56 protein-coding genes and 1 pseudogene (2 of these 57 only partly in view) are annotated in these 57,103 nt (G+C 56.7%); 24 read left to right on the top strand and 33 right to left on the bottom strand.

Going from position 1 to position 57,103, the window contains the following annotated elements:
* A protein-coding gene (locus AC3WOK_RS17310; RefSeq protein ID WP_492354875.1) for a M20 family metallopeptidase crosses the window boundary here: on the top strand, positions 1-28 show its final stretch. Its footprint begins 1,085 nt before the window's first position; the window shows 28 of its 1,113 coding nt (coding positions 1,086-1,113); its start codon lies beyond the left edge, outside the window; it ends in the stop codon at positions 26-28.
* A gap of 67 nt (positions 29-95) precedes the next feature.
* Here the strand turns inward: AC3WOK_RS17310 and entH are convergent, their stop codons facing one another.
* Genes entH through entC form a run of 5 tightly spaced genes read right to left on the bottom strand, consistent with a single transcriptional unit; the run spans position 96 to position 4,922 of the window.
* On the bottom strand, positions 96-509 hold the full coding sequence (entH, locus tag AC3WOK_RS17305; protein ID WP_429053461.1) for a proofreading thioesterase EntH: 414 nt from the start codon (positions 507-509) through the stop codon (positions 96-98).
* Entirely contained in the window at positions 510-1,262 is a 753-nt protein-coding gene (gene entA / locus AC3WOK_RS17300) for a 2,3-dihydro-2,3-dihydroxybenzoate dehydrogenase EntA (protein ID WP_059310785.1), read from the bottom strand.
* The gene (locus AC3WOK_RS17295) at positions 1,262-2,116 is read right to left on the bottom strand and encodes an isochorismatase (RefSeq protein ID WP_063955480.1); all 855 of its coding nucleotides are present in this window, start codon (positions 2,114-2,116) and stop codon (positions 1,262-1,264) included. The genes entA and AC3WOK_RS17295 overlap by 1 nt, the downstream gene beginning before the upstream one ends.
* A gap of 10 nt (positions 2,117-2,126) precedes the next feature.
* Positions 2,127-3,737: a (2,3-dihydroxybenzoyl)adenylate synthase EntE gene (gene entE, locus AC3WOK_RS17290; protein WP_063955478.1), complete on the bottom strand. Its 1,611-nt coding sequence runs from the start codon at positions 3,735-3,737 to the stop codon at positions 2,127-2,129.
* 9 nt (positions 3,738-3,746) lie between these two features.
* Complete coding sequence (gene entC / locus AC3WOK_RS17285; RefSeq protein WP_492354874.1) at positions 3,747-4,922, bottom strand: isochorismate synthase EntC; 1,176 nt, start codon at positions 4,920-4,922, stop codon at positions 3,747-3,749.
* A gap of 186 nt (positions 4,923-5,108) precedes the next feature.
* Here entC and fepB point away from each other — a divergent pair, with 186 nt between their 5' ends.
* Entirely contained in the window at positions 5,109-6,068 is a 960-nt protein-coding gene (gene fepB, locus AC3WOK_RS17280; protein ID WP_492354873.1) for a Fe2+-enterobactin ABC transporter substrate-binding protein, read from the top strand.
* A gap of 46 nt (positions 6,069-6,114) precedes the next feature.
* Here fepB and entS read toward each other — a convergent pair whose 3' ends face one another.
* Positions 6,115-7,362: an enterobactin transporter EntS gene (gene entS / locus AC3WOK_RS17275; RefSeq protein WP_492354872.1), complete on the bottom strand. Its 1,248-nt coding sequence runs from the start codon at positions 7,360-7,362 to the stop codon at positions 6,115-6,117.
* A gap of 108 nt (positions 7,363-7,470) precedes the next feature.
* On the opposite strand from entS, the gene fepD reads away from it, so the two are divergent.
* The 3 genes from fepD to fepC are packed head-to-tail and all read left to right on the top strand — an operon-like array spanning position 7,471 to position 10,255.
* Positions 7,471-8,475, top strand: a complete 1,005-nt coding sequence (fepD, locus tag AC3WOK_RS17270) for a Fe(3+)-siderophore ABC transporter permease (RefSeq protein WP_492354871.1) — start codon at positions 7,471-7,473, stop codon at positions 8,473-8,475.
* Positions 8,472-9,464, top strand: coding sequence for an iron-enterobactin ABC transporter permease (gene fepG, locus AC3WOK_RS17265; protein WP_492354870.1), 993 nt, complete (start codon positions 8,472-8,474; stop codon positions 9,462-9,464). The genes fepD and fepG overlap by 4 nt, the downstream gene beginning before the upstream one ends.
* Entirely contained in the window at positions 9,461-10,255 is a 795-nt protein-coding gene (gene fepC / locus AC3WOK_RS17260; RefSeq protein WP_492354869.1) for an iron-enterobactin ABC transporter ATP-binding protein, read from the top strand. The genes fepG and fepC overlap by 4 nt, the downstream gene beginning before the upstream one ends.
* Positions 10,256-10,337: 82 nt before the next feature.
* On the opposite strand, the gene entF is transcribed toward fepC, so the two are convergent.
* The 3 genes from entF to fes are packed head-to-tail and all read right to left on the bottom strand — an operon-like array spanning position 10,338 to position 15,614.
* Positions 10,338-14,195 carry an enterobactin non-ribosomal peptide synthetase EntF gene (gene entF / locus AC3WOK_RS17255; protein WP_492354868.1) on the bottom strand — a complete coding sequence of 1,286 codons (3,858 nt, stop codon included), beginning with the start codon at positions 14,193-14,195 and terminating at the stop codon, positions 10,338-10,340.
* Positions 14,192-14,404 carry an MbtH family protein gene (locus AC3WOK_RS17250; RefSeq protein ID WP_059310775.1) on the bottom strand — a complete coding sequence of 71 codons (213 nt, stop codon included), beginning with the start codon at positions 14,402-14,404 and terminating at the stop codon, positions 14,192-14,194. The genes entF and AC3WOK_RS17250 overlap by 4 nt, the downstream gene beginning before the upstream one ends.
* A 10-nt stretch (positions 14,405-14,414) precedes the next feature.
* A complete protein-coding gene (fes, locus tag AC3WOK_RS17245) occupies positions 14,415-15,614 on the bottom strand; it encodes an enterochelin esterase (RefSeq protein WP_063955461.1) in 1,200 nt (399 codons plus the stop codon).
* 214 nt (positions 15,615-15,828) lie between these two features.
* On the opposite strand from fes, the gene AC3WOK_RS17240 reads away from it, so the two are divergent.
* Together AC3WOK_RS17240 and entD are read left to right on the top strand one after the other, a co-directional pair.
* Positions 15,829-18,078 (top strand): TonB-dependent siderophore receptor, encoded by a 2,250-nt coding sequence (locus AC3WOK_RS17240; RefSeq protein ID WP_047347152.1) that lies wholly within the window; start codon positions 15,829-15,831, stop codon positions 18,076-18,078.
* A gap of 112 nt (positions 18,079-18,190) precedes the next feature.
* Positions 18,191-18,838, top strand: coding sequence for an enterobactin synthase subunit EntD (gene entD, locus AC3WOK_RS17235; RefSeq protein ID WP_492354867.1), 648 nt, complete (start codon positions 18,191-18,193; stop codon positions 18,836-18,838).
* Positions 18,839-18,948: 110 nt separating this feature from the next.
* On the opposite strand, the gene betT is transcribed toward entD, so the two are convergent.
* On the bottom strand, positions 18,949-20,982 hold the full coding sequence (betT, locus tag AC3WOK_RS17230) for a choline BCCT transporter BetT (protein WP_024906970.1): 2,034 nt from the start codon (positions 20,980-20,982) through the stop codon (positions 18,949-18,951).
* Between the two features lie 128 nt (positions 20,983-21,110).
* On the opposite strand from betT, the gene betI reads away from it, so the two are divergent.
* From betI to AC3WOK_RS17190, 8 genes are all read left to right on the top strand, one after another.
* Entirely contained in the window at positions 21,111-21,698 is a 588-nt protein-coding gene (gene betI, locus AC3WOK_RS17225) for a transcriptional regulator BetI (protein ID WP_063955457.1), read from the top strand.
* A 13-nt stretch (positions 21,699-21,711) separates the two neighbouring features.
* Positions 21,712-23,184, top strand: a complete 1,473-nt coding sequence (gene betB, locus AC3WOK_RS17220; RefSeq protein WP_492354866.1) for a betaine-aldehyde dehydrogenase — start codon at positions 21,712-21,714, stop codon at positions 23,182-23,184.
* A gap of 13 nt (positions 23,185-23,197) precedes the next feature.
* Complete coding sequence (gene betA, locus AC3WOK_RS17215) at positions 23,198-24,862, top strand: choline dehydrogenase (RefSeq protein ID WP_492354865.1); 1,665 nt, start codon at positions 23,198-23,200, stop codon at positions 24,860-24,862.
* A 585-nt stretch (positions 24,863-25,447) separates the two neighbouring features.
* The gene (locus AC3WOK_RS17210; RefSeq protein WP_023334833.1) at positions 25,448-26,011 is read left to right on the top strand and encodes a fasciclin domain-containing protein; all 564 of its coding nucleotides are present in this window, start codon (positions 25,448-25,450) and stop codon (positions 26,009-26,011) included.
* Positions 26,012-26,054: 43 nt separating this feature from the next.
* Positions 26,055-26,609, top strand: coding sequence for an RNA polymerase sigma factor (locus tag AC3WOK_RS17205; RefSeq protein ID WP_492354864.1), 555 nt, complete (start codon positions 26,055-26,057; stop codon positions 26,607-26,609).
* Positions 26,606-27,253: an anti-sigma factor gene (locus AC3WOK_RS17200; protein ID WP_492354863.1), complete on the top strand. Its 648-nt coding sequence runs from the start codon at positions 26,606-26,608 to the stop codon at positions 27,251-27,253. Before AC3WOK_RS17205 ends, AC3WOK_RS17200 begins: the two co-directional genes overlap by 4 nt.
* A gap of 273 nt (positions 27,254-27,526) precedes the next feature.
* Positions 27,527-28,267, top strand: coding sequence for an SDR family oxidoreductase (locus tag AC3WOK_RS17195; RefSeq protein ID WP_492354862.1), 741 nt, complete (start codon positions 27,527-27,529; stop codon positions 28,265-28,267).
* A gap of 33 nt (positions 28,268-28,300) precedes the next feature.
* Positions 28,301-29,995 carry a thiamine pyrophosphate-binding protein gene (locus AC3WOK_RS17190; protein WP_492354861.1) on the top strand — a complete coding sequence of 565 codons (1,695 nt, stop codon included), beginning with the start codon at positions 28,301-28,303 and terminating at the stop codon, positions 29,993-29,995.
* 32 nt (positions 29,996-30,027) lie between these two features.
* On the opposite strand, the gene AC3WOK_RS17185 is transcribed toward AC3WOK_RS17190, so the two are convergent.
* Positions 30,028-30,726 carry a GNAT family N-acetyltransferase gene (locus AC3WOK_RS17185; RefSeq protein WP_492354860.1) on the bottom strand — a complete coding sequence of 233 codons (699 nt, stop codon included), beginning with the start codon at positions 30,724-30,726 and terminating at the stop codon, positions 30,028-30,030.
* 201 nt (positions 30,727-30,927) lie between these two features.
* Here AC3WOK_RS17185 and AC3WOK_RS17180 point away from each other — a divergent pair, with 201 nt between their 5' ends.
* The 5 genes from AC3WOK_RS17180 (at position 30,928) to AC3WOK_RS17160 (ending at position 35,961) form a co-directional block, all read left to right on the top strand.
* Entirely contained in the window at positions 30,928-32,496 is a 1,569-nt protein-coding gene (locus AC3WOK_RS17180; protein WP_059310763.1) for an ABC transporter substrate-binding protein, read from the top strand.
* Positions 32,497-32,594: 98 nt separating this feature from the next.
* Complete coding sequence (locus tag AC3WOK_RS17175; protein ID WP_059310762.1) at positions 32,595-33,608, top strand: ABC transporter permease; 1,014 nt, start codon at positions 32,595-32,597, stop codon at positions 33,606-33,608.
* Complete coding sequence (locus AC3WOK_RS17170; protein WP_059310761.1) at positions 33,608-34,441, top strand: ABC transporter permease; 834 nt, start codon at positions 33,608-33,610, stop codon at positions 34,439-34,441. The genes AC3WOK_RS17175 and AC3WOK_RS17170 overlap by 1 nt, the downstream gene beginning before the upstream one ends.
* Positions 34,434-35,270 carry an ABC transporter ATP-binding protein gene (locus AC3WOK_RS17165; protein WP_492354859.1) on the top strand — a complete coding sequence of 279 codons (837 nt, stop codon included), beginning with the start codon at positions 34,434-34,436 and terminating at the stop codon, positions 35,268-35,270. The genes AC3WOK_RS17170 and AC3WOK_RS17165 overlap by 8 nt, the downstream gene beginning before the upstream one ends.
* Positions 35,257-35,961, top strand: a complete 705-nt coding sequence (locus AC3WOK_RS17160) for an ABC transporter ATP-binding protein (protein WP_492354858.1) — start codon at positions 35,257-35,259, stop codon at positions 35,959-35,961. The genes AC3WOK_RS17165 and AC3WOK_RS17160 overlap by 14 nt, the downstream gene beginning before the upstream one ends.
* 108 nt (positions 35,962-36,069) lie before the next feature.
* Here the strand turns inward: AC3WOK_RS17160 and AC3WOK_RS17155 are convergent, their stop codons facing one another.
* The 4 genes from AC3WOK_RS17155 to budA all read right to left on the bottom strand — a co-directional run bounded on the left by AC3WOK_RS17155 (position 36,070) and on the right by budA (position 39,945).
* Positions 36,070-36,543 (bottom strand): cold-shock protein, encoded by a 474-nt coding sequence (locus AC3WOK_RS17155; protein ID WP_063955441.1) that lies wholly within the window; start codon positions 36,541-36,543, stop codon positions 36,070-36,072.
* Positions 36,544-36,681: 138 nt separating this feature from the next.
* Positions 36,682-37,452 (bottom strand): (S)-acetoin forming diacetyl reductase, encoded by a 771-nt coding sequence (locus AC3WOK_RS17150; RefSeq protein ID WP_492354857.1) that lies wholly within the window; start codon positions 37,450-37,452, stop codon positions 36,682-36,684.
* Positions 37,453-37,472: 20 nt separating this feature from the next.
* A complete protein-coding gene (gene alsS / locus AC3WOK_RS17145; protein ID WP_492354856.1) occupies positions 37,473-39,194 on the bottom strand; it encodes an acetolactate synthase AlsS in 1,722 nt (573 codons plus the stop codon).
* Entirely contained in the window at positions 39,166-39,945 is a 780-nt protein-coding gene (gene budA / locus AC3WOK_RS17140) for an acetolactate decarboxylase (protein ID WP_010428351.1), read from the bottom strand. Before budA ends, alsS begins: the two co-directional genes overlap by 29 nt.
* Positions 39,946-40,050: 105 nt before the next feature.
* On the opposite strand from budA, the gene AC3WOK_RS17135 reads away from it, so the two are divergent.
* The 4 genes from AC3WOK_RS17135 (at position 40,051) to AC3WOK_RS17120 (ending at position 42,667) form a co-directional block, all read left to right on the top strand.
* On the top strand, positions 40,051-40,932 hold the full coding sequence (locus tag AC3WOK_RS17135; RefSeq protein WP_059310755.1) for a LysR family transcriptional regulator: 882 nt from the start codon (positions 40,051-40,053) through the stop codon (positions 40,930-40,932).
* Between the two features lie 230 nt (positions 40,933-41,162).
* A complete protein-coding gene (locus AC3WOK_RS17130) occupies positions 41,163-41,618 on the top strand; it encodes a hypothetical protein (protein ID WP_063429384.1) in 456 nt (151 codons plus the stop codon).
* A gap of 139 nt (positions 41,619-41,757) precedes the next feature.
* Complete coding sequence (locus AC3WOK_RS17125) at positions 41,758-42,348, top strand: hypothetical protein (RefSeq protein ID WP_063429386.1); 591 nt, start codon at positions 41,758-41,760, stop codon at positions 42,346-42,348.
* Positions 42,349-42,430: 82 nt separating this feature from the next.
* Complete coding sequence (locus tag AC3WOK_RS17120) at positions 42,431-42,667, top strand: hypothetical protein (protein WP_492354855.1); 237 nt, start codon at positions 42,431-42,433, stop codon at positions 42,665-42,667.
* A 278-nt stretch (positions 42,668-42,945) separates the two neighbouring features.
* Here the strand turns inward: AC3WOK_RS17120 and AC3WOK_RS17115 are convergent, their stop codons facing one another.
* The 18 genes and pseudogenes from AC3WOK_RS17115 to AC3WOK_RS17030 form a co-directional block, all read right to left on the bottom strand.
* Positions 42,946-43,332: a hypothetical protein gene (locus tag AC3WOK_RS17115; protein WP_063429388.1), complete on the bottom strand. Its 387-nt coding sequence runs from the start codon at positions 43,330-43,332 to the stop codon at positions 42,946-42,948.
* A gap of 160 nt (positions 43,333-43,492) precedes the next feature.
* The gene (locus AC3WOK_RS17110) at positions 43,493-44,077 is read right to left on the bottom strand and encodes a hypothetical protein (RefSeq protein ID WP_492354854.1); all 585 of its coding nucleotides are present in this window, start codon (positions 44,075-44,077) and stop codon (positions 43,493-43,495) included.
* A 109-nt stretch (positions 44,078-44,186) separates the two neighbouring features.
* The gene (locus AC3WOK_RS17105; protein WP_063429390.1) at positions 44,187-44,531 is read right to left on the bottom strand and encodes a DUF7716 domain-containing protein; all 345 of its coding nucleotides are present in this window, start codon (positions 44,529-44,531) and stop codon (positions 44,187-44,189) included.
* A 153-nt stretch (positions 44,532-44,684) separates the two neighbouring features.
* Positions 44,685-45,242, bottom strand: a complete 558-nt coding sequence (locus AC3WOK_RS17100; RefSeq protein WP_131797873.1) for an imm11 family protein — start codon at positions 45,240-45,242, stop codon at positions 44,685-44,687.
* 285 nt (positions 45,243-45,527) lie between these two features.
* Complete coding sequence (locus AC3WOK_RS17095) at positions 45,528-45,722, bottom strand: hypothetical protein (RefSeq protein ID WP_242658867.1); 195 nt, start codon at positions 45,720-45,722, stop codon at positions 45,528-45,530.
* Positions 45,723-46,016: 294 nt separating this feature from the next.
* A complete protein-coding gene (locus AC3WOK_RS17090; protein ID WP_063429392.1) occupies positions 46,017-46,583 on the bottom strand; it encodes a hypothetical protein in 567 nt (188 codons plus the stop codon).
* Between the two features lie 186 nt (positions 46,584-46,769).
* A complete protein-coding gene (locus tag AC3WOK_RS17085) occupies positions 46,770-47,276 on the bottom strand; it encodes a hypothetical protein (RefSeq protein ID WP_437749430.1) in 507 nt (168 codons plus the stop codon).
* Between the two features lie 35 nt (positions 47,277-47,311).
* Positions 47,312-47,653, bottom strand: a complete 342-nt coding sequence (locus tag AC3WOK_RS17080) for a hypothetical protein (RefSeq protein WP_489146298.1) — start codon at positions 47,651-47,653, stop codon at positions 47,312-47,314.
* Between the two features lie 235 nt (positions 47,654-47,888).
* Complete coding sequence (locus AC3WOK_RS17075) at positions 47,889-48,332, bottom strand: SMI1/KNR4 family protein (protein WP_063429393.1); 444 nt, start codon at positions 48,330-48,332, stop codon at positions 47,889-47,891.
* 7 nt (positions 48,333-48,339) lie between these two features.
* Positions 48,340-49,178 (bottom strand): annotated as a pseudogene (locus tag AC3WOK_RS17070) (RHS repeat-associated core domain-containing protein); the annotation flags it as partial.
* 34 nt (positions 49,179-49,212) lie between these two features.
* A complete protein-coding gene (locus AC3WOK_RS17065) occupies positions 49,213-49,599 on the bottom strand; it encodes a hypothetical protein (RefSeq protein ID WP_063429395.1) in 387 nt (128 codons plus the stop codon).
* A gap of 226 nt (positions 49,600-49,825) precedes the next feature.
* Positions 49,826-50,158: a hypothetical protein gene (locus tag AC3WOK_RS17060; RefSeq protein ID WP_042716942.1), complete on the bottom strand. Its 333-nt coding sequence runs from the start codon at positions 50,156-50,158 to the stop codon at positions 49,826-49,828.
* 295 nt (positions 50,159-50,453) lie between these two features.
* Positions 50,454-50,798 carry a hypothetical protein gene (locus tag AC3WOK_RS17055; RefSeq protein ID WP_063429397.1) on the bottom strand — a complete coding sequence of 115 codons (345 nt, stop codon included), beginning with the start codon at positions 50,796-50,798 and terminating at the stop codon, positions 50,454-50,456.
* A 6-nt stretch (positions 50,799-50,804) separates the two neighbouring features.
* The gene (locus AC3WOK_RS17050; RefSeq protein ID WP_207527907.1) at positions 50,805-51,149 is read right to left on the bottom strand and encodes a hypothetical protein; all 345 of its coding nucleotides are present in this window, start codon (positions 51,147-51,149) and stop codon (positions 50,805-50,807) included.
* Between the two features lie 270 nt (positions 51,150-51,419).
* Entirely contained in the window at positions 51,420-51,722 is a 303-nt protein-coding gene (locus tag AC3WOK_RS17045; protein WP_063429399.1) for a hypothetical protein, read from the bottom strand.
* Between the two features lie 480 nt (positions 51,723-52,202).
* Positions 52,203-52,634, bottom strand: coding sequence for an SMI1/KNR4 family protein (locus tag AC3WOK_RS17040; protein ID WP_010428339.1), 432 nt, complete (start codon positions 52,632-52,634; stop codon positions 52,203-52,205).
* Entirely contained in the window at positions 52,631-56,842 is a 4,212-nt protein-coding gene (locus AC3WOK_RS17035; RefSeq protein WP_492354853.1) for an RHS repeat-associated core domain-containing protein, read from the bottom strand. Before AC3WOK_RS17035 ends, AC3WOK_RS17040 begins: the two co-directional genes overlap by 4 nt.
* A 17-nt stretch (positions 56,843-56,859) precedes the next feature.
* A protein-coding gene (locus AC3WOK_RS17030; RefSeq protein ID WP_047347183.1) for a DcrB-related protein crosses the window boundary here: on the bottom strand, positions 56,860-57,103 show its 3' portion. It continues 194 nt past the right edge of the window; only the last 244 of its 438 coding nucleotides appear in the window; its start codon lies beyond the right edge, outside the window — the gene reads right to left on this strand; the stop codon is at positions 56,860-56,862.

The raw sequence follows: 57,103 nt of genomic DNA, 5'->3' as shown, positions 1-57,103 counted from the left end.
ACTCAGACGTGTAGTCTCTATGCTCTAATTTTGCACTAAACCGTCCCCTCTCCCTGTGGGAGAGGGTTAGGGTGAGGGCAACAGACCGTACAAAATCAACCCAGCACCATCGTACTTAACCGACACGTACAGCACCGCCGTCCCTGCTCGTCGAAAACCACAATCTCCCAGCTCTGGCTGGAACGCCCCAGATGCAGTGGCTGACACACGCCGCGCACCTTGCCGTGCGACACCGCGCGGTGATGCGTGGCGTTCAGCTCTGTTCCCACCACGCTCTGCCCGTCGCGGGTCATCAGATACCCGGCCATCGAGCCCAGCGTTTCCGCCAGCGCCGCGGAGGCCCCGCCGTGCAGCAGGCCAAACGGCTGGTGGGTACGCGCATCCACCGGCATCTCCGCTTCCAGCGTGTCGTCCCCGATGCGGGTATAGACGATGCCGAGGTGCGCCACCAGGGTGTTCAGGCTGGTGGCGTTCAGCTCCTCGAGCGGTAAGTGACGTTTCCAGATCATCTACGCCCCCAGCGTGGAGCCGCCGTCCACCACGATATCCTGCAGGGTGATATGGCTGGCGGCATCGGAGGCGAGGAACAGCACCGTGCTGGCAATCTCCTGCGGACGGGCGATTTTGCCGAGCGGAATGCCGAGCTTAAACTGCTCGCCAAAGCCGCGAATGCGCTGCTGCTCCGCATCGTCGCTTTTCCACAGGGTGCGCTGCATATCGGTATCCGTTGACCCCGGCGACACCAGGTTGCAGCGCACGCCGCTGCCCGCCAGCTCCAGACCGACGGTCAATGCCAGGCTTTTCAGCGCCGCTTTCGAGGCGCCGTAGGCGCTCATGCCGATGCGCGGCGTATGCGCCGCGTCAGAGGCCACCGTCACAATCGCCCCGCCCTGCTGACGGCGAAACTGGCCCATCGTCTGCTGGAACAGGTTAAACGCCCCGCCAACGTTGACCGCGAAGGTCTGCTGCCAGTCCGCCTGCGAGAGCTGGTCCGTCGCCCCCATGCGCAGAATACCCGCCGCGTTGACCAGCACGTCCAGACGCTCAAGGGTATTAAGCAAACGGCCACACACCTCGCTGACCTGAGCAAAATCCGCCACGTCCAGCGTTTCGATGGCAAACGGATAATCGTCCAGCGGAAACGCCAGGTCGAACCCGGTCACCTGCGCGCCGGCTTCGGCAAACGCCAGCGCCGTCGCGTAGCCAATGCCTTTACCCGCCCCCGTCACCCAGACGGTTTTACCGGTGAAATCAAATCCCATTACTTCACCTCGCGGGAGAGCAGCGCCCACCAGGCGTCGATTGTTGGATTTTTTGCCAGCATCACGAAGTCGATATCGCCGTGCACTTTGCGCCAGCGCGCGGCCAGCGCCATCATGCGCACCGAGTCCAGGCCGTAGTCGATCAGGTTTTCGTCATCCATCGGCTCGTCGGACTCGTCCAGCAGCGGCAGGATCAGCTCGCGCAGCGCGCCTTTGGTCGCCGGAACGGACGGCAGCAGCTCGTCGGTCATCACCACGCGGCCTGAACGCCCGGCCACGTAGTTAAGGGACATCAGGTGCTCGTCGCGGGTGAAATCCGCCAGCGCGTCGGCAATAAAGAACGGCTTGATGTCGCGCATAAAGGCATCGGTGGCAGTGGTCATACAGCCGATGTGGGCATACACGCCGGTAATCAGCAGCTGGTTGCGGCCCGTCTCTTTCAACATCTGCTCCAGCGGCGAGCGGTGGAACGCGCTGTAGCGCCACTTCACCAGCACGGTGTCCGCTTCGTCCGGCGTCAGCTGAGCGACGATACGCTGCTGCTCCGGCGAGCGGGTCAGGCCCGGCCCCCACATGTCGTTGAGCAGGGCGCGGTCCTCGTCACTCTGCTCTTTCGGCTGGGCGGTGTAGTAGACCGGAATATTGTGCGCTTTGCAGTAATCGCGAAGTTTAGCGATGTTCGCCACCACCTGCTGCATCATCGCGCTATTTTCGCCCCAGAAGTTCAGGAAGTATTCCTGCATATCGTGGATCAGCAGCGCCGCGCGTTCAGGCTCAAACGCCCAGTTCACTTTACTGGTCGGCAGCTCTGCGGCGGTTGGCAGCGCGTAAGCGGTTAATTTTGGGATAGCCATACTTTGTTCCTCAGCCCCGGGCGCGTTCAGCAAGCCACAGGCGCAACTGTTTCTTATCGACTTTGCCGACCGGCGTTAGCGGGAGCGCATCCACGCTCTCCACGCGGTCCGGCAGCTTAAATTCGGCAACGCCCTGCTCGCGCAGGAAGCGACGCACCTCGACCGCGCGTAGGGGCTGTTTCACCACCAGATACGCGCAGCTCTTCTCGCCCAGCAGGCTGTCCTCCATGCTCACCAGCGCGGCGTGGATCACCGCCTCATGGCGCAGCAGCAGGTTCTCGATCTCTTCGGCGGCGATCTTCTCCCCGCCGCGGTTGATCTGATCCTTCTCGCGTCCCTGCACGGTGATGTAGCCCTGCTCGTCGATGGCGATCAGATCGCCGGAGCAGTAAAAGCCGTCGGCGTCGAAGGCGCTGGCGTTGTGTTCCGGGCTGTTAAAATAGCCGCGGAAGGTGTACGGACCGCGCGTCATCAGACGCCCGACCTCGCCGCGCGGCAGCGGGTTGCCGTGCTCGTCCGCCACCCACACCTCGTCATCGGGGCACATCGGGCGGCCCTGGGTGTTGATGATGCGCTCCGGCGCGTCGTCGAGCGCGGTGTAGTTCACCAGCCCTTCCGCCATGCCGAACACCTGCTGAAGCTGGCAGCCGATTTCCGCCGGAATGCGCGCCGCGAGCGTGGCGGAAAGGCGCGCGCCGCCCACCTGCAGCAATTTGAGGGACTTAAGCTGCGCAATGCCCGCCCCGTCGGCGATGGCCTGCAGCCACAGGCTGACCGCCGGGGGCACCAGCGAGGTGACGTTAACCTGATGCCGTTCAATCAGCGGGAAGCAGAGCGTGGCGCTCGGATCGTTCGCCAGCACCACGCAGCCGCCTGCGGTAAAGACGCCCAGCGCTCCCGGGGAGCTCATGGCGTAGTTATGCGCCGCAGGGAGCGCGTTCAGGTAACGCGTTTCGGCGGTAATGCCGCAGATCTCGTTGCTGCGGCGAATGCTGTAGTCGTAATCGTTATGCGTGCGCGGGATAAGCTTGGGCGTGCCGGTGCTGCCGCCGGAGAGCTGGAAAAACGCCACCTCGTCGGCGGGCGTCGGGTTGGCAATAAAATTGTCCGCCGGGCGGGTAATCGCCACCTCCAGCGCATGCTCGTCCCCGCCACCGCGAAGCAGGACGACGCGTACCGAACGGTGTTCATCCACGAAAGCGTTGAGGAAGTTATCGCCCGCGAACAGCGCGTGGTCGCGATCGGCGATCAGCACGGCGGGTTTGATTTGCAGGGCGTAGGCGTTCAGCTCGCTGCGCTGGTGGCTGTAGAGCGCGTTGACCGGCGCGACGCCGATTTGCAGCAGCGCGAAGAAGGTGATGTAGAACTCGGCCACGTTGCCAAGCTGCACCAGCGCCGTCTCGCCGCGCTGCAGCCCGCGCGCCTGAAGGGCTGAAGCCAGGTTGTTTACGGACTCATTAAACGCGCGGTAGGTCATGCGACGTTCGCCGTCGATAATCGCCACCGCATCGCTATTCGCCCGATCCGTCAGGATGTGGGTCAGCGGCAGATCCTGCCAGTAGCCTTTTTCACGGTAGCGCCGCGCAAAATCCTCAGGCCAGCGGGTAAAGGGAATGGTCATCAGTCTTCCTTAGTGCAAACCAAAAACGTTGAGCATGGTGGAGAGCTTCACGCCGGTCTCGCGCCACTCGCCCACCGGGGAGGAGGCGGGCACAATGCCCGCGCCGGCAAACAGGCGAACGCTATTCTGATGCAGACGCGCGCAGCGGATGGTCACCACCCACTCGCCGTTGCCTTCGCTGTCGCACCAGCCGACGATGCCGCCGAACAGCTCGCGGTCGAACGGCTCCAGCTCGGCAATCAATTCTTTTGCCGCCTGATGCGGGAAACCGCTCAGTGCCGGCGTCGGGTGCAGCAGGCACGCCAGGGTCAGTGCGTTCTCGTTTTCACGCGCCTCGCCTTCTACCGGCGTCGCCAGATGCCACAGCGTCGGCGTGGTGATGAGCTGCGGAGAGTCAGGCATGCTGAGGCGATGGCTGCGGGGCGCGAGAATGGCTTTCATCGCCTGGGTCACGAGGTCGTGCTCGTGGCGGTCCTTTTCGGAGGCCAACAGCTTGTTGCCCGCCTCGCGATCCAGCACGTCGTCCGGCTGACGGCGCGCGGAACCCGCCAGCGGCAGCGAGCTAAAGTGCGCACCCTCTTTGCGCAGCAGCAGCTCCGGGCTTGCCCCGAGCAGCACGCCGCCGTCTTCCAGCGGCACGTGGAAGTTAAAGCTCGCCGGGTTCTGGGCAATAAGGCGCTCCAGCAGGGCGCCGCTGTCCATGCGTTTGTCGGTCGTGATATCAATCAGGCGCGACAGCACCACCTTGTTCACCTGCGGCGTGGCGGTCAGCGCTGCCGCGCGGGCGACCATCTCTTCAAACACGGGCTGCGGCGGGATCTCGGTGCGTTGTTCCACCTTCAGCGCCTGCGAGCCGGAGAAAAAGCGTGAAGACTGCTGACGCGCCGGGCGAGAAAACGTCTGCCAGCGCTGTGGAATAAACAGCGACGAGGGCTTGCGGGTATCAAACGGGATAGCCCCCACCATCACCGGGTGAGCAATGCCGCTGGCTTTTGCATTCCGGAAGGCCTGGGCTAATTTTTGCTGGAACGGACCCGCCGGATCGTCGCCGCCAACGGCGGGTTCATTGAAGCGGGCAAAACAGCCGGACGTGGTAAAGCTGCGATAAGGCGACATAAAGAAAAAGCGGTCTGATTGCAGCGTGCTCGCGGTGTGCTGAACTTCCTCAGCCAGGGACGTATCCATATCATCCTCCTCAAATGATAAAAGAAGCAATAATGATTATCATTTATATTTTCGAGGCTAACCTAATCCCACATCGCTTCGCTGTCAACCGTCGGGCAAATAACTTGTGCGACAAAAGCTTGCATCCCTTCGCGGCAACCATGAAAATGAGAAGCATTATCTTCAACAAAAACAGGATACCGCGCTGTGAAATTCCCTGCCGTTTGTCGTACTCCCCTGCTTTTATTCGGACTTTTTGTTTTAGGACTTACCTCAGCCGCCGCTGCCGACTGGCCACGTCAGGTGACCGACAGCCGCGGCGTGCATACCCTGGAGAGCAAGCCGACGCGCATTGTCTCCACCAGCGTGACCTTAACCGGCTCCCTGCTGGCGATTGACGCCCCGGTCGTCGCCAGCGGCGCAACCGCGCCGAACAACCGCGTGGCGGACGCGCAGGGTTTTCTGCGCCAGTGGGGGGATATCGCTAAACAGCGCAAGGTCGCGCGGCTGTACATCGGCGAGCCGAGCGCCGAAGCGGTCGCGGCGCAGATGCCGGACCTGATTTTGATCAGCGCCACCGGCGGGGATTCCGCGCTGGCGCTGTACGACCAGCTCTCCGCCATCGCCCCGACGCTTATCATCAACTACGACGACAAGAGCTGGCAGGAACTGCTGACGCAGCTCGGTACCATTACGGGACAGGAAAAGCAGGCCGCGGAGCGCATTGCCGCTTTTGATAAGCAGCTCGCGCAGGTGAAACAGCAGATGAAACTGCCGCCGCAGCCGGTGAACGCCATCGTCTACACCGCCGCCGCGCGCAGCGCTAACCTGTGGACGGAGGAATCGGCGCAGGGCAAGCTTTTGCACCAGCTGGGCTTTACGCTGGCGGACCTGCCCGCCGGGTTACAGACCTCGAAAAGCCAGGGCAAGCGCCACGACATTATTCAGCTGGGCGGTGAAAGCCTGGCAACCGGACTGAACGGCGAAGGGCTGTTTGTGTTTGCCGGCGACCAGAAAGATGTGGATGCGATTTACGCCAACCCGCTGCTGGCGCATCTGCCTTCAGTGAAGAACAAGCGCGTCTGGGCGCTGGGTACGGAGACGTTCCGCCTGGATTATTACAGCGCGATGCTGGTGTTAGACAGATTGAATACGTTGTTCAAGTAGGTATTTTCCCTCCCTCTCCCTGTGGGAGAGGGCCGGGGTGAGGGCATCAGGCCGCACCGTCGTTCAACACACTCTCCTGCCTGAACCGACGCAATTCCGCTAATACCACTAACAAAATCCCGCCAACCATCGCTAATACAAACCCGCTGCTGCTCGCCGACGCCACCGGGGTCATTATCGCCCCCAGGCCGCCGAGGATCGCCGCGCCGATGGCATCGCCCGTCACGTTCTGCGCGGTCCACAGGCCGTTGATGCGCCCGAGCATCCCTTCCGGCGTCTGGGTCTGGATCAGGGTGTACTGTAACAGCGAGCTTATGGCGCTGAGCCATCCGAAGATCACCAGACACATCACCCCAAGCGCCCACACCGGCATCAGGCTGAAGAAGCTAATGGCGATAAACGAGGCCAGCGTGGCAAGCAGCATAATCAACCCCGGCCGCGCGCTTTGCGCCAGGTTGCCGCTGGTCAGTGCCCCGCAGGCCGCGCCGAGCGGAATGGCGGCGTACAGCATGCCAATCTCCGAGGCGCTCATCTGCCACTCTCCCGCCAGCGCCGGGTAGAGCACGCGCACCGCGCTCGCCATCGTCAGCAGGCCGCCGAGCAGCGCAATGCCGCCTATCAGCGGGTTGCTGAACAGGAAACGAATAGCGGCCATCAGCGATTTCAGCGGATGCTCGCGCGGCTGCGGTGGAGGCGGCAACAGCGGCAGGCGCAGCAGGGTCAGGGTGGTGATGAAGGTCCCCGCCGCCGCCAGCCCGTAGTTCCACGCCACGTTGCCGGTCGCCAGCAGCAGGCCGCCCACCATCGGCGAAATCACCGAGCCGAGGCGCACGGTGAGCATGGTGATCGCCCCCGCCTGCATCAGGTTCTCGCGCCCGACCAGCGCGGGCGTTGCCGCCAGCAGCGCCGTCACGCCCAGCGAGGCGAAGAAACCGTCCCACAGCCCCAGCGCGTAAATGGCGATCAGCGACGGCTCCGGCAGCATGGCGTTCAGACACAGCCCGATAAATCCCACGCCGCAGGTGCCGCGCGCCAGCAGGATCAGCTTCTTACGCTCGTAGCGGTCCGCCAGTACGCCGCCGACCATCAGGCCGATGAACATCGCCCCGCCGGTTAAGGTAACCGACAGCCCCACCAGCCAGCTGGAGTGCGTCATGGTCTGGATCTGTACCGGCACGGCCACGCCGAGCAGGCCGAGGGACAAAATGGAGATAAAGCGGGCGATAAAAACGGCGCGATACGCCGGGTGCGTTTTAAGCAGGCTGAGGTTGAGCAGCCAGGATTTTTGATTCATGACAAAGCCTTGAGTGTAATTCTACCCATTCCATGGGCGCACATGCTAACATAGCCAAATAAGATAGATAACGATAATCACTATCATTATCAAATCATGGATGTTGCTATGTCGTTTTCCTCTTCTTCGGTGCGCGCCATTGCCGTGCCCGTTTTATGGCTGATCTTGAGCCTTGCGATTGCACTCAGCCTGCTGGTTGGCGCGAAGCCGCTGCCCGCGTCCATTATCGTCGATGCGCTCACCGGCACCTGCCGGAGCGCCGACTGCGTTATCGTGCTCGACGCCCGCCTGCCCCGCACCCTCGCCGGGCTGCTTGCCGGTGGCGCGCTCGGCCTTGCCGGTGCGCTGATGCAAACCCTTACCCGGAACCCGCTGGCGGACCCCGGTATTCTCGGCGTCAACTCCGGCGCCAGCTTTGCCATCGTGCTCGGCGCGGCGCTGTTCGGCTTCACCTCTCCGTCTGAGCAGCTGGTCATGGCCTTCTGCGGCGCGCTGGCCGCCTCGCTGATCGTGGCGTTTACCGGCAGCCAGGGCGGCGGGCAGCTGAGTCCGGTCCGCCTGACGCTGGCGGGCGTGGCGCTCGCGGCGGTGCTCGAAGGGTTATCCAACGGCATCGCTCTGCTCAACCCGGACGTCTACGACCAGCTGCGCTTCTGGCAGGCCGGCTCGCTGGATATCCGCACCCTTGAAACCCTGAAAGTGGTGGCGATCCCGGTGACAATTGCCGCGGTCGTGGCGCTGTTGTTAAGCCGCGCGCTCAACAGCCTGAGCCTCGGCAGCGACACCGCGACCGCCCTCGGCAACCGCGTGGCGCGCACGCAGCTGATTGGTCTGCTCGCCATCACCGTACTATGCGGCAGCGCGACCGCGGTGGTCGGCCCGATCGCCTTTATTGGCCTGATGATGCCGCACATGGCGCGCTGGCTGGTGGGGGCGGATCACCGCTGGTCGCTGCCGGTGACGCTGCTTGCCACCCCTGCCCTGCTGCTGTTTGCCGATGTGCTGGGCCGCCTGCTGGTGCCCGGTGAACTGCGCGTCTCGGTGGTCAGCGCCTTTATCGGCGCGCCGGTGCTGATCTTCCTCGTGCGCCGTAAGCGCGGAGGTGGCGCATGATGGCCCCGTCCCGCCGTTTACTCACCAGCGTCTCGCTGCTGCTTATCGCCATTGTGCTGCTGGCGGTCTGGAGCCTGCGCAGCGGCGCGGTCACGCTCGATTTCACTCAGGTATTTAACGCCCTGCTCGGCAGCGCGCCGCGCAACATCACTATGGTGGTGACGGAGTGGCGGCTGCCGCGCGTGGCGATGGCGATTTTGGTGGGTGGAGCCCTCGGCGTGAGCGGTGCGATTTTCCAGTCGCTGATGCGCAACCCGCTCGGCAGCCCGGACGTGATGGGCCTCAATACCGGGGCCTGGAGCGGCGTGCTGGTGGCGATGGTGCTGTTCGGTCAGCACCTGACGGCGATTACCTTTACGGCGATGGCGGGCGGCATTCTGACGTCATTACTGATCTGGCTGCTGGCCTGGCGCAACGGCATCGACACTTTCCGACTGATCATCATCGGGATCGGCATCCGCGCCATGCTGATGGCCTTTAACACCTGGCTTTTACTGCAGGCCTCGCTGGAAACCGCGCTCTCCGCCGGGCTGTGGTATGCCGGTTCCCTCAACGGCCTGACGTGGGGCAAAACCTGGCCCGCCGCGCCGCTGATTTTGCTGATGTTTATCGGCGCGCTGCTGCTGGTGCGGCGCATGCGCCTGCTGGAGATGGGCGACGACAGCGCCTGCGCGCTGGGGGTGGGCGTCGAGCGCTCGCGCCTGATGCTGATGCTGGTCGCCGTACTGCTGACTGCCGCCTCTACCGCTATCGCCGGGCCGATCTCGTTTATCGCCCTCGTGGCGCCGCATATCGCGCGTCGCCTTAGCGGGACGGCGCGCTGGGGACTCACCCAGGCGGCGTTCTGCGGCGCATTGTTGCTGCTGGCCGCCGACCTCTGCGCCCAGCGGCTGTTTATGCCTTATCAACTGCCGGTGGGCGTGGTGACCGTCAGCCTCGGCGGGATTTACCTCATCGTCTTGCTCGTTCAGGAGTCACGCAAGAAATGACAGATTCTACAACCCGCTTGCGCGGCGAAAATCTTACCCTCGGCTACGGCAAAAAAATCATTGCCCGTGACTTATCCGTCGCCATTCCGGACGGCCATTTTACGGCAATCATCGGGCCGAACGGCTGCGGCAAATCGACTCTGCTGCGCACGCTCAGCCGCCTGATGACGCCGGCTGAAGGCAGCGTGTTCCTCGATGGAGAGCAGATCCAGCGCTTCGCCAGCAAAGAGGTGGCGCGGCGCATCGGGCTGCTGGCGCAAAACGCCACCACACCGGGAGACATCACGGTACAGGAGCTGGTCTCCCGCGGGCGCTACCCCCACCAGCCGCTGTTCACCCGCTGGCGTAAAGAGGATGACGAGGCGGTGAACCGCGCGATGCAGGCGACGGGGATTACCGATCTCGCCCTGCAAAGCGTGGACACCCTTTCCGGCGGGCAGCGCCAGCGCGCGTGGATTGCGATGGTGCTGGCGCAGGAGACTTCCATCATGCTGCTGGACGAGCCGACGACCTGGCTCGACATCAGCCATCAGATTGACCTGCTGGAGCTGCTGAGCGAGCTGAACCGCACGCAGGGCTACACCCTGGCGGCAGTGCTGCATGATTTGAACCAGGCGTGCCGCTACGCCACGCATTTGATTGCGCTCCGCGACGGTGAGATTGTGGCGCAGGGCGCGCCGAAGGAGATTGTAACGCCGGAGCTGATCGAGCGGATCTACGGCATGCGCTGCATGATTATTGACGATCCGGTGGCGGGGACGCCGCTGGTGGTGCCGTTAGGTCGGCGGTAATTGCCGGGTGGCGGCTGCGCCTTACCCGGCCTACACTCGGCTCCCGTAGGCCCGGTAAGCGCAGCGCCACCGGGCATTTGCACTATACTAAAATTTCCTTCAGTATCGGCCCTATCTTCTCAAACGCCTGCGGTGAAATGATATCCACGTGGGCGCAATCCTGACTATACACCTCAAGCTCCGCCACCCACGGCGACCAGGCCTGCTGCGGGTCCATCGTGCGCGTGCGCTCGGCGACAAACAGCGTCGCTTTACCCTCAAACCGCGCGCTGTACGCCGTGGTCAGTAGCCGCACCGCGTCGGCGTAGTTGCCCTCAATGGCGCTAAACAGTTCACTGGAGCCCTGCCCCTGCCGGGCGGCGATAAACGCCTGGCGCTCGCGCTCGATTTCCGCCAGCACCTCCGGGTCGAGGCCGTTGGCCTCTTTCTCCGCCCAGTTCTGGGTTTCCGGCGGCCAGGTATCCAGCAGGCCGAGGAACGCCACCTCTTCACCCTGCGCGCGCAGACGCGCCGCAATGCCCTGCGCCAGCGTGCCGCCGAGGGAATAGCCGAACAGGTAATACGGCCCCTGCGGCTGCTGCATACGCAACGTATTCAGGTGATATTCGATTACTCCATCCAGGTCCGCGCACTGCTGCATCGGCCCTTCCGGGCGCGGCGACTGAATGCCGGTAATGGACCAGCGCGGGCTGAGGTAGCGCGCCAGCACGCTGAACTGCCACGCGAACCCGGACGCCGGATGGAAGCAGAACAGCGTTGGGCCGTCGCTCTCGCGCAGCGGGAGCAGGGTTTCATACCCCAGACGCTGCGCCTGCTCGTCGCTCATCTGCGAGTCCAGCAGCGCGCTGAGCTTACTCACAGTGGAGGCGACCATAATCTGCCCCGGCGTGAACTTGCGGGAAAACGCCCGGCTGAGCTGTGCCGCGAGGCGCATCGCCAGCAGCGAATGACCGCCGAGGGCAAAGAAGTCGGCTTCGATATCGTTCACCTCGCAGCCCAGCAGCGCGGAAAACGCCTGCGCGACGGCGACTTCGGTTTCAGTCTCCGGCGCACGGCCGGAGGATTTACTCGTCAGCTCCGGCAGCGGCAGCGCCTTGCGGTCGAGCTTGCCGTTCGCGCTGAGCGGCAGCGCGCTGATTTGCAGCAGCACCACCGGCACCATGTGCGGCGGCAGCTGGGCTTTGAGCGACGCCAGCAGCGCGTCGCGATCCAGCGGTAAGCCGGATTCAGAGACGACATACCCTACCAGCTGACGGGCATCGCCGCCGGTTGCCACCGCCTGGTTGAACACGCAGGCGTGGGCGACGGCCTGGGCGACGTTCGGCAGCGACAGCATCGCCCGGTCGATCTCGCCGAGCTCGATGCGCTGGCCGCGAATTTTCAGCTGATCGTCGCTGCGGCCCAGATATTCCACCGCGCCGTTGTCCAGCCAGCGGGCAACGTCGCCGGTACGATACATCCGCTCGCCCGGGGCAAACGGATCGGCAATAAATCGGCTCGCGGTCAGGTCCGGACGGCCCAGATATCCCTGCGCCAGCTGAATGCCGGTGAGGTAAAGATCCCCCGCCACGCCGAACGGCACCGGGCGCATCATCGCGTCAAGGATGCGTAATCCCGTGTTCCACACCGGGAAGCCAATTGGCACGCTGTTGCCCTCCACCGCCGCCAGCTCGGGGCCAAACGCCGGATACCAGCTCACATCCACCGCCGCTTCCGTTGGACCATAGAGGTTATGCAGCGGCACATGGGTCAGCTGTTCCCACTCGCGGCAGAGCCCGGTCGGCAGCGCTTCGCCGCTGCAGAACACCTGCCTAAGCGTTTTGCAGCACGCGACGTTTTCCGGGGTCAGCGAGGCGACAAAGGCTGCCAGCATGGACGGCACAAAGTGGGTGGTGGTCACGCCGTACTGCGCGAAGAAGCCCTGCATCGCCTGCGGGTCGCGGTGCGCGTCCGGCTCGGCCATCACCAGCTTCGCCCCGGCGATAAACGGCCACCAGAACTCCCACACCGACACGTCAAAGCTGCACGGCGTTTTCTGCGCCACCACGTCAAACGCCGTCAGAGGGTAATGGTCCTGCATCCACTTCAGGCGGTTAACGATGGCGGTATGGCCGACCATGACCCCTTTCGGGCGTCCCGTCGAACCGGAGGTAAAGATGATGTACGCCGTCTGCTCCGGCTTCGCCAGGCGCAGCGGTTCAGCACCCGCGGTCGGCAACAGTGTGTTGTAACTAAAGGAGGCAATCGGCAGGTCGCTAAAGCGCGAACGCTGCTCGTCGGTGGTAATAAGCAGGGACGGCTTCGCGTCCTCCAGCATCATCCGCAGGCGGTCGTCCGGGTAGCCGGTGTCCAGCGGCAGCCACGCGGCACCGGCCTCGACGATGCCGTGCAGCGCCAGCGTCAGGAACACCGAGCGCGGCAGGGCCACCGCCACGCTGTCGCCCGGCTTCACGCCGCGCTCGCGCAACAGGTTTGCCAGCGCGACGACCTGCTCGCGCATCTGGCGATAGTTCAGCTCGATGTGCGCATCCGCCAGCGCAGGGGCGTCCGGCGTTTTGCTCGCCTGCTCCGCCACCAGCTCCGCGAGCGTAGTGGACGGCAGCGCCAGCCCGGTATCGTTGATGCGCGCCAGCTGCGCGTATTCCTGTTCAGATACGGTTTCCACTTCGCCGCAGCGCAGGTCAGGGTTGGCGGCAAACTGCATGAGCATCGCGTTCAGGCGCGTGACGTGGCAAGTGAGCGTTGCTTCGTCGTAACGCTGCTTGCTGGCGAGGATCTCAATGCTTAATCCGCCCTGCTCGTCAGGGAACAGCGCCAGCTCCAGATCGTTCACCGGGCCGGTTGCCAGCGTATGGGTGGTGGCCTCCACGCCGTCGATATCCAGCTGATAATCGAAAACCTTAACGTTCAGCACCGGGCCAAATAGCGCTTCGTCGCCTGCGGCACGCCCGCTGTCGCGCACGATCTGCTCGGCGTCGTAGCGCTGGTGGCGGCGCATTTTTTTCAGCTGGTTAGCCAGACGCAGCGCCAGCGCGGGCAGGCTCTCCTGCGGATTGATATTCACCGCCAGCGGCAGGACGTTGAGCACCGGCCCGGTCGCGGTCAGCGCGGCGGAACCCATGCGGCGCATAAAGATAAACCCGGCGGCGTAGTCCAGCCGTCCGGTGAGGCGCCCGAGCCACAGCGCCACCAGCGCAAGCGCCAGATCGGTGCGCTGCGCCTGCCCTGCCGCCTGCGCAAGCTGGCTAAAGGCGCGGCCGTCCATTGCAATTTTCAGGCGCAGAATGTCGGTGGTGGCGGCGCGTCCCGACAGCGGCGCGGAGGAGAGCGAGACCGGCGAAGGCAGCTGCTTGCGCTGCTCGGCCCAGAAGGCACCGTCGCGCGCGTACGCCTCGCTGTCGCGATAGCGCTGATACTCTTCCACCACCTCGGCAAATGGCGTAAACGGGGATGCAGGCGTCGGTTCGCCCTTTTTCCAGGCGGCATAAATCGCGGCAATCTGGCGGGTAATGGCCGGGAAGCTGAAGCCATCCACCACCAGATGATGATAGCGTTGATACCAGTACCACTGACGCTCGCCGACCTGAATCAGCTGGTGAAACGCCAGCGGCTGACCGCTGTCGACGCGCAGGTTCTGGTTGAGATCGGCTTCCATCAGCGCCACGGCGTCGTCGTGAGAGTCAACGCGAACGATGGACGTCTCCGGCAGAATGAAGGTGTCATCCACCCACTGCCACACCTCACCGTTCTCCTCACTGAAACGCATCCGCAGGGTATCGGCCTGCATCATGCCTTCCGCAATGGCTTTCGCCAGCAGCGGCGCGTCAATCTCGCCTTTCAGCTCGGTGTAGTGCGCCACGCTCCAGGCGTTTGGCAGGGAGGAAAGCTGCTCCGCCATCCAGATCCCCGGCTGGGCGGCAACGAGAGGAAGACGGTTCATGCGTTCCCCTCCGCAAAATGGGACGGTACTAAGGTTTGCCAGCGTTCCGCCAGCCATTTCTGGCATGCGTCCTGCGGCTGCGCTTCGCACACCACGCGCCACCCTGCCGGCAGTTCGCACTGCTGCGGCCACAGGCTGTACTGCCCCTGGTCGTTTTGCAAAATGGCGAACTGTCCCTGCGGGTTATCGAAAGGGTTGCTGAATTCCATACAGACTCCGTTATTGAATAAGCGGCTGCCAGAGGGTCATCAGCCCCTGCGTCAGCCCACCGCGCCAGCAAAGCGCATCGTGTCCGCCGTCAACCTGACGCCAGTAAACCTGATGCCGGGCGCGTAGTTCGGCGTAAATCGCCTGACTGGCGTTGAAAATCAGAGGCTCGTTGCGCCCGGCCTCAAGGACGATGCGCAGCCCGCGCGCGGCTATCTCACCTGCTTTAAGCTGTTCGATTAACAGCCCTTCCTGCTGCCCGCCGCGGTGCGGCCACCAGTAAGAGCCGGACTGGCTCAGCACGCAGCCAAAACGCTGCGGCCAGTTCAGCGCGGCATAAAGGGAAGAGAGGCCGCCAAAGCTTTGCCCTGCGACCACCGTCCGGTCGGCGCGGTCGCTGAACGGCGCGCGGTTTTTGACAAGCGGGAGAAGCTCTTCCTGTATCGCCAGCCAGAAATCGGGATTGCACGGCAGCTCGCGGTTGCGATGCGCCATGTCGATAACATCAATTAACACGTAAACGGCAGGCGGCAGTTTGCGCTCGGCGGTGAGCGACGCCAGCGCGGGCCAGACGGGCATGCTTTCGGCCCAGAACTGGCCGTCGAGCAGCACCGCCAGCGGGCGCTGCGGGTTATCTTCCCCGGTGGTGAAAACCCAGACGCGACGGCGGTTTTTCAGGCGCGCGCTTTCCCATTCAATGCAGACCGGCGCGCTGTGGGGCGTATCCTGATAATGCCAGCCCGGCTGAACCGGTGCTTCCGGCATCTCCAGCGCCGAGACGGCATGACCGCGCCCGCCGCGCCAGCTCTGCGGATTCAGCGGGTCAGACACCGCGTGCGGCAGCAGTTTGCGCCAGCCTTCGCGCAGCGCCATGCGGTCCGGCTGCTGGCCTTCAAATACCGCGTCGGCAAAATCGTTTTCATTCACGGAGGGGATAAAGCAGTAGCTGCCGCGCCACTCGGGGCTGAACTCGCCCTGCCACTGCCAGACGTCGGTATCAGGAATGCGTTCGAGGGATTGCGGGCGGGCATTTTGATGGTGATCGGTCACGCCGGTGATATAGAGCCAGACGCGTTTGATCGGTGACGAACGCTGCGTTCCTGCCGGGTCACGCCACCAGAACGTGACGCGATATTGTCCCTTTTCCGGCGTCCATTCAGGCCCGTTTTTCGACTGCCACCACGCTTCACTTCCCGTTGTTAACGTCGTCACCCTTATAACCTCATGTTTAACCGTCTTTTTTGTCTCAGGACAAATTTTATTGATAATATTATTGATAACTATTTGCATTTGCAATAGCGTAGTGCCCGCGCTGTGGGAAGCGCGCTCAAAAAACAATCATGCCCACTTGCGGGTGACACCATGCCGCCTCCTCTCCCCTTCGGGAATGGAGCCAGGGGACGCGGCGCGAAAAGCAGGACGTACAATGAATAAGAAGATTCACTCCCTGGCCTTGCTGGTCAACTTAGGGATTTACGGCGTCGCGCTGCCAGCCCTGGCAGACGACAGCACCGCCTCCGCGCAGCACGAAGACACGATGGTCATCACCGCCGCCGAGCAGAATCTGCAGGCGCCTGGCGTATCGACCATCACCGCCGATGAGATCCGTAAAAACCCGCCCGCGCGCGACGTGGCTGAAATTATCCGTACCATGCCGGGCGTTAACCTGACCGGGAACTCCACCAGCGGCCAGCGCGGGAATAATCGTCAGATTGATATTCGCGGGATGGGGCCGGAAAACACCCTGATCCTGATCGACGGCAAGCCGGTGACCAGCCGTAACTCCATTCGTCTGGGCTGGCGCGGCGAGCGTGATACCCGCGGCGATACCGGCTGGGTGCCGCCAGAGATGATTGAGCGCATCGAAGTGATCCGCGGCCCGGCGGCCGCGCGCTACGGCAACGGGGCGGCAGGTGGCGTGGTGAACATCATCACTAAAAAGTTCGACGACCAGTGGCACGGCTCCTGGAACACCTACCTGAATGCGCCAGAACACAAGGACGAAGGTTCCACCAAACGCACCAACTTCAGCCTGAGCGGCCCGCTCGGCGGCGACTTCAGCTTCCGCATGTTCGGTAATCTGGACAAGACGCAGGCCGACGCCTGGGACATCAACCAGGGTCACCAGTCCGATCGTACCGGTGCCTACGCCGACACGCTGCCCGCAGGCCGCGAGGGTGTAGAAAACAAAGACATTAACGGCGTGGTGCGCTGGGACTTCGCGCCAATGCAGTCCCTGGAGTTTGAAGCAGGCTACAGCCGCCAGAACAACCTCTACGCTGGCGATACTCAGAATACCAACAACGACAACAGCTCCAGCGGCCTGGTAAAGAAAAACTACGGCAAAGAGACCAACCGTATCTATCGCCAGAACTTCGCGGTGACCTGGAACGGCGGCTGGGATAACGGCATCACCACCAGCAACTGGGCGCAGTACGAGCACACCCGCAACTCCCGTCTCGGCGAAGGGCTGGCGGGTGGACTGGAAGGGCTGTTCAACAGCAATAAATTCACCGACACCGACCTGGCCGACGTGATGCTGCACAGCGAAATCAACCTGCCGATTGATTTCCTCGTCAACCAGAACCTGACGCTGGGCACCGAGTGGAACCAGCAGCGCATGAAGGACTCGACCTCCTTCACGCAAACCCAGCAGGGCGGCACTATTCCGGGCATGAGTAACGATCGGAGCCCGTACACGTCGGCAGAAATCTTCTCACTGTTCGCCGAGAACAACATGGAGCTGACCGACAGCACCATGCTGACCCCGGCGCTGCGCTTCGACCATCACACCATCGTCGGCAACAACTGGAGCCCGTCCCTGAACCTGTCGCAGGGTCTGGGGGATAACTTCACGCTGAAGATGGGTATCGCGCGGGCCTATAAGGCACCGAGCCTGTACCAGACCAACCCGAACTACCTGCTCTACAGCAAAGGCCAGGGCTGCTACGCAAGCTCCGACGGCGTGGGCTGCTACATGATGGGCAACGACGACCTGAAGGCCGAAACCAGCATCAACAAAGAGATTGGCCTGGAGTGGAAGCGCGACGGCTGGCTGGCTGGCGTAACCTGGTTCCGTAACGACTATCGCGACAAGATTGAAGCGGGCTACGCGCCGATTGGCCACACCTCTTCCGGTAAGGTGCAGACCGATATCTATCAGTGGGAAAACGTGCCGAAGGCGGTCGTCGAAGGGCTGGAAGGCTCCCTGAACGTGCCGGTCAGTGACACGATTAACTGGACCAACAATATTACGTACATGCTGCAGAGCAAGAATAAGGAGACCGGCGACCGTCTGTCGATCATCCCGGAGTACACGCTGAACTCGACCCTGAGCTGGCAGGTCCATCAGGACGTGTCGCTCCAGTCGACCTTCACCTGGTACGGCAAGCAGCAGCCGAAGAAGTACAACTACAAAGGTCAGCCGGTGACCGGCTCGGAGAAAGACGAAGTCAGCCCGTACAGCATCGTTGGCCTGAGCGCGACCTGGGACATGACCAAAAACGTCAGCCTGACCGGCGGCGTGGATAACGTCTTCGACAAGCGCCAGTGGCGTGCGGGGAATGCCCAGACCACCGGGAATACCACTACCGGTGCGTATATGTACGGCGCGGGAGCGTATACGTATAATGAGCCGGGCCGGACCTGGTATATGAGCGTGAATACGCGCTTCTAGGTAAAAGCAAAACGGCAACTTCGTTGCCGTTTTTAGTGTTTTCTCCCTCTCCCTGTGGGAGAGGGTCGGGGTGAGGGTATCAGGCCGCACTATTTGCTGATAAAGGAAAAACATGCACACCACCCACCGCACGTTCATTCTCGCCGGCCACACCGTCCATCACGTCACCTTCTATCCCACGACCTTCACCGACGCCGATCTCCTCTGGCTTCCGCACCACGCCGAGCTTGCAAACGCAGGACGCAAACGCAAAGCCGAACATCTTGCCGGACGCATCGCCGCCGCCCATGCCTTACCTGACCACGCCGTTCCCGGCATCGGCTCCAGCGGCGAACCGCTCTGGCCGGAAGGCGTTTCAGGAAGCATCACCCACAGCGGCACGCAGGCGATGGCGATTGTCGTTCGTCATCCGACAGCGCTGGTAGGTATTGATTGCGAAGCCATTCTTGCGGAGCGTGAAGCCCGTGAAATCCAGGACGGCATTATCGATGCGCAGGAGGCTATGTGCCTGACGCGTTCGGGCTACCCTTTCGCGCTGGCGCTGACGCTGGCGTTTAGCGCCAAAGAGAGTTTGTTCAAGGCGCTCTTTCCGCAGGTGAAGACGTATATGGGTTTTGACTGTGCGAGAGTCACGGCGTTAGATGAGAAAACAATTTCACTGAAGCTTTCTTACCCGGCTGGAGAATATCCTGAGGATACACGCTTTACCCTCGCCTGGCAGACTCATGATGAGAGCGTGTGGACGTTGCTAAAAGCCTGATGGCGCTACGCTTATCAGGCCTACGGTAAAGCAGTTTGTAGGCCGGGTAAGCGCAGCGCCACCCGGCAACAAAGACGGCTGAATTGTTAATGGCAGATGTTTGTCATCAATCAAACATCCGGGAACATCACGCTATTCCCCGGCGCTTCCCTGTGCAGATGGATAAAGTTCAGGTGCCGTTCATACTGGTCCAGAATGTCCGTAATCACCTGCTCCTTGCTGTAATCCATTAAATCGTTCCCCTGGCTCCCTTCCAGCAGGAAGGTCTCAAGCCGGTAGTAGGTCGATTTCCCGCTGCGCGCCCGGTAGGTAAAACCGGGTACCGAGTACTGCTGCGGCCAGATCTGGTAGACAAAGTTCTGCTCGTCGCCCATGTGCACCAGCAGATCCAGGTGTCCCAGGGTCTCGCCCTCCTCCGGCGGCAGGTTTTTCAGCTCCACGTAAGCACCACGCAGCTTCAGCTCCTGGGCCACCTCTTCCATGGCGGGGAAGCAGACCGTCTCCATCATCTGTTTGGTGTAGCGCGTGCCCGGGTAGTTCATCAGGCGCGACAGGCGCTTCTTCCAGCTCAGCCTGTCCTGCGCGCCCATCGGACGCGGCGCGGTGTCGCGGCTGGCGCTGACGCGGCGGTAGTCTTCCACCTTGAGGGATTTATACAGCCCGGCCATCACGAAGAAGATGACGAAGCTGAACGGCAGCCCCATGATCACCGTGGTGTTCTGCAGCGCCGAGATGCCATTGGTCATCAGCATGCCGAGCGTCAGCAGGCCGATGGCGACGGACCAGAAGATGCGCAGCCAGTTCGGCGCGTCGCTGTTAATGTCCTTCAGCTTCGAGGTGAAGTTGCCCAGCACCAGCGCGCCGGAATCCGCGGAGGTGACGTAGAACAGTAGGCCGGTAATGGTCGCCACGGACGCGCTGAAGGTAAACGCCGGGTACTGCGCCAGCAGGCTGTAGAAGCCGCGCTCCGGGTGCGCCATTGCTTCCTGCGCGAAGGTCGCGTTGCCATGAATGATCTCGTGCAGCGCGCTGTTGCCGAACACCGACAGCCACAGCAGCGTAAAGGTGAACGGGATAATCAGCGTGCCCATCACAAACTGGCGGATGGTGCGCCCACGCGAAATACGCGCCAGGAACAGGCCAACGAACGGCGACCACGCCACCCACCACGCCCAGAAGAACAGCGTCCAGTTGTTCATCCACTCCACCGGGCGGTCAAAGGCGAAGCTGTTCAGCGTCATGCCCATAAAGCGGTTCACGTAGTCCCCCACGTTCAGCACTAAGGCATTGAGCAGGAACGAGGTGTCACCCATAAACAGCACGAACAGGATCAGGCCCAGCGCCAGCGCGACGTTCAGCTCGGAGAGCACGCGAATGCCCTTGTCGACGCCGGAGGTCACCGAAATGGTGGCGATAATCACCGACAGCGCAATCAGCGCCGCCTTCGCCGCCATCGAATCCGGAATATCAAACAGCACGCTCAGCCCATAGTTGAGCTGCACCACGCCAATCCCGAGCGTGGTCGCGATACCGAAGATGGTGCCGATCACCGCCGCGATATCCACGCTGTGGCCAATCGGTCCGTTTATCTTTTTCCCGAAAATCGGGTACAGCGCAGAGCGGATGGTGAGGGGTAAATTATAACGATAGCTAAAGTATCCGAGCGCCATCCCCATCAGGGCGTACATCGACCAGCCGGTCAGGCCGTAGTGGAACAACGTCCAGACCATCGCCTGGCGCGCGGCCTCCATCGTCTGCCCTGCCCCTTCCGGCGGCTGCATATATTGCGTGACCGGTTCGGCCACGGAGAAGAACATCAGGTCGATGCCGATGCCGGCGGCAAACAGCATCGCGGCCCAGCTCAGCAGGCTGAACTCGGGTTTTGACTGCTCGGGCCCAAGCTTCACCGACCCGAAGCGCGAGCAGGCAATGCAGACCACGAAGACGATATAGAGCGTCGCCGCCAGCAGGTAGTACCAGCCAAAGGTCTTCGACACCCAGTTCAGGGTCCGCCCAATCCACTCGGCAGAAAAATCACGAAAGAAGATGGTTGTCAGGGAAAACAACAAAATCAGTCCTGCGGATGTATAAAAAACAACCGGATTGATTTTGTCCTTTTCTCTGTCTTGTGAAAGGTCTGTCATCCAGTATCCCCACTGTTTTTGTAACTATTAAAATCCAAATCCGCAACAATTAAGACACATTTTATATTGAACGTCCAATCAAAAACCGCTTTAATGTATAACCAACGCTGATGAATGGAGTGGCAACAATGCCCAAAGTGGGGATGCAGCCAATCCGGCGCAGGCAGCTTATCGACGCCACGCTGGAAGCAATAAATGAAGTGGGAATGCACGATGCGACGATCGCGCAGATCGCCCGTCGGGCGGGCGTTTCCACGGGGATCATCAGTCACTACTTCAAAGACAAAAACGGTCTGCTGGAAGCGACCATGCGCGACATCACCGGCCAGCTGCGTGACGCGGTATTAAGCCGCCTGCATGCCCTGCCGAACGGCAGCGCGGAGCAGCGCCTGCAGGCGATTGTCGGCGGCAATTTTGATGAGACCCAGGTCAGCAGCGCGGCGATGAAGGCCTGGCTGGCCTTCTGGGCGAGCAGCATGCACCAGCCGATGCTCTACCGCCTGCAGCAGGTAAGCAGCCGCCGCTTACTGTCAAACCTGGTATACGAGTTCCGCCGCGAACTGCCGCGCAAACAGGCGCAGGAAGCGGGCTACGGGCTGGCGGCACTGATTGACGGACTATGGCTGCGCGCGGCTCTGAGCGGCAAACCGCTGGATAAGACGCTGGCCCAGTCGCTTACCAGCCACTTTATCAGCCAGCATTTACCGACCGATTAACCGAGGAGAATTTATGTCCCGAATGGCAGAACAGCAGCTTTATATCAATGGTGGTTATACATCGGCCACCAGCGGTCGCACCTTCGAGACCATCAACCCGGCCAACGGTGAAGTTCTGGCGACCGTGCAAGCCGCCGGGCGCGAAGACGTCGACCGCGCCGTGGAAAGCGCACGGCGCGGGCAGAAGATCTGGGCGGCGATGACCGCGATGGAGCGTTCTCGCGTTCTGCGCCGCGCCGTCGATATCCTGCGCGAGCGTAACGACGAGCTGGCAAAACTGGAAACCCTCGACACCGGTAAAGCCTTTTCCGAAACCTCAACCGTGGACATCGTCACCGGCGCGGACGTGCTGGAGTATTACGCGGGGCTGATCCCGGCGCTGGAAGGCAGCCAGATCCCTCTGCGTGAGACCTCGTTCGTCTACACCCGCCGCGAACCGCTGGGCGTGGTGGCGGGCATCGGCGCGTGGAACTACCCGATCCAGATCGCCCTGTGGAAATCCGCTCCGGCGCTGGCGGCGGGCAACGCGATGATCTTTAAGCCGAGCGAGGTCACCCCGCTCACCGCACTTAAGCTCGCCGAGATCTACACCGAAGCCGGTCTGCCGGACGGGGTGTTTAACGTTCTGCCGGGCGTGGGCGCGGAGACCGGCCAGTTCCTGACCGACCATCCGGGCATCGCCAAAGTCTCCTTCACCGGCGGCGTCGCCAGCGGCAAAAAGGTGATGGCCAACTCGGCGGCCTCGTCCCTGAAAGAGGTGACGATGGAGCTGGGCGGCAAATCGCCGCTGATTATTTTCGACGACGCGGATCTCGATCTCGCGGCGGACATTGCCATGATGGCGAACTTCTTCAGCTCCGGCCAGGTGTGCACCAACGGCACCCGCGTGTTCGTGCCCGCGAAATTTAAAGCCGCGTTTGAGCAGAAAATCGTTGAGCGCGTGGGCCGTATCCGCGCGGGCGATCTGTTCGATGAAAACACCAACTTTGGCCCAATGGTCAGCTTCCCGCACCGCGACAGCGTGCTGCGCTACATCGCCAAAGGCAAAGAGGAAGGCGCGCGCGTGCTGTGCGGCGGCGACGTGCTGAAGGGCGAAGGCTTTGACAGCGGCGCGTGGATCGCCCCGACCGTCTTCACCGACTGCACCGACGAGATGACCATCGTGCGCGAGGAGATCTTCGGCCCGGTGATGTCCATCCTCATCTACGAAACGGATGAAGAAGCCATTCGCCGCGCCAACGACACCGACTACGGTCTGGCGGCAGGCATCGTCACGGCCGACCTGAACCGCGCCCACGGCGCCATTCATCAGCTCGAAGCGGGCATCTGCTGGATCAACACCTGGGGTGAATCCGCCGCAGAGATGCCGGTTGGCGGTTACAAGCACTCCGGCATCGGCCGCGAGAACGGAGTAATGACGCTCCAGAGCTACACCCAGGTGAAGTCCATCCAGGTTGAGATGGGTAAATTCCAGTCCATATTTTAACCGGGAGGTTTATTTGCAATTTGACTACATCATTATCGGGGCCGGCTCTGCCGGCAACGTACTGGCAACGCGACTGACCGAAGATCCGAATACCACCGTCCTGCTGCTTGAAGCGGGCGGGCCGGATTATCGCTTTGACTTCCGCACCCAGATGCCCGCCGCGCTGGCGTTCCCGCTGCAGGGCAAGCGCTACAACTGGGCGTATGAAACCGAGCCAGAGCCGTACATGAACAACCGCCGCATGGAGTGCGGGCGCGGCAAAGGGCTGGGCGGCTCGTCGCTGATCAACGGCATGTGCTACGTGCGCGGTAACGCCATGGACCTGGACAACTGGGCTAAAGAGCCGGGTCTGGAGCACTGGAGCTACCTCAACTGTCTGCCCTACTACCGCAAGGCGGAAACGCGGGACGTGGGCCCGAACGACTACCACGGCGGCGACGGCCCGGTGAGCGTCACTACTTCCAAACCGGGCGTGAACCCGCTGTTTGAGGCGATGGTGGAAGCGGGCGTGCAGGCGGGCTACCCGCGCACCGACGATCTTAACGGCTATCAGCAGGAGGGCTTCGGCCCGATGGACCGCACGGTCACGCCGCAGGGCCGACGCGCCAGCACCGCGCGCGGCTATCTGGACCAGGCCAAAAAGCGCCCGAACCTGACCATCCGCACCCACGCCATGACCGATCGCATCCTCTTCGAAGGCAAGCGCGCGGTGGGCGTCGAGTGGCTGGAAGGCGAAAGCACCATTCCATCCAAAGCGACGGCGAAGAAAGAGTTGCTGCTGTGCGCAGGCGCGATCGCCTCCCCGCAGATCCTGCAGCGCTCCGGCGTGGGCAACGCCGAGCTGCTGAAGCAGTTCGATATTCCGCTGGTGCATGATTTACCCGGCGTGGGCGAAAACCTGCAGGATCACCTGGAGATGTACCTTCAGTACGAATGCAAAGAGCCGGTTTCCCTCTACCCTGCCCTGCAGTGGTGGAACCAGCCGAAGATTGGCGCCGAGTGGCTGTTTGGCGGCACCGGCGTGGGGGCGAGCAACCATTTCGAAGCGGGCGGGTTTATCCGCAGCCGCGAAGAGTTCGAGTGGCCCAATATTCAGTACCACTTCCTGCCGGTGGCGATTAACTACAACGGCTCGAACGCGGTAAAAGAGCACGGCTTCCAGTGCCACGTCGGCTCCATGCGCTCGCCGAGCCGCGGGCACGTGCGCATCACGTCACGCGATCCGCACCAGCATCCGGCGATCCTGTTCAACTATATGTCTCACGAGCAGGACTGGCAGGAGTTCCGCGACGCGATCCGCATCACCCGCGAGATCATGCACCAGCCGGCGCTTGATAAATACCGCGGGCGCGAGATCAGCCCGGGCATCGACTGCCAGACCGACGAACAGCTGGACGAGTTCGTGCGCAACCACGCCGAAACCGCCTTCCACCCGTGCGGCACCTGCAAGATGGGCTATGACGAGATGGCGGTGGTCGACGGCGAAGGTCGCGTTCACGGGATGGAAGGGTTGCGCGTGGTGGATGCGTCAATTATGCCGCAGATCATCACCGGCAACCTGAACGCCACCACCATTATGATTGGCGAGAAGGTTGCCGACGCCATTCGCGGTCGCGAGCCGCTGGCGAAGAGCACGGCGGCGTATTATGTGGCGAACGGGGCACCGGTGAGGCGCTGAAAATATTTCCCCTCACCCTGGCCCTCTCCCCATAGGCTGAAGGATCACCAGTAATTTTTAAGCAGCAGCAATAACGTTGTTTAAGAACGACTGAAGCCTTTCAGCGATGCCCTGGTCCGGCTGTAAATCGCTGAGGCGTTTCCTGCAGGCCGGGGCGAGGCGCATGGATGCGCCGAGAGGGCGGGCTTCACAGGGACGTTACCTCCGCCCGTCCCCGATAAGCCGGAAGGAATAAGCCGAGGGCACCGCGTAGCGGCGATTTACCGCCGGGAGCCCGGGTCGCCAGGGTGGTGGCGACTGAGCCACCCTGGCACGTTCACCGGTTATGGAGTTACAGAGTAGCAAGGAACATAAAGTGAACGGAATGACCACTACAGCTGTATGTTCCCCTCACCTCTCCCCGGAGGGGCGAGGGGACTGTTCCGTGCTGGCATTACTTTGTGGGGCCCCCTCAGCCCCATAGGGGAGAGGGGATTAACCTACCCCTTCAAAAATTTATTTTCATTTCCCTGCATCCAGTTTTCCCCCTGCCCTCGTATGTGAGTATGTGAGCAACGCCTTTGCTCCTTAATCCGAGGATAAATGATGAAAAAGCTACTCAGTGTTGCATTCGTATCCAGCGCTTTACTCTTCTGTGCAGGCGCATCAGCGGCCATGACATCAGGCTCCGTGATGGTGGGCGGAGCGGAAATGTTCCCGAGCAAAAACATTGTTGAAAACGCTGTGAATTCAAAAGATCACACCACGCTGGTGGCGGCGGTCAAAGCGGCCGGGCTGGTAGATACGCTGCAGAGCAAAGGGCCATTCACCGTCTTTGCGCCCACCGATGCGGCATTTGCAAAATTGCCTGCGGGTACGGTCGACAATCTGGTGAAGCCGGAAAATAAAGCGCTGCTCACCAGCATCCTGACCTATCACGTGGTCGCCGGTAATTACGATATGAAAGCGCTGGAGCAGAAAATTAAACAGGGCGGCGGTCACGCGGAGCTTAAGACCGTAAACGGTCAGCCTCTGTGGATCATGAGTAACGGCCCGCACAATATTCAGCTCAAGGACGGTAAAGGTAACGTGGCGAACATCAGCACCTATGACGTCCATCAGAAAAATGGCGTGATCGATGTGATTGATACCGTCCTGATGCCTAAGTAGTTGTCTATACTTCGGAAGTGTGACGTTGCCTTCCGGGAAAAACATGGATAACGCGCTGGCTCAACAGCAGTTGAAATTAATGCAGGCGATCGCTAACGGCGATCGCCGCGCATTTGAACAACTTTACCGACTCACATCTCCTCACCTGTTTGCCGTCGCGCTGCGCATGCTTCATCATCGCGCCTGGGCAGAAGAGATCCTTCACGACTGTTTTGTCACCGTCTGGAGTAAAGCTGAAACCTATAACGCCGCCCTGAGCTCTCCGATGACCTGGCTTACGCATATTGTTCGCAACCGCTGTATTGACTGGCTGCGCAGCGGGCAAACCCGCGCTGTCGCCCGCGAGGAGTCGTATTCCGAAGAGAGTCTGCTGAGCGAAAGCGACGAGCCGAACAGCTGGCACGACGACGCGCAGGCAGCACGGCTCAGGCATTGCCTGGAACACCTGAGCCACGAACAGCGTCAGAGCATTACGCTCGCCTACTATCAGGGCATGTCACACAGCGACATAGCAGACTGGCTTCAGCAGCCTGTGGGCTCAGTAAAAAGCTGGATCCGCCGCGCAATGGATCATCTTCGGGAGTGTGTAGGGCTATGAATGACGCTGAAAAACGCGACGACATGCTGGCAGCAGAATATGCCCTCGGCACTCTGCGGGGAGGGGCGCGGCTTCAGTTTCAGAAAAGGCTTGCCGCTGAACCCGCCCTGGCCGCCCGCGCTGCTTACTGGCAGAACATGTTCAGCACGCTCGATAGCCATCTTGCGCCAGTCCCTCCGCCAGAAACGGTGTGGAAGAGAATCGTCCTCGATCTGCCCTCTACAACGCCTTTGCGTAAAAGCCGTCCTTATATCGGCTGGATGGCCGCGGCTTCCCTCGCTGCCGTTACCGTCATTGCCTGGTATTCCACCCGCACGCCGGAACTCGCTCCGCTGATGGTGCTCAACGATGCCCGGCAGCATGGGGAGTGGGTAGTCAGTGCGGACGCCAGACGCGAGCATCTGAGCATTACCCCGCTCAGACCGAACGCCGTTGCGGCACAACATAGCCTGCAGCTTTGGCTGATCCCTGACGGTCAGGCGCCGATATCGCTGGGGCTGCTGCACATCGCCATACCGACACGCGTTACTCTCAGGAACACAGCACTGACTCCTGACGCCACGATAGCGATAAGCCTTGAACCAGAGGGAGGCTCACCCACCGGCCTTCCCACGGGGCCCGTGCTGTACAGTGGAAAAATATAATCCTCGTGCCTTATTCGCAGGGATGCGAGGGGCACCCAATTTCATTCTGTTCATATGACAGTTACATATAAGAATTAAATATTAGGCTTGCAATTAATTTTATTATTATAAAACGTTATTGACATACTCTTCCGTACTCCATTAAGTTTTAAGCGAACCTTATTTCATGTCAGATATACAATATATCAAAAACGAGAATTAAAGAATTCGCCGTTATTCTTTAATCCTTCCCTGCCTTTTATTTTTTGAATCACACAACAGTGAGATAACATCATGAATAATAGTGCAAACAAGGTTGTCGTTATCACCGGAGCCAGCAGCGGGATTGGTGAGGCCATAGCCCTCCATTTAGCGAATAACGCGTATTCGCTGGTCCTGGTGGCGCGCCGTCAGGACAAAATTAATGCCCTCGTGGACAGGATAATCCAGCAAGGCGGTAAGGCCATCGCCGTCAAGGCCGATGTAACCCGTCAGGAAGAGGTCCACCGCGCCATTGAGGCTGCCATCGCCGCATACCAGCGTGTGGACGTGCTGATCAACAACGCCGGCTTTATGGCTATCGCCCCCCTCAGCGAGCTGAAAACCGACGAATGGGACAAGATGATTGATACCAATCTGAAAGGGGTACTGTACGGCGTCGCGGCCGCATTACCGGTGTTCCAGCGCCAGGGAAGTGGACACTTTATTAACGTTGCCTCGGTAGCGGGCATCAAGGTTCTTGCCCCCGGCGGTGTGGTGTACAGCGCGACAAAATTCGCCGTTCGCGCGCTGAGCGAGGGTCTGCGCCAGGAAGCAGGTAAAACGATACGCACCACGCTTATCTCTCCCGGCGCGGTCGAAAGCGAGCTGCAGTTCGGCAGCTCAGACGAAGAGAGTAAAAAATTTCTCCATGAGTTTTATAAGCAGGCTATTTCGGCTGACGCGATTGCCCGCTCCGTTTTATTTGCCATCGAACAGCCAGGCGACGTTGATATTAATGAAATTGTTGTTCGTCCGACGCAGGAAGAATTTTAGCATGCCTTAAATAATACTGAATGAGGTGTCATTATGATTAAATCATTAACGTCCTTATCAGATTTAAATATGCGCTCCGGCGCCGATATTCTCCTTGAAGTGCTGGAGAGTGAAGGCGTGGAATATATTTTTGGCAATCCCGGCACCACCGAACTTCCGCTCATCGATGCTCTGCTTCGGCATGAAAATATTCACTATGTTCTGGCGCTCCAGGAGAGCAGCGTGGTTGCCATTGCCGACGGCTATGCGAAAGCCTCCGGCAAAACCGGCTTTATCAATTTGCATACCGCCAGCGGTCTGGGGCACGGCATGGGGAATCTGATCAATTCGCGGATCATGAAAACCCCGCTGGTGGTCACCGTCGGACAGCAGGACACGCGGCACTACATCCGCGACCCGCTTCTGTATGATGACATTGTCTCCATTGGTTCTCCGGTCATGAAGTGGGCGCAGGAGGTTACCAGCGCCGACCAGCTCCCGGTGCTGGTGCGCCGCGCGTTTCACGCGGCCAGCTATCCTCCGGGTGGCCCGGTCCTGCTCTCTCTGCCGATGAACGTCATGGAAGAGCTGAGCGACGCCGGGATACAGACGGCGTCCAGAGTGGACTATCACACCGTCGCGGGCTCGCTGGACGATCTGGCGCAGGCGCTCAGCGCGGTTCCCCCCGGCAGGGTTATGATTGTGGCGGGCGATGAAGTTCACTCCAGCGGCTCGACGCAGGAAATTGTCCAGCTTGCGGAAGCGCTCAGCGCCCACGTCTACGGCTCCTCCTGGCCGCTGAATTTGCCTTTTCCCACCCAGCACGCGCTCTGGCGGGGCAACATGCCCACCACCGCAGGAGAAATTGCCAGCGTCATCAACGCCTACGATGCCGTGTTTATCATTGGCGGCAGAAGCCTGATCGCCATTTTGTATAGCGAGGGCGAGGCCATTCCGGAAAGCTGCGCGGTGTATCAGCTCTCGGCGGATATGAACGAGCTTGGCCGCTCGTATGCCACTCGCCTTTCGGTGATGGGTGACATCAAGCTCTCTCTGCGCGACCTGCTGCCGAGACTGGACCAGCACCGGGCTGCCAGCAAGCTGCTCCACCAGCAACTGCTGGCTCAGGCGCGCGAGGAGCGGGAAAACGAGTGGCGGCAGCAGGAAGAACGCCTGGCCGCCGAACGGTTGCGCCCGGCTATCTCCCCGATGGTGGCGGCCTGGGAAGTCATCCGCGCCATTCCGGCGGGCACGACGATTGTCGATGAGGCCATTGCCACGGCCAGACACGTCCGCAGGTTTATTTCCGATCGTCAGCATCAGCGGTACTACTTTATGCGCGGCGGCGGTCTGGGCTGGGGGATGCCCGCGGCAGTAGGCCACTCGCTGGGGCTGGGGCGCGAGCCTGTAGTGTGTCTGGTTGGCGACGGCGCCTCGCTGTATTCACCGCAGGCGCTCTGGACGGCAGCGCACGAAGCGTTGCCCGTCACCTTTATCGTGATGAATAACCTGGAGTACAACATCCTGAAAAACTTTATGAAAGGTCAGCCGGGCTACAGTTCGACGAAGCTGGGGCGTTTTATCGGGATGGATCTGATTAACCCGCAAATTGATTTTCAGTCGCTGGGCACCGCGTTGGGCATTCGCTGCTGCCGGGTCACCCAGGCCGCGGATATCGCCACGGCGGTGGCGCAGGGGCTGCAGTCCGGAAAAACCAACTTGATTGAAATTGCCATTTCCGCGGATTGATCGACCGTTTCAGATGTACCCTACAAAAACACCTATAACCGAAACGCCTCTAACCGCTTAATCTGCCGCCCTTCCCCGTCAAAATTATCCGCCGCCAGCCAGGCGCGCAGCTCCGCGTCTCTTTGCGGCCATTCACCGTCAATAATAGAAAGCATATCGCTGTCGCGGTTGCGACCTTTGCGCACCAGCTTCTGGCGCAGGCGTCCTTCCCAGACAAACCCCAGCCGCTCCGCCGCCCTGCGCGACGCCACGTTCATGGAATCGCACTTCCACTCCAGCCGACGGTAGCCGTGCTCAAACGCATTTTTCAGCAGCAGCCACACCGTTTCGGTGCCGATGCGGGAGCCTTTCATCTTCCGCGACCAGGTCACGTGACCGATTTCAACCGACCCCAGCAGACGCTCGTTGGCCATATAGCTCACCAGCCCCACCGCCCGCTCGGTGCGTAAATCAATGACGGCAAACGGCACCAGCTCATCGTCCATCACCTTCGCCACGATCCAGTGCGCGGTGGCTTCCACGCTCGTCGGCTGCGTGCTGGCAAGCCACGTCCAGTCGCTGTCGTCGCCCAGGGCATACGCCTCATAGAGATCGGCCGCGTGGCGATCGGCATCCAGCACCTCCAGACGGCAGTACTGGCCGAACAGCGGCGTGCGGGTTAAGACGCGCGCGCCCGTCCAGCCAGGTACGATATCGTTAACGGTTTGACCATGTTGATTGATTTCTGGCACGACGTTGACTCCCTGAAAGGTAAGGAGTTTGTTATAGCAGGTTAAAAAGCGGGCGAAAAGCAGCGTATTTTAATAGCCCGAGCGCATGCGATATTCCAGTAAGGCATAAGGAAAGCTGAATTTCGACTTTGCGTAATTTCAGAGACCACCTAACGTAGCGGAGCATAAAACAATCACAATATATTCTTCTCAGGGATCGCTATGACAAAAAAACTGTTGCCGTTACTGGTGCTGGCTGCGCTCTCAAGCGCTGCCCACGCCGCTACTCCGCCCAACACGCTGGTTGTTGCCCAGGGGCTTGATGACATCGTGAGCCTCGACCCGGCTGAAGCCAACGAGCTCTCCAGCATCCAGACCGTGCCGAGCCTGTATCAGCGCCTGGTGCAGCCGGACCGCGATAACCCGGAAAAAATCACCCCGATACTGGCGGAAAGCTGGGACGCCGACGCGGCAGCAAAAACCCTGACCATCAAGCTCAAGTCCGATGCAAAATTCGCCTCCGGCAACGCGCTGCGCCCGGAAGACGTGATTTTCTCGTACACCCGCGCCGTGACGCTGAACAAATCCCCGGCCTTTATCCTCAACGTGCTGGGCTGGGACGCCAGCAACATCGCCAGCCAGTTGAAAAAAGTGGACGACCATACCCTCCAGCTTCACTGGACGGCAGACGTCAGCCCGGCGGTGGCGCTGAATATTCTCTCCACGCCGATTGCCTCCATCGTGGATCAAAAGCTGGTTGCGGCGAACGTGAAGGATAACGACTTCGGCAACGCGTGGCTGAAAATGCACTCGGCGGGCAGCGGCGCGTTCAAAATGCGCGTCTATCAGCCGCATCAGGCCATCGTGCTGGAAGCCAACGACTCCGCCCCCGGCGGTGCACCAAAGCTGAAAAGCATCATCATTAAAAACGTCCCCGATCCGGCCTCCCGCCGCCTGCTGATCCAGCAGGGTGACGCGGACGTTGCGCGCGATCTGGGGGCAGATCAGATTAGCGCCCTGGACGGCAAGCCCGGCGTGAAGGTGCTGAGCATCCCGTCCGCCGAGCAAAATTACCTGGTATTCAACACCGGCAACAGCGCCAACCCGCTGCTGAACAACCCGGCATTCTGGGAGGCCTCGCGCTGGCTGGTCGACTATGAAGGCATCACCAAAAACCTGTTGAAAGGCCAGTATTTTGTTCATCAGAGCTTCCTGCCGGTCGGTCTGCCGGGCGCGCTGGAAGACAATCCGTTTAAATTTGACCCGGCGAAGGCGAAAGCGATCCTCGCCAAAGCGGGCATTAAAGACGCGCACTTCACGCTGGACGTGGAGAACAAGCCGCCGTTTATCACCATCGCCCAGTCGATGCAGGCGAGCTTTGCCCAGGGCGGCGTGAAGGTGGATCTGCTGCCCGCAGCCGGTAGCCAGGTGTACGCCCGCGTGCGCGCGAAGCAGCATCAGGCGGCGATCCGTCTGTGGATACCGGACTATTTTGACGCGCACTCTAACGCCAGCGCCTTCGCGTGGAACGACGGTAAATCAAGCACCGTGGCCGGCCTGAACGGCTGGAAAATTCCAGAGCTGAACAAAGCCACGCTGGCGGCGGTTGCCGAGCCGGATCCGGCGAAGCGTTTGGATCTGTACAAGAAAATGCAGGAACAGCTGCAGCATAGCTCGCCGTACGTGTTCGTCGACCAGGGCAAAACCCAGATCGTGGTGCGCGATAACGTGAAGGGGTATCAACAGGGGCTGAACGCGGATATGGTCTGGTACGATCGCGTTACGAAGTAGCCCTTGTTGCCGGGTGGCGCTGCGCTTACCCGGCCTACGTTCTCGGTTTTTGTAGGCCGGGTAAGGCGAAGCCGCCACCCGGCATGAAGAGATTTCCCATGCCACATCTTTCCAGCCGCGTGCTCCAGGGTCTGCTGACCCTGCTGCTCACGCTTTTCGGGCTGCTGCTCGTCACGTTTGCGCTCTCGGCTTTTTCCCCGGTCGATCGCGTGCTGCAGATCGTCGGCGATCACGCCAGCCAGTCAACCTACGATCAGGTTCGCCACCAGCTCGGGCTGGATCGGCCGCTGCCCGTGCAGTTCTGGCACTATCTGCAAAACCTCGCCCACGGTGATTTAGGCACCGCCAGCGCCACCGGACAGCCGGTGCTACAGGATCTGCTGCACGCCTTCCCCGCCACGCTGGAGCTGGCCACCCTTGCCTTGATCATCGGAGCCGTACTCGGCGTGATTGCCGGGGTGCTGTGCGCCCGCTACGCCGGTTCACCGCTCGATCTCGCCATCAGAACCCTCACCCTGCTCGGCAACTCGGTGCCGATCTTCTGGCTCGGCCTGCTGATGCTGGCCCTGTTCTACGCGAAGCTGCAGTGGAGCGCGGGTCCCGGCAGGCTGGACGATATCTGGCAGTTCACCGTCGAGCCGCGCACCGGCTTTGTGCTCATAGATACCTGGCTTTCCGGCGACCGCGAGGCGTTCCGCAACGCCATCAGCCACCTGGTGCTGCCGGTACTGCTGCTGGCCTATTACTCGCTGGCAAGCATTACCCGCCTCACGCGATCCGCCTGCCTGAGCGAGATGAACAAAGAGTACATCCTGCTCGCCCGCGCCAAGGGTGCCGGGGAGATGACCATCCTGCTGCGCCACGTGCTGCCGAACATTCACGGCACCCTGCTGACGGTGATTGCGCTGGCCTACACCAGCATGCTGGAAGGTGCGGTACTGACCGAAACCGTCTTCTCGTGGCCGGGCATCGGGCGCTATCTCACCACCGCCCTGTTCGCCGGAGACACCACCGCCATCATGGGCGGCACGCTGCTGATTGGCGTCTGCTTTGTGCTGATCAATAACCTTACCGACCTGCTCGTGCGGGCAACCGATCCCAGGGTGCGCTAATGCCGTTTTATCTTTTCTTACGCCGCCTGCGCCGCTCACCCGCCGCCTTTTGCGGACTGATTGCCATCGCGCTGCTGGTGCTGATCGCCCTGTTCGCGCCGTGGCTCGCGCCGCTTGACCCGAACTGGCAGGACGCGGCCGCGCGCCTGCAGGCACCGAACGGCCAGCACTGGCTGGGCACCGACAGCTACGGGCGCGACCTGCTTTCGCGCCTGATTTACGGCACGCGACCGGCGCTCGGGCTGGTGGCATTAGTTACCGTTATCACCCTGCCCGCCGGGCTGCTGGTGGGGATTTTGTCCGGCTACTACGGCGGCTGGATGGAGCGCATCCTGATGCGCTTTACCGACGTGGTGATGTCGATGCCGCGCCTGATCCTCGCATTCGCGTTTGTGGCAATGCTTGGCCCGGGGCTGGTCAACGGCGCGCTGGCGCTGGCCTTAACCACCTGGCCGGCCTACGCGCGTCAGGCGCGGAGTGAAATTCAGCGCCTGCGCCACAGCGACTACCTGGCCGCCGCCGAGATGATGGGCATTCGCGGCCCGCGCCTGCTGGTCGGCCATATTCTGCCCCTGTGCCTGCCGTCCGCGATTGTGCGGCTGGCGCTGGATCTGGCAGGCATTATTCTGGCCGCCGCCGGTCTTGGCTTTCTCGGCCTTGGCGCACGTCCGCCGATGGCCGAATGGGGCGCGATGATTGCCGACGGCATGCAGGTGATTTTCGACCAGTGGTGGATTGCCGCCATTCCGGGCGGGGCTATTCTGTTTGCCAGCCTGGCCTTTAACCTGTTGGGCGACGGCCTGCGCGACGTACTGGAGCCACAGCATGACTGAACAACGCGTCATCGTCGATGCGCTGAACATCGACTACCCCGCCGCCCGCGTGGTCAACGGCCTGAGCTTTACATTAGGCAACGAGCGGCTGGCGCTGGTGGGGGAATCCGGCTCGGGCAAGTCGATGTCCGCCCGCGCCCTGATGGGGCTGGTGCGTAAGCCCGGCATCATGAGCGCGAACCGGCTTAACGTGCTCGGCAACGACCTGCTGACCCTGAGCACACGCCGCTGGCAGGCGCTGCGCGGCAACGGCATTGCGATGGTCCTGCAGGACCCGCGCTACGCGCTGAATCCGGCGAAAAACGTCGCCGCCCAGCTTGATGAAGCGCTGACCCTGCATCAGCGCCTGCCCCGCGCTGAACGCCTGGCGCGCATTCACGACATCATCCGCGCCGTCGGACTTAACGAACATATCCTCCAGCGCTACCCCGGCGAACTCTCGGGCGGCATGGGCCAGCGGGTGATGATTGCGATGGCGCTGATCAACAACCCGCAGGTGCTGATTGCCGACGAACCCACTTCCGCACTGGACGCCCGCCTGCGCAACCAGATCCTCGAACTGCTGGTGCAGCAGTGCGAAGAGCGTCAGATGGCGATGCTGTTAATCAGCCACGATCTGCCGCTGGTAGCGGAGCACTGCGACCGCGTGCTCGTGATGTATCAGGGTGAAAAGGTCGATGAGATGGCGGCAAGCCAGCTCCCGCAGGCGACGCATCCGTATACGCGCACCCTGTGGACCTGCCGTCCGAACGCCAGTACCTATGGACAGATGCTGCCGACGCTGGACCGCTCGCAGCCGTGGAAGGAGGTGAACAATGGCTCTCGTTGACGTAAACCAGCTCCAGGTGAGCTTCGGGGAGAAAACGGCGGTGTCCGCCGCCAGCTTTGCCATTGAAAAAGGCGAAACCTTCAGCCTGATTGGCGAATCCGGCTGCGGGAAATCGACTATTCTGCGCGTGCTGGCGGGGCTGCAGCGCGAGTGGAACGGCCGCATTTCGATCCTGGGAGAAGCGTTACGGCCAGGACGACGTTTTAAAGGCGAGCTTCGCCGCAACGTGCAGATGGTGTTTCAGGATCCGTGGGCCTCTTTGCACCCGAACCACACCGTTGCGCGTACCCTGTCAGAGCCGTTAAACATCCACGGTGAAACTCAGGTTGCCGAAAAGGTGGCGGATGCGCTGCGGCAGGTGGGGCTTTCCGCCGACGCAGGGAAACGCTACCCGCACCAGCTTTCCGGCGGCCAGCGCCAGCGCGTGGCGATTGCCCGCGCGCTGCTGCTGCGGCCACAGCTTCTGCTGCTGGACGAGCCCACTTCGGCGCTGGATATGTCCGTACAGGCGGAGATCCTGAACCTGCTCAACCGCCTGAAAGCCGAGCACGGCATGACCTATCTGCTGGTGAGCCACGACGCGGACGTGGTTGCGCATATGTCCGACCGGGCAGCGTTTATGGCGCACGGTGAGATCCAGAAGGTGTTTGACCACGAGGCAATGTTACGGGGCGAGCACAGGATGGGGTAAGTGCGCGCGGCGGTGCCCGGTGGCGCTGCGCTTACCGGGCCTACGTTTCGTGCCGCGTTGAGGTTTTTTTGTAGGCCGGGTAAGGCGCAGCCGCCACCCGGCAAAAAATCACTTCAGCAGCTTCACCGTGGCATCAATGTCGATTTCATCTTCGGTGAAGATCATCGTCGTATTCTGGAAGGTGGTGATCGCCAGCTTCTTCACCGTGCGCATTTCGCCCGGCTTTTTATCGGACTTCGGCTTGATGCTATTCATCAGCAGCCCTACCGACAGCACCGCGTTCTCTTTGTCGATTTTGGCATCAACCGGCTCTTCTTCGCTGAACACCACGAAGGATTTGATCGAGGTGAGCTTCACGCGCTCGCCCGCAATATAGAGATGCTTGCTTTCGGGGATCACCTTCACCGCATAGGCGGAGAGGCCTTTGTTATTGGTGGTTGGCTCAAAGGTCACCGCGGCATCTTTCTTAATCAGATCGGGGTTCGCGACCTTAATCACATGAAAATAGCGGTTGTCGCCGTTTTCATCTTTGATAAATCCAAAGCCTTTATCTTTAAACCACGTTGTGATTGTACCGTTCATCGCTGTTACCGCCTGTCAGATCGTAATGACTAAAGTTTTGCAGCGCGCAGTGTAATGCACAATGGCGGAGGAGACAAAAAAAAGCCCCTGCACGGAGGCAGGGGAAAACTCATGTCAGAGCTTATTAGTATTACGTTTTTAGTTGAAGACCATCCCACCATCGATGAGCAGCGACTGGCCGGTCATATAGTCAGAGTCTGGCCCGGCGAGGTATGAGACGCAGGCGGCGACATCTTCCGGTTCGGACAGGCGGCCAAGCGTAATGCGTTTGGCAAAGGTTTCGGTCCCGTAGCCGAGCGGTTTACCCGCCGCCTCGGAGACCTGACGGTCGATCTCCGCCCACATCGGCGTTTTGACGATGCCCGGGCAGTAGGCGTTAACGGTGATCCCCAGCGGCGCGAGATCCCGCGCGGCGGTCTGGGTTAAGCCGCGCACCGCGAACTTGCTGGAACTGTAGACGGCCAGCTCCGGGTTACCGGTGTGGCCCGCCTGGGAGCAGGCGTTGATGATCTTGCCGCCGTGCCCCTCTTTGCGAAACGCGTCGATCGCGGCCTGAATGCCCCAGATCACCCCTTTCACGTTGATGTTGTAAACCTTGTCGACAATCTCCGGCGTGATGGATTCGATTGGCGTGGACGGCGCAACCCCGGCGTTGTTAACGATCACGTCGAAGCCGCCCAGCGCGGTGCGGGCCTTTTCCACCGCCGCAAACACCTGCTCGCGGTCAGAGACATCCACCTTCACGGCGACGGCGCTGCCGCCGTTGCGGATGATTTCGTCGGCTACGGCTCTCGCCGTCTCGTCGTTATAATCCGCGATGGCAACGGCAAAGCCATCTTTCACCAGGCGCAGCGCAATCGCTTTACCAATCCCCTGGCCTGAGCCTGTTACGAGAGCAACTTTTTGCATTTCTCTGTCCTTATATTGATTCACAAAATCTGGCTGAGATGGAGCTGGCCCATCAGCAGCGGGTTATCGCTGTAGTCGACGGGAATGGCTACCACCGCGGGGCCGTCGACATCCATTGCCGCGCGCAGCGTCGGCTCAAGTGCGTCCGCGCTCTCCACGGCAAAGCCTTTCGCGCCGAAGGCGTCGGCATACACTTTGAAATCGACCGGGCCGAACTCGACGCCGGAAAGACGCTGGTATTTTTTCTCTTCCTGGATGGCCACCATGTTGTAGCCGTTATCCACCCAGATGATGTGCAGCACGTTGGCGTTGAGGCGCACCGCGGTTTCCAGCTCCATGCTCGACTGCAGGAAGCCGCCGTCGCCGGAAACCGACACCACCTTGCGCCCCGGGTTGACCAGCCACGCGCCGATCGCCCACGGCAGCGCGACGCCCATGGTCTGCTGACCGTTGGAGATCATCACCTGACGCGCCCGGAAGCTGTAGAGGTAGCGGGCGATCCAGATGTGGAAGCTGCCCATGTCCACGGTGAGCGTTACGTCGTTATTCACGATGTCCTGCATGGCGCGCACGATGCGCAGCGGATGCAGGGCAAACTGGTTGAGCGAGGCGCCACGGCGGTCGAGCAGATCGCGTTGATGCTGGCGATCGACCAGAATCTCTGATGCCCGCTGGCTCAGCTCCAGCTTACGATCGATGCGGTTAGCGAGCAGGTTCAGGGTTTCGGCGATGTCCCCCACCAGTTCCAGATCCGGCACGTAGTTACGTTCTTCATAGGCGGGCAGCACGTCAATGTGCACCAGCGTGGCGTCGCCGCTGTTCCACATGGACGGTTCGTACTCCACCGGGCTGTAGCCGATGCAGATAATCAGATCCGCCAGGTGAAGCAGCCTGTCGCCTGCCTGGTTGTTAAAGAGGCCGACGCGTCCGGCGAAGCGGGTGAAGTGTTCCTGGTTCACCGCCCCGGCGGCCTGATAGGTGCTGGTGACCGGAATACGGCTTTTCTCCAGCAGCTTGCGCAGCGCGGCGCTGTTTGCGGGCTGGCTTGCCATCAGGCCAAGCAGGATGACGGGGTTTTTAGCGTTGTCGATAAGCTTCGCCACGTCGTTAATGGCGGATTCCGGCGCCGGGCCCATCAGCGCCGGGCCGCTGGCGGGTAAAATCGCCCCTGTCGCGGGCTGGTCAACAATATCCTGCGGCAGGCTGACGAACGCGCCCCCCGGCCTGCCGTGCTCGGCGGCGCGAAACGCGTTCGATACCACCTCGGCAATGGCGTCCGGTGAACTGACTTCTACAGCGTATTTGGTGACCGGGCTGAACATGGCGACGGTATCCATGCTCTGGTGCACCAGCTTGGCTTTATCCGCCCGCTTCACCGCCCCGCCCAGCGCCACCACCGGGTCGCCTTCGCTGTTGGCGGTGGCGATGCCGGTGATCAGGTTCGAACAGCCCGGCCCGGAGGTGACCAGCGCGACCCCGGCCTTGCCGGTCAGCCGCCCTACCGCCGCCGCCATAAACGCCGCGTTCGCCTCGTGGCGGACGGGAATAATCTCGATGGAGGAGTCCAGCAGGGAGTCAAAGACCTTGTCGATTTTCGCACCCGGGATCCCGAACACCTGCTTCACGCCCTGCGCTTCCAGCTGGCCGACAACCATATCGGCGCCGTGCGCCCACTGACGTGACTGTTTCTCACTGTTCACGGTAGTTCTCCTGTTAGTTTTCGACGGAACGGATCGCTGCATCAAGATTGCTGGGGTGAAGGTTGGCCTGTAAAAACGCGCTGTCGGCGGGCAGGTCAATCATTAGCTTGTGAATTTCACCGAAGGTGAGCACGCCGCTCTCCAGCTGGTAGTCGAGCAGATGTCCGCCGCCCTGACGGTCATCGGTGATGAAATGCTCGTGATAGCCCGCTACGTTAATGCCCTGCATATGCTGCGGCGTGCGGAACCCGACCAGCACCCCTTCGCGCTGGTTAAAGCGGAACACCGGCTGGTCATCCAGCACGTCGGTCATCGCGCGGTACGGCGGCGTCTGGCGCGGTACGGTGCGGGTGTGGGCATGGCGGAAGTTGCCGTCGATGCGCAGCGCGCAGAACAGATTATCGGAGGGAATTTGCTGGTCGATCGCGTCGTGGATCTGCTGACGGCTGACCGGGCCATTGAAGGTTATCCGATACTGGGGCTGGAACCAGGTCATCACCGCGAACGGCGTTTTCTGCTCTGGCTTCGCGGCCCGGGCGCTGCCGTCGGCGCGCAGTTGGTACACTTTGCTGCTGAAGGCAATCATTTCGCCGTCCAGCTCGTTGAAGGTGCCCAGACCAAAATCACCGTGCGCCAGCAGATCGGCGATGGTGGTCTCCCCCTCGTACACGCCGCTTAGCAGGGCGCTCATTAGCGATGTCTGATAGATCACGCTGTCAGGATGCTGGGCGGAGAACCCGCGCAGGGTCTCGCACAAGCTGGCCTCACAGTCGCAGGCAGATGAATGCATCATCACGCTCGTCCTCTTCAACTTTATTTAGAAAGGTTAAATAAATGTTGACCCGATTCAGCAGAGAGTTCCAATATAGAATCCATGGTGGTTTGAGACGTTTTAGATATGGAACTTCGTTATCTGCGGTATTTTGTCGCGGTTGCACGCGAGCGACACTTCACCAGGGCGGCCGAAGCGCTGGGTATTTCACAGCCTCCTCTGAGTCAGCAGATCAAACGGCTCGAAGAGGAAGTGGGCACGCCGCTGTTCAGACGCCTGACGCGGGGCGTGGAGCTGACCGAAGCGGGAGAAGCCTTCTACGAGGACGCCTGCAAGATCCTGGCGCTGAGCGACGCCGCGCTGGAGAAAGCCCGCGGCATCGCGCGCGGGCTGAACGGCAGCCTGTCGATTGGCATCACCAGCTCCGACGCTTTTCATCCCAAAATTTTTGCCCTGATCCGTCAGTACCAGGTGCAGAACATGGCGGTGCAGGTTCACCAGGTGGAAGCCAATATGTCTTCGCTGACGACGATGCTGGCGGAGGGTGAGCTGGATATCGCCTTCGTGCGCCTGCCGTGCGAGAGCAGCAAGGCGTTCGAGTTAACAATCCTCGACCGGGAGCCGATGGTGGTGGCGCTGCATCGCGACCATCCGCTGGCGGCAAGCGGCGATCTGGCGCTGGACCAGCTGCGTGATACGCCGGTGGTGCTCTTCCCGCAGGAGGTCGCGCCCGGCCTGTACGACCGGGTTTACGGCTGCTGCGAGCGGGCCGGGATTGACGTGCAGCACGCGCTGCAGTCATCACAGCTTTCATCCTCCCTGAGCATGGTTTCCGCGGGCGGCGGCTTCGCGCTGGTGCCTAAATCCATGGCGGCCATTTCTCCACCGAATGTTACCTACCACGCGCTGAGCTCGCCGGAGCTTTATACCGATATCGCGCTCTGCTGGCGGCGCTTTGAACGCTCGCGGACGGTGAAACGGTTTCTGGCGATGATGAGCGAGGGGTAGCGGTCGATTTGGTTGGTGGTTGTTGTAGGCCGGGTAAGGCGTAGCCACCACCCGGCAATGCCCTTCTGGAAGCCGCCTCGCAAACCTGCAAGCAACCTTATGTAATTCAGGGGTATCCCTTTTCATCCCTTCTTCACGGTCGTAAAGTGCTTGCGTTGCGGTACATCCGTAACCGGGCGTAGGAACCCGTTAGCATAACATGACACTTTTTTGCACAACGAGGATGCTAAATGGCGACTACACCTAACTTTTCTTATGCGCTCTCTGATGAAAGCGCTGTTCATCACCTCATCAATCTTCAGCTTTGCGATTCCGCAGATCTCTTCGAACTGGCTGACACCTGCGCCGCCTGTGTGAGCGTGCTGGTGGAAACTGACGATCCCGTGACGTTTTCCATACTTTGCGAGCGCTTGCTGGAACTGCTTAAACGCCTGCGTGAACATTGCGATACGGAGCTTCCCCCGCATCTGGTTGAACGGCTCATCGCGGGGGAGAAGATCGTTTCCTGCGTGCCGGACTGCTGGCAGGAGACGGCGTTGCAGGTGGATTATGCTGTGGCGTTAACGCTGGCGGTGATGGGCGGGACACTGCCTGCAAGCGTGGCGAAAGAACTCACTGGGCTACTGCATGATATGGTCTGGCTGCTGGCTGAGTTTGTGAAGGAGCCGTATATTCCGGCACATTAAGGCGGGTGATGGGAGGCAGGGGTTCTGCTGCTGCGGACGGGCGAGGATTTCGGCCAGATACCCCTCTCTTTTCCTGGTAATTGTCTATATCAAAGCATCTGTTACTCTGGCTGGGCTCAATGGATGACAAGGATGAGAGATGCTGAATCCAGGATTCGTTACCCGCAAAGCGCTTGCTCACTGGCGGGACGTTCCCGCTTTTCTACCCCAGTTTCAATTTCATGAGAAACATCGAACGGTCATTCATACTGCTCATCCTGAAACTATTCTGCCATTGATTGCTAACTTTGACGTCCGGCAAGACCCCGTGATTCAGCGGCTAATGTCATTACGTCAAATACCGCAGAAATTTCTGCGCAACCCGCAATCTAACGCGATCGGCGACTTTGGTTTGCACAGCTTTACCCTTTTGAAAAGCTCAGCATCTGAGCTGTGCTATGGCTTAATCGGGCAATTCTGGCGGACAGATTTCGGTCTGGAAGACGTGCCGGATGCCAGTGCTTTTCAGACGCCAGCCGCTCCGGGCAGTGCGAAACTGTTACTTCGCTATCGGATAACGGAACTGGCGCCAGGGCAACATGAACTCTGTACGGAAACGTTCGTCTATTGTCCGGACAGAAGCACTCGGCTAAGGATGACAGCTTACTGGCTGGTAATCCGGGCGGGCAGCGGCTGGATCCGTAAAAGGACGCTGAAGGCGGTCAGAGAGAATATTGAAAGTCAGACGTGAGGTGTACCTGTGAAATGTTCCGAAAGGAAACCTCGCGTGAATATTTTCCTGAATGTTTATGGGTTGAACAATGGAGGTTTTGATGAGTAAGCACGCTATTGCCTGTTTGCTCTTACTCAGTGCATTCGATGTAAATGCTGCTGATGGCGGTAAGGGTGGTGATGGCGGAAACGGTTCTGATGGCACCGCCTCATCTAATGGCCGAGCGGGTTGTCCGGGCGGAACAGATCCGGATCCATCGGGGCATTTTTATCTTCCTGGTACAAAACAGCAATGCAACCCGGGGAAGCAGGATGCAATGAAGAGCGCCAGGCAATGAGAAAAGCATGACAATACGCGAGCTCATCCTGATTCTGTTTCCTTACCTGCCTCCAGCTCCCGGCAAAATGTTTAGCAAGGTAAAAGATAGGCATCCTCCACACTGGACGACACCGACAGATAAGCGTTTGTGGGAAGCTACTCAAGGAAAAACAGAACCACCTGAGCGCTTCTCACGAAAAAATCGATTTGATCTTTTCGGGCAGCACGAGGTTGAAAAGAGCTATCGATCCAGCGTTATTATTACAATAATGTTGACCTTATCTGGGTTCGGTATATTCATCCTTTAGTTAAGCGTCTATTCATTATGTCATTAACATAATGTTCAATCGAAATATTGTGCTCCCGATTAATCTGAGAAATGAATGCGCTAAGATGCTCTTGCGATGCATGAAGAGTAGTGGCGATAAGGTTATCAAAATCGTTCTGAGTGAATCGTTTGTGTCCCTTCAACGTCGAACTCTGGAGCAAAGTGTGTGCGGTCATTTCCAGGACGGCCCGCCGGTAATGATCGGACAGCAGGACGTCAAGATCGGTCTGAAGAATATCAAACTCAAAATGAAAACTGACAAATCCTGATTCAACAGGTAATGAATAAATCAGTTTGTCACCTAATTGCTCAACGTAAGGTTCATATCCTTCTCCCATTACTCGCGTAGCCTGCATATAACCCCTCTTCTTTCATGCATTAGATTAATTCCACTTGAATAAAAACACAGCATTACTCTTTTAAATCTTATTTACAATACCCCATAAGAAAAAAGAGAATATTTCCTCGCTATAAAATGATATTTTACCGTGAGGGTTTCCTTTTTAAAGAAAAAATCTATCCATAAAAATAATTATAAAACGCATTGAAATTTTCATTACCAATAAGAGGCACAATCCTTTCCCGCAGCTCATCAATAAAATCATCTTTTACTTCGTTATTATCATCTGCTATATCAAAGATATCATATTGACCATATACCAAATCAATAAGCTCAGCTAAAGAATATATGAACCCAGAGAGACTACTAGCTATCTGAAACGGTTCAATTACATCATAATCTGCATAAACAGAGGAACTCCCTTCATCGATAACCGCAATTATCGGTTTACCTCCACCTAAATCATCGCCAATAACAAGATAATTATCTGGTAAGTATTCATAACCACTTTGAGCCTTCAAGAGCTCACTGACTGAGTGAAGTTTAATTGGCGTGAAGCCTGTTTCAATCTTTAACTTTTCAGGGTTGTAATTTTCATATAGATATTCCACCTCTGTTGAACGAGGTAGGTTGGATGGGAAGGCATTGTCCAGATCATGGACGCTGCTAAAACTCCCTGACACCGAGTATTTATTGCAAATGACAATAAGTTGTTTTAATGCTTTTTCAATCTCATTCACAATGGTCTCAGACGCATCCATAAATATAGCCCTCAGTAATAACCAATTAATTTAGAATAACATTCTCAGTATGTACTACCTTCAAACAAGCTAAGTAAATCAATTTTCAATTACTCTCTCGATCTTTAAATCAAAGCTCTATGAAATTATCGTTCTCGAGATAAAAATTTAAACCTGATATGAAATCCCCTACAGATGGTTTTTCTCTTTGGATAGAGATATTATGTAATACATCTATAAATTGCTCTCCATAGAAAAAGAGCTCTAACGAATTTTCGACAACAAAATCAGGATATACTTCCTCATCGTCATCACTAATGACAGGATAGCTTTCCAAATAACAAACAAGATCTGCTTTTGCAGATAACTCATATTCTTTTGTATACACACAAAAATTATCCAATGTATACCCACCCATAATTTCATTTATTATATCATCTAAATCATAAGCTTTTCTGTATTCTAACTGACTCATACGCACAATCCTTGAGGTTTATCTTTTATACTTTTTAAAGCAAGCAGTTAATGATAGGATTATAAATTCCATTGGACTGTAATTTAAATTAATTTTTATAATCCGGGAAAATCATTCCCCGGAACATTTTGGCTAATTTAAATCTTACCCATATTAATAAATAGGGTCAACAAAGTCTATTCCTTTCACGTTATGCTTAGAAAGGAACTCTTTAAATTCATTTGAAATAATTACGCAAGATTTATATTCACTACATCTTGCCATACTAAAATCTTCAATAACATTTTCTTTGAAAACTATTTTACTAAACTTCCTTGGACCATTATGTAAATAACTTAATATAGGTTGGCTTTCTGAAGCTTCCATATCGATGCATGAAACCTCTCTTAGTATATTAATTATTTCATACCCTTGATGTTGGGTTTCATTTACAGATACAGTTGCGTCAATAAGTTGAACATCAGTCCGAAAAACATCGTGACAAGAAATTAGTGATGCTAATCTGGATGATATAAATATAGGCCCATCACTATAATAAAAATCATATGCAAGCAGTGCCTTCTCACTCACCTTAGATTTTAATTTAAAAAAATACCCCTCGTTAGTTTCAATTGATTTACATTGAGAAAAAGCACTTCCAGATATGTCAGGGTGCTGGTATTCAAACCAATAACTATTGGGGTAATCAGAAGCAATTCTTAACCAATACATATTTAACGCCTTATGTTTAAAAACATATTTATGAATGCTATATTAATTTTATTTAATTCTAGTCGTATAGCTTTTGTACTCATTTCACTAAACGGGGTGAGTACGATACACCCCGCGACTTTATTTAAAGATAATTAACCTCACATTTTCCAATAATATCGAAAACGTGGTCGTATGTGCTTAGCACTAGTCGTTGCAGATCATCTTCTCTTTCAGTTTCGATTAAATCAAAGCTCGACTGTAAATTCCCATCATAAGGATAATCACCTATTTTATATACAGACATCATTTCGATATTACTGAATAAAACTCAATACGAACATCAGGAGCATCTTTTATACTTGGCTTACAAGAAGATAAGCTTAAAGAAGCTTTTACCAAAAAATTAAAGGGGTAAAGTTTTAGCTCGGTGCCAGATACTATTAAAGCATCACGATCGTAAATCAGACCATATTTTATTTCTAGTGCCTTTACATTCATGTCAACGATATCCTGTCGTGCTTAACGAATTACAATCTTAACCAGTTGAAATTATGCATTTTAAAACATTAACATTTTGGCGGAGATAGAGTTTCAACACGGGTGAACAATTATTATTAAATTATACAAACGTATATTTTTCTGAGGCCTGGCATTAATACCATAATCAATTAGAAAATTTTATAAAAGCAATTAAAAAATAAGAAAGTAAATGCATTATGAATAAAGACATCATCTGTATTATATAAGCCTGAAATAATTAATATTAATCCAGATTTTATTAATCATTTATCTTTACGAGCACTGCCAAAAACCAGCTATAATATTTCCGTCGGATATATTTTTATACAAATACAAAGCACCATAACCAAAGATGTAATCACCATCAAGCAATGCATCTGGATAATAATCTTCATCTATCTGCATGAAAAATTTATAATCATCCTTCTGCAAAGCATCAAAATAATAAGCTTCCGTTTGTATTAACCTTGCTTCTTCGGTTTTAGTGATAAAATCAAACTCTTCATCTTCAACCTTATCATAACCAACAATAACTGCCTTGTTAATGTGTTTTATCGTAAATGCATCATTATTGCTTTCATCAGAATGCGTGTGCGTAAAAACTTTTACTGAACAATTAGGGTAGATTTTTTTATCAATCATATCATCATATCGTTCAGGAGTAAGTATCGTAATATACTCATGTCCATCATCAGGATTCTGAACTGTCAAATAAAACTTATACCCCTGAATCTCATCTAGTTTATCTAAAAATAATTCAGGGATATTTCCACCAATCCTCCCAATGACATTACCATCAGAAAAGATACTTATTTTAGAGATCAGATTATATTTAATCATTTCTTAAACTCCCCCCATAAAAAGTACATTTTCTCTTTCCTAATTCTCATAACCATTTCAGCGAACAAATTCTTAGCATCTTTAAGTCGCATTTATGATTAACTTCAATGTACGTCTCTTTAGGTATAATTGAAAAATATATTAGTAAAAGCCCGAAAAGCTTATTTTCTCCGCAGGCTAATGGATTTAATAGAGCCTGGAGTCTGAGCGTGGTACAACATCTCTTATACCAAGTTGATTCGTTTTTTCAAAAATTAAATCATAGCAATGTACAGTCTCCCCCCCTTTTAATAAATGAACCCCTTCAAGGCTCACTTTATATATTCCTTTAGGAACATCAGTGTTAATCCAACCAGTATAATCCTCCCACTCCCAAAATACTGCCATATCAGCAACGTATAAATCACCAGTTACATTAAGATAGAAATACTTATCTATGAATATAACTTCTCTATCTTTATTGTCGGGGAATTCATTTAAAAAAAGCCTAACAATATAGCCACCATCATCAAGTCCCATAATAGGTAAGGCAATACCTTTATTAAGAACAAGATCCCCTTTGTCTGTGGTGGTGAATTCCTGGAGAATGTTATCTCCATCCTCTATCTTCCCACCAAATGGGGCCAGTATTCCTGGATAATCGAAAATTACTATCCCGTTAAAATCCACATCAATGTCAATTGTTTTAACCACATCTACCTCCTGATGCCTTACCTGTTTCTTGATTATTAACAACGCAAGCATTTTTCGATGTGCTTCTTTGGGAGTGACATTTTGACTAAGATTCCAGCCGTCGAAGGAATCCTTAAATCGTTTGTAATATGTGAAACGGAATCTAAATTACGGCTAGTCACATTGAATGGATCGTCCGCGGATCCTTGCCACGGCCCCTGATTTTTTCCGGTATCATTTTTAATAGCTCTATGTAGTTCTTCATGCATTCCAGCGCTATAAGGACCCGGGAAAAACGTTGGTGTATTTTCATAGTACCAAGATCGGTTGGTCCAATGCTGTTGGCTATTTTTCGTGGCATTAAATGGTATCCGATTCAAATTGGGTTCAATGCCCATGGCATTAACCCTAACATATTTTTCCAAGTAAGTTGGTTGGGAACATATGCGTATGAGTCTAACCCACTATTTAACCCTCTCGCAGCCTGCACAATAAGGTGACAGATCTGCGTATAGCAGAAAAGGAAATATGTTATTAATGAAATAATTGGGCACTCCATCATTGCATTAATGAAGCCCTCTGTAAAAAATAGTGATTAACAAAGCCACCCTCTTACTAGGGTAAGAACCTGTATCACCATGCTTCATCTTCAGGAATTATTTTTCCAATAAAACTTTCAAAATTTGGCTCAAGATAGATCTCCTCCTGGTTTTCCAAATCACAAAAATATACTGCGCCATCATTTATCCCAACACAATAGGGGAACCCACCTCCATCAATTGCGAATGGTATAAAATTTTCTGCAAGAATTTTTTTGTTAATTACTAAATCCTTATAGTAATCATCAACAGTTAATATGCCCGATCTTTTAGTATGTAATATAGGTAAGAAATATTTTATATCATTCTCGTAGTGTTCGCTTTGATAAACACGACGACCTTCGTCCAGTATGCCACCATTACTTATAAGCCATAAAGATTTTAAGGCATTAGAAAAAGTTACGCCCAGCGAAACTTCGATCTTGCCTAGCTCATCAGCAGATACAGCAGGGGAAGAATCTATAAGTTTAATCATCATTTCTCTCCTATTGACAATGTTTAGGAATACGACCTCTCAGCCATCCTTGACTATGAGATATTTTTATAGCTTCAGGAGAACCATACTTCACTCCAAAATGTTTTTCGAACTGAGATACAGACCCCTTATGTGGGAAAGATGCTTTGTGCGCCTCAGTCGTGACCAACTGCATAGTTGACTTACCTGTTTTTGGATCAAAATCATCAAGATGATGCCATGTATATTCGCTTGCATCAGCTTCACTTATGCCTGCAAGTTTGTAGGCTTCTGTGAAATCCCGCCCCCTTGATCCTTGAAGGGTAATTTCAACGATATTTCGTTGTGTCCCAGTAACAGGATAAGGTGATGGGCTTCCACTAAAGTCAACGCCGCTCAATGCCAGACCCATAGGGTCTATCCATAACAGAGAGTTAGGGGCATAGTTATATAAATTTAAGTTTCCACCAGCTAGCCCAATCGGGTCCTGCACATTAAACCGCCCGACCTGCGGGTCGTAGTAGCGGAACAGGTTATAGTGCAGCCCCGTTTCCCCATCAGCGTACTGCCCGGCATAGCGAAGCGGTTGGTGTGCCATCGCCGAGCGATTCACAAGCCGTGAGAACCCTTCGCTCTGGTGGCGTACCTCGCCAAAGCTGCCGTACTGGCCGCTCCAGCGCACCGCGCCGCGCTCGTCTGTCACTTCAAGCGGCGCACCGTTCAGGTCGGTGTTGAACCAGTAAATGTCACAGCTGCTTTGGTCATGAAGATGATCCCCTGTGCCTGCGCGATCTAGGTTTCATTCACGTCGTAAATATAAGTACGGCATAGCCCGGTATCCTGCAGCAGGCGGTAGTCCTGCCACAGGAATGGGTCTACCCGATCGGATAGACATAATTAAATTTTATAAAAATGCTGTTTCGCTACTACCGATTTTCTTCACTTCAAGCCCTTTAAATTTGATGCCAATCCCATGTTCCTCATCTAAATTGGTCGAGAACATGAACCCAAATTCATTGTCCTCATCTGGGGAAAGATAAACTTTCAGCAAAATCAAGTCTTTTGCATCCGCACCATAAATATGCTTGCTATATGCCTGGGTTTCAGTTGCGATTTTCTCGGAAAAATCTTTCTGTTTCTTAATAAGAAAATCGATGTCTTTTTTGATTTTTTCATCGACCGAATCAGATTCAAGGTTTATGCACTGGACGAGAGAAGGACCAAATACCGATAATACTAAATCTACTGAAACACCTTCATCGTCTTCATAAAAATCCAGTTCAAGTGACATTGCGCCCCCTATTTTATTTGCAACTCAATGATTTGGCGGTTTTCTTAGCTTCAACAGACTCGTACTTAACCCCGTGATATTTTTTCGAATTGACTTATAGAACCTCAATGCGGGAAAGACACATCGAAGTGCAGTAATTTTGACTCTAATGGAGCATTAACCATCTGCGGATTAAAAGAAGAGCCGGTAATGATTATTTTCCAACCGGCCACTTACAATACAGAAGTTATTTTCTTGAGAATGGAAAAAGGCATTCCCTAAAAGAACTTTCCTTCACTGCACTTTGAAATTCTCGACCATTTTCAAGTTCTAATTTATCTAATTTAGCCAAAACAAATCTTTCGTTCCCAGCATGACCTTTATTATAAAAATCAATAGATTGCTGCCCTAAATCATCAATCTCTATTAGTTTAGAAAAAATAGAGTTAATCAGAGGACTGCCTGCGTACATGACAGATTCAGTTTCCTCACAGGAAAATTTTAAATACATAATCGCTTTTTTCAAGGCGACTACCTCACCTTGACTTAAAGTCAATTTTTTTTCTTGGTTATCAGCCACACCTATCTCCTCTAGACTTTATTTCCTCCTGATTAGCTTTCTACATTTTTCATAAGGCATTTTAGACTAAAAAAATTATGCAGGTCAGCTACAAGGCCCCATTCAGGTAGTGTTGAACCAGTAAATTTCACCTTTGTTCTGATCAGGAAGATGTTCTACCCTCGCCAGCAGGCTTCAAGTTTCGTTTGGATCGTAAATAAACACAAAGCATTTGCTATATTTAATAAATAAAAAACAAAACCCAGTAAAACTCTATTTAATTAACTGGGTTTAAAAATCATTTAAAACAGTTTACTCACTGAGGTATTTCATCAGGAGCCCAAACTGATCTTTCCCATTTTATATTACCATTCCTTAAAGTTTCCTTTATGAAATCTTCAAAATTGGAATTAAAATAGTCATCAGATGTTATCATTATTTCAAGGCTATAGTTTTCATCGCATAAAAATTCACTTAACCTATCTTCTTTATCTATAAGCGTTACAGTAAAACCATCACACTCAGCTTTAGCGATATAACGCCCCTCATCATCCTCGCAAACTAGTGTTCGTTCAAACACCTGCTCTAACTTTGTAAGCAGCTCTTTAAATGATAAATTTTCAAGCAATACAAAGCTTAACCATCGTTTATGTATACTCATTTTCTCCTAGTTACAGCCGACTTTGTGCTGAACATCACCACGCCTTGCAATGTCGCTTAACTCATGGCTCTTAAAAATTCTGAAACCGAAAGGTTCTTCTCTTAAACCAGGTAGGGTAGAATGTAATTCACTATCTATAGACGCTTCTATTTCGGTCATTCCTGCAATTTTCGATGCATCACGGCGTCTGTTACTAAATACAAGTTCATTAGCTAAATAATCCGATTGAATAAAAGCATCCACATCAAAATTATTGAAATTTATAGGTCTAAAAATATTAGGATCATGTGCTTTACTTATGCCGCTTGCTATACTTCCTCGGTAACCAATAGTTGCATTAGGGTCAACCACTCTGGTAAACGCTCACGAAGAGCAGCATAAATTTGCTATTGAACGCTATTTAAATTTGTTAATCCTAACGGATCAATCCACCCCGACGGATTCGGCACATACTGATAAAGAATCATCTTTCCGTTAACCCAATCGGATCCTGCTCAATAAACCACACAATCTGCGGCTCGTAGTAGAGGATAGATTATTAATTATATCCTTGTTTGTGGTTCAAGAAAGGATTATATCATATCAAAGCTGGACGAATCTCTCACCCGGCCTTCATTCTTTTTAGCTTAAACAGTTTATTACTAGCGAGTCTAACTCTATCCATGCATCCTCTAATTTAAAAGCCAAATCTGGTTTGTTTTCCACTTTATCAAAACTAGCATACGCATTTCTTATCATTTGAGGTATTGTATATAAATACAAAGCTAATTCTTTATCTATGGACCCATTATTTTTCAATAGGTTAGCAAGTTTCTCTAAACCAGAAACCAAGTCATTATACTGCTCATCATTGAAAATCATATTAATCCTAACGTTATTAACAAAATCATTTTCAATTATTTTTTTCTTTACATCACTTAACATAAATGACCTATTAAAATATTATGGTTTCGTGGGATGCCTCACCAAAATTAAAACTTTCTGATGCGCCGCATCAGCATTTCGAGTAAGCAGTGTTTGTAAATTCTCTGCTGATGCCTGGCTTCTGGTGGAGGAAATCCAAGAGTCACGCGAATGCGGAGCACCTGCAACATGTTAGGCTGGTGTTATTTTATGCTAACGTGTTGTTATTATTGTTTTTTAGCCGCTCACATACTCTCTCGTTTTCAGGCGTCACCGCTCTTATGACAGTATTACCATTACATAACCTCCACGGAGCAAACCATCCCAGCGGATTCAGCGCATACTGATAAAGATTCCATCCACCATTCAACCCAATCGGATCCTGCACGATATACAGTCTATCCGAGGAGCGTAGTAGTTATATTAAACTTAATAGGTAAAACAAGCCGGAAATTAAAAAGTACTTCCCGGCGTTTTAGTTAGAATGGAAAAATACAGTTATTAAATGTATGCAAACAATCGTTTCTTGAGATACTCAATAAAATTATCAGCATAGGGTTGAACATTCTCCCCTAATGATACATATATTTTTTCCATTTCATTTGCATCAAAAAAGAACTCTTCGCCAAAATCCGTATTCGATACAACAACTCTTCCTTTTTTTAAATTATCATTTGCTATAGTATTTTGATATACTATATCTCCACCTACCGCCTCATCAAAAGGCAGGCAGTAAATACTATAAATTTCCTCACCACAGATATCTCCGCCACCATAATTGTTTAAAAACCACTTATAGCTAGCAGGAAAAGTCACTGATAATGCTTTTTCGGCAGCATCGATCCAGTCACTTCCTGGAGAATCTTCAGACGTTCCCATGTTGATTAAATCAGAATGTTTATCAAAAAGCTCTACTAATTCTTCTCTGCTCATAGGAAATCACTCGCTCTGTTTGTCCAATATTGTTTACGCCATGTATCAAATACAGATCTATCTATACCAGATGGGATTGTGTTTGGATTTATGTGTATTATTCCATGGTTAGTTTTATGGAATGTTTGACTCATCTCCGCAATTGGGCCATCTTGAGTTTGTAACATATGATGTAAATTAACTGCATTTCCATCATATCCAACAGGTGCACGGCCTGTAGCCATTCGCTCTACGTTCGTTCCCCTGAAAACTTTTCCTTTTTCACGCCAAGTTGTCATCAATTCAGGATCAAATAAATCATCCCGCTGATAAACTTTATTTCCGTTAAATTCTATTGGTTCATTTTTCCAAAACTTCCTGTTTTGCCCAGAAGAATTACAAGCAGCAAGACCCAGCGGATCAATCCACCCCAACGGATTCGGCGCATACTGATAAAGGTTCCACCCGCCATTCAGCCCAATCGGGTCCTGCACAATAAAACGCCCGACCTGCGGGTCGTAGTAGCGGAACAGGTTATAGTGCAACCCCGTTTCACCGTCAGCGTACTGCCCGGCATAGCGAAGCGGCTGGTGAGCCATCGCCGAGCGATTCACAAGCCGTGAGAACCCTTCGCTCTGATGGCGTACCTCGCCAAAGCTGCCGTACTGGCCGCTCCAGCGCACCGCGCCGCGCTCGTCGGTCACTTCCAGCGGCGCGCCGTTCAGGTCGGTATTGAACCAGTAAATCTCACCGCTGCTCTGGTCACGAAGATGATCCACCCGCGCCAGCGGGCTCCAGGCTTCATTCGGGTCGTAAACATAGGTGCTGCACAGCCCGCTCGCCTGCTGCTCCTGCAGCAGGCGGTAGCCCTGCCACAGGAAGCGGGTGTTGGTAGTGCCGTGCGTCGTGGTGACGATTTTGCGCGTGCGGCGGCCCAGCGCGTCGTAGTGATAGCGCGCCTCAAACCGCCCTTCCGGCCCGGTTCCCCGGGCGAACACCAGACGGTTCTCGGCGTCATACGCATAATGCTGTTCATACAGCCCGTTGCGGCGGCTGACCAGGTTGCCCCAGTGGTCGTATTTCATAAATAGCGCCTGCCAGTGCTGCAGGCGGTTATCCGTGACCGGTACCGGATCGTCATTGGCGGCGAGATTATCCGCGGCGTCGTAGCTGAACTGCGCGCGGCTGTGCCCCTGGCGGGCCTCGTAGTGCTTCAGCAGACGCCCTTCGGCGTCGTAGCCGTAGTCCACCTCACCACGCAGGGTGTCACTGACGCCGGAGAGCTCACCGCGCGCGGTGTAGCGGTACAGGCGTTCCAGTAGCGCCTGCTCCGGCAGGGTCACGTCCGTGCTCACTTCGCTGCGCTGCAGGGTGCGTCTGCCGAGGCTGTCATACTGGCGGAACTGCTCGCGCGCGCCCTGGGTGCGGCGCACCTCGCGGTGCAGGCGGTCGCGGGTGAACTCGGTCACCAGCTGCTGCCCGAAGCGGATGGCGCTCACGTGGCCGGAGCCGTAGTGCAGCCAGGCCAGCTTTTGCTCGCCGGGCAGCGTCAGGCCGGTCAGGTTGCTCAGGGCATCCCATTCGTAGCCCACCTCGCCGTTAATGCCGGACTCGCTCAGCACGCGTCCGGCGGCATCGTGGCGGTAAGCGATCTCATCACTTTCGATACCCAGGGCAACGCCTTCGGCGGTTGGCGTGCGGCGGATGCGGGTGATCTGGCCGCTCAGGTCGCGGAAGTAGCGGTACTCCGCGTGGCGCTGAGTGCGCCCGATCAGCAACCCGCTGTCGTCATAGCTGAACTGCTGGACGCGACGGGCGATTCCGCCGTCAGCGGCAGGCCGTCCGTTTTCTTCGAGCGCGCAGAGGAACCCTCGCGCGTCCCATTCCATATGGCGCACGGTCTCGTCCGGGCGCGTTTCGCTGAGCGGGCGGCCCACTGCGTCGTAGGTGAAGCGGTATTCCGCTCCGTTGCCGTTATCGAGTCGCAGCAGGTTACCGCGCGGGTCGTAGCGCCACTGGCGCACGCGGCCAATACGGTCGGTAAGGCTGACCGGGAGGCCGAGCGCGTTATAGGCCCAGCTCACCTCGCTTTCCAGCGGGTCGCGCCAGCCCGTGAGCTGGCCGCGTTCGTTCCACACCAGCGACTCGCGGCTGCCGTCCGGATGGATCACGACGCTCAGCAGCCCGGCACGGCTCCACTCCCGCCGCGTGATATTCCCTTCTGCATCTTCGCTGGCAATCAGTTGCCCCAAGCGGTCGTAGGTGAAGCGGGTGACGCTGCCGGAGCAGTCGGTGCGCTGCGTCAGCAGCCCCTGGTGGTTCCAGACCAGACGCACCACGCCGCCGATGGCGTCGGTAATGCTCTCCGGCAGGTTTTCTTCATCATCGGGATAGTGATACGCGGTGGTGCTACCGGCCGGATCCGTTTCCGACAGCAGGCGACCGCGAAGGTCGTACATGGCCTGCGTTGAAGTGCCGTCCGGGTACACCGTGCGGGTGATGCGGTCGGTCAGGCGATGCCAGTGATACTCCGTGCGGCGGCCCGCCGGGTCCGTCTCGCTGGTCATGCGGCCGTATTTGTCCCACGTGCTGCGGCGCATCGCGCCGCCGGGCAGGATGACGTCGCAGAGCTCGCCGTCGCGGTAAACAAACGTCGTCTGGCGGCCGTCGTAATCCGTGAAGCGCGCGACGTTGTCGTCGTCATCCACCAGCCAGTGCGCCTGCGCGCCGTCTTCACGGGTCGCGCGGCGGGTGCCGTTATCAAAATCGTATTCGAACGTCAGCTGTTCGCCGCCGCTGTGGCGGAAGCCGACCACGCGCGGCAGGCCGTCAATCTCCCGCCAGCGGTATTCGCTCAGCAGGCCGTTGGCGTCCTCGTGGGCGCTCATCAGCCCGTCCTGCCAGCTGAAGCGTCGGCGCACGCTACCGCCCCGGCCGGTCACGGAGACCAGCTGGCGCTGTTCATCATAAGCGTAACTGACCAGGCAGATCTCGTCATCCAGCCAGGCGCCGAGGAGCCTGTCACGGTCGTAGCGGCAGACCACGCGCTGGCCCGCGCTGTCGGTCAGGGCATGCAGGGTATTATCCGCATTCCACTCGAAGAGGATATCGTTGCCGCACGGTTCAGAGATGCGCTGGAGCAGCGACGGGGCATCATCCTTAAGCGGCGCATAGTGCCAGCGCTCGCCGCTGACGTCATACACCGACCAGCTGTCGTCCTGGTGATGTTCAAGCCAGTTTTTTTCACTTTCGCAATAGGTGCGCAGCCCTTTCGGGACCTTCGGGAAGGCGACGTAATCGCCGGACGGTGCGCGCCACACCAGGCCGTCCTGATACGGCTCCAGGCGGCTTTCCCAGAACAGGCTCCAGCCGCGGCCCAGCACGCTGTCGCCGGGGTTGCCGCTGCGCCAGTAGCGCTGCCAGCGCACCGGAAGACGGGAAGGCAGGACGAAGTCCAGCTCATCATCCCCGCTGAGAAACTTCTGTCCGCTGACGATATCCACTGGGCGGGCGATGATCCCCGCTGCCGCCACGCCGGTCATCAGCGTGCCGGCGCGACAGGCGATACGGGCCAGCTTGTTGATGCCGGGGATTTTGCCCAGCAGCTTTGAGAGCGCTCCAACTTTGCCAGCGGCACCGCCCCACCCGCCGAGCAGGCCGGCGAACAGCAGGGTTAGATCGGAGACTTTGTAGAGCCACTCGGGCACTTCAGACTGAATGGGCAGGGTTTGCTGCGGGTCGCCGCCGATAATGACGTTGTCCGAACCGGTCATCACCTTCGCGTCGCAGGTGGTGCGATCCCCGATGCGGGAGGCAGGCTGGCTGTTAATGGAGACGCGCTTAGAGCCTTCGGCCATCTGCTGCGAGCCGTCGTCAGAACAGTCGACGGTGCTATCGGTGGCAAGCGCGGCGGGTTTACCGTTGATAAACACGTTGGGCGAGCCGGAGGTGATGACGCCTTTCTTCGTCATGCTGGATGCCCCGGCGTCCGCGATGCTGTCCCGGGCGGCGGTTGCCAGCTCCCCGGTGTAATACCCCACGGCCAGGCTGGCGCCGACGAGCAGGACGCCCACGCCAAGGCAGGATGCGCCGAGGCCCGCAATAAACATGGCCCCCGCCAGAATGCCCCCGGCGGCGGCAATCAGGCCACCGACAATCGTTCCGGCAATCATCCCGGCCAGCGCACCGGAGTGGCCGATATCATCACCAACGCGTGCTGCTTCAAACATAACAACGGTCCCTGAAGTTAATGGTGGAAGCGGAAGCTCCTGAGAAGATCGCCAAACAGCGCGCCGTCGGCATCGCCCAGCGCGCGGGTGCAGGTCATGGTGAACACCAGAATGTTATCGCCGTCGACGTTAAACACGGCCTGCTGCTGCCAGATGCGTTTCCCGTCGCGCAGGTAGCTGGCATGGACGGTTTCACCCTGTGAAAGGCCGTCGCCCAGCGTCGCGGCGCTGCGCTCACCCTGCTTCCAGCCCTTGATGTGT

Source organism: Enterobacter sp. FW301-JW81, assembly GCF_058788735.1.
Note: the sequence above shows the minus strand (reverse complement) of the source record. Positions and strands in the feature narration are given on the sequence as shown.

Coding starts and splice junctions, on each gene's coding strand:
- betT (WP_024906970.1), bottom strand. CDS start 20,982: ATGACAGACCTTTCACAAGACAGAGAAAAGGACAAAATCAATCCGGTT.
- AC3WOK_RS17150 (WP_492354857.1), bottom strand. CDS start 37,452: ATGCAAAAAGTTGCTCTCGTAACAGGCTCAGGCCAGGGGATTGGTAAA.
- fepG (WP_492354870.1), top strand. CDS start 8,472: ATGATGGCCCCGTCCCGCCGTTTACTCACCAGCGTCTCGCTGCTGCTT.
- AC3WOK_RS17065 (WP_063429395.1), bottom strand. CDS start 49,599: ATGTCACTTGAACTGGATTTTTATGAAGACGATGAAGGTGTTTCAGTA.
- AC3WOK_RS17035 (WP_492354853.1), bottom strand. CDS start 56,842: ATGTTTGAAGCAGCACGCGTTGGTGATGATATCGGCCACTCCGGTGCG.
- AC3WOK_RS17125 (WP_063429386.1), top strand. CDS start 41,758: ATGCTGAATCCAGGATTCGTTACCCGCAAAGCGCTTGCTCACTGGCGG.
- fepD (WP_492354871.1), top strand. CDS start 7,471: ATGTCGTTTTCCTCTTCTTCGGTGCGCGCCATTGCCGTGCCCGTTTTA.
- entS (WP_492354872.1), bottom strand. CDS start 7,362: ATGAATCAAAAATCCTGGCTGCTCAACCTCAGCCTGCTTAAAACGCAC.
- betI (WP_063955457.1), top strand. CDS start 21,111: ATGCCCAAAGTGGGGATGCAGCCAATCCGGCGCAGGCAGCTTATCGAC.
- AC3WOK_RS17170 (WP_059310761.1), top strand. CDS start 33,608: ATGCCGTTTTATCTTTTCTTACGCCGCCTGCGCCGCTCACCCGCCGCC.
- AC3WOK_RS17200 (WP_492354863.1), top strand. CDS start 26,606: ATGAATGACGCTGAAAAACGCGACGACATGCTGGCAGCAGAATATGCC.
- entD (WP_492354867.1), top strand. CDS start 18,191: ATGCACACCACCCACCGCACGTTCATTCTCGCCGGCCACACCGTCCAT.
- AC3WOK_RS17095 (WP_242658867.1), bottom strand. CDS start 45,722: ATGAATGTAAAGGCACTAGAAATAAAATATGGTCTGATTTACGATCGT.
- entA (WP_059310785.1), bottom strand. CDS start 1,262: ATGGGATTTGATTTCACCGGTAAAACCGTCTGGGTGACGGGGGCGGGT.
- entC (WP_492354874.1), bottom strand. CDS start 4,922: ATGGATACGTCCCTGGCTGAGGAAGTTCAGCACACCGCGAGCACGCTG.
- AC3WOK_RS17100 (WP_131797873.1), bottom strand. CDS start 45,242: ATGTATTGGTTAAGAATTGCTTCTGATTACCCCAATAGTTATTGGTTT.
- AC3WOK_RS17155 (WP_063955441.1), bottom strand. CDS start 36,543: ATGAACGGTACAATCACAACGTGGTTTAAAGATAAAGGCTTTGGATTT.
- alsS (WP_492354856.1), bottom strand. CDS start 39,194: ATGCAGCGATCCGTTCCGTCGAAAACTAACAGGAGAACTACCGTGAAC.
- AC3WOK_RS17045 (WP_063429399.1), bottom strand. CDS start 51,722: ATGTTAAGTGATGTAAAGAAAAAAATAATTGAAAATGATTTTGTTAAT.
- AC3WOK_RS17160 (WP_492354858.1), top strand. CDS start 35,257: ATGGCTCTCGTTGACGTAAACCAGCTCCAGGTGAGCTTCGGGGAGAAA.
- AC3WOK_RS17105 (WP_063429390.1), bottom strand. CDS start 44,531: ATGAGTCAGTTAGAATACAGAAAAGCTTATGATTTAGATGATATAATA.
- AC3WOK_RS17195 (WP_492354862.1), top strand. CDS start 27,527: ATGAATAATAGTGCAAACAAGGTTGTCGTTATCACCGGAGCCAGCAGC.
- AC3WOK_RS17110 (WP_492354854.1), bottom strand. CDS start 44,077: ATGGATGCGTCTGAGACCATTGTGAATGAGATTGAAAAAGCATTAAAA.
- entH (WP_429053461.1), bottom strand. CDS start 509: ATGATCTGGAAACGTCACTTACCGCTCGAGGAGCTGAACGCCACCAGC.
- AC3WOK_RS17295 (WP_063955480.1), bottom strand. CDS start 2,116: ATGGCTATCCCAAAATTAACCGCTTACGCGCTGCCAACCGCCGCAGAG.
- AC3WOK_RS17120 (WP_492354855.1), top strand. CDS start 42,431: ATGAGTAAGCACGCTATTGCCTGTTTGCTCTTACTCAGTGCATTCGAT.
- entE (WP_063955478.1), bottom strand. CDS start 3,737: ATGACCATTCCCTTTACCCGCTGGCCTGAGGATTTTGCGCGGCGCTAC.
- AC3WOK_RS17175 (WP_059310762.1), top strand. CDS start 32,595: ATGCCACATCTTTCCAGCCGCGTGCTCCAGGGTCTGCTGACCCTGCTG.
- AC3WOK_RS17115 (WP_063429388.1), bottom strand. CDS start 43,332: ATGCAGGCTACGCGAGTAATGGGAGAAGGATATGAACCTTACGTTGAG.
- AC3WOK_RS17055 (WP_063429397.1), bottom strand. CDS start 50,798: ATGAGTATACATAAACGATGGTTAAGCTTTGTATTGCTTGAAAATTTA.
- AC3WOK_RS17205 (WP_492354864.1), top strand. CDS start 26,055: ATGGATAACGCGCTGGCTCAACAGCAGTTGAAATTAATGCAGGCGATC.
- betB (WP_492354866.1), top strand. CDS start 21,712: ATGTCCCGAATGGCAGAACAGCAGCTTTATATCAATGGTGGTTATACA.
- AC3WOK_RS17165 (WP_492354859.1), top strand. CDS start 34,434: ATGACTGAACAACGCGTCATCGTCGATGCGCTGAACATCGACTACCCC.
- AC3WOK_RS17210 (WP_023334833.1), top strand. CDS start 25,448: ATGAAAAAGCTACTCAGTGTTGCATTCGTATCCAGCGCTTTACTCTTC.
- AC3WOK_RS17080 (WP_489146298.1), bottom strand. CDS start 47,653: ATGGGCATTGAACCCAATTTGAATCGGATACCATTTAATGCCACGAAA.
- AC3WOK_RS17240 (WP_047347152.1), top strand. CDS start 15,829: ATGAATAAGAAGATTCACTCCCTGGCCTTGCTGGTCAACTTAGGGATT.
- AC3WOK_RS17180 (WP_059310763.1), top strand. CDS start 30,928: ATGACAAAAAAACTGTTGCCGTTACTGGTGCTGGCTGCGCTCTCAAGC.
- AC3WOK_RS17130 (WP_063429384.1), top strand. CDS start 41,163: ATGGCGACTACACCTAACTTTTCTTATGCGCTCTCTGATGAAAGCGCT.
- AC3WOK_RS17190 (WP_492354861.1), top strand. CDS start 28,301: ATGATTAAATCATTAACGTCCTTATCAGATTTAAATATGCGCTCCGGC.
- AC3WOK_RS17250 (WP_059310775.1), bottom strand. CDS start 14,404: ATGGAATTCAGCAACCCTTTCGATAACCCGCAGGGACAGTTCGCCATT.
- AC3WOK_RS17040 (WP_010428339.1), bottom strand. CDS start 52,634: ATGAGCAGAGAAGAATTAGTAGAGCTTTTTGATAAACATTCTGATTTA.
- AC3WOK_RS17090 (WP_063429392.1), bottom strand. CDS start 46,583: ATGATTAAATATAATCTGATCTCTAAAATAAGTATCTTTTCTGATGGT.
- AC3WOK_RS17135 (WP_059310755.1), top strand. CDS start 40,051: ATGGAACTTCGTTATCTGCGGTATTTTGTCGCGGTTGCACGCGAGCGA.
- budA (WP_010428351.1), bottom strand. CDS start 39,945: ATGATGCATTCATCTGCCTGCGACTGTGAGGCCAGCTTGTGCGAGACC.
- AC3WOK_RS17075 (WP_063429393.1), bottom strand. CDS start 48,332: ATGATGATTAAACTTATAGATTCTTCCCCTGCTGTATCTGCTGATGAG.
- entF (WP_492354868.1), bottom strand. CDS start 14,195: ATGAACCGTCTTCCTCTCGTTGCCGCCCAGCCGGGGATCTGGATGGCG.
- fepC (WP_492354869.1), top strand. CDS start 9,461: ATGACAGATTCTACAACCCGCTTGCGCGGCGAAAATCTTACCCTCGGC.